The 57671-nt window shown below is 28.0% G+C and carries 58 protein-coding genes; 30 read left to right on the forward strand and 28 right to left on the reverse strand.

Annotated features, from left to right (window positions below; all coding sequences use genetic code 11):
* The first annotated feature begins 123 nt into the window (after positions 1-123).
* From JX287_RS07785 to JX287_RS07885, 21 genes are all read left to right on the forward strand, one after another.
* Complete coding sequence (locus JX287_RS07785; RefSeq protein ID WP_204644321.1) at positions 124-1308, forward strand: acetate/propionate family kinase; 1185 nt, start codon at positions 124-126, stop codon at positions 1306-1308.
* A gap of 59 nt (positions 1309-1367) precedes the next feature.
* Positions 1368-2528, forward strand: a complete 1161-nt coding sequence (locus JX287_RS07790) for a CCA tRNA nucleotidyltransferase (RefSeq protein WP_204644322.1) — start codon at positions 1368-1370, stop codon at positions 2526-2528.
* 28 nt (positions 2529-2556) lie between these two features.
* Complete coding sequence (locus tag JX287_RS07795; RefSeq protein WP_204644323.1) at positions 2557-4407, forward strand: exonuclease domain-containing protein; 1851 nt, start codon at positions 2557-2559, stop codon at positions 4405-4407.
* Between the two features lie 129 nt (positions 4408-4536).
* Positions 4537-5823 carry an asparagine--tRNA ligase gene (gene asnS, locus JX287_RS07800; protein WP_204644324.1) on the forward strand — a complete coding sequence of 429 codons (1287 nt, stop codon included), beginning with the start codon at positions 4537-4539 and terminating at the stop codon, positions 5821-5823.
* Positions 5824-5832: 9 nt separating this feature from the next.
* On the forward strand, positions 5833-6354 hold the full coding sequence (locus tag JX287_RS07805) for a DnaD domain protein (protein ID WP_204644325.1): 522 nt from the start codon (positions 5833-5835) through the stop codon (positions 6352-6354).
* Positions 6335-6979 (forward strand): endonuclease III, encoded by a 645-nt coding sequence (nth, locus tag JX287_RS07810; RefSeq protein ID WP_204644326.1) that lies wholly within the window; start codon positions 6335-6337, stop codon positions 6977-6979. The genes JX287_RS07805 and nth overlap by 20 nt, the downstream gene beginning before the upstream one ends.
* 13 nt (positions 6980-6992) lie before the next feature.
* A complete protein-coding gene (lspA, locus tag JX287_RS07815) occupies positions 6993-7448 on the forward strand; it encodes a signal peptidase II (protein ID WP_204644327.1) in 456 nt (151 codons plus the stop codon).
* 84 nt (positions 7449-7532) lie between these two features.
* The gene (locus JX287_RS07820; RefSeq protein WP_204644328.1) at positions 7533-8036 is read left to right on the forward strand and encodes a methylated-DNA--[protein]-cysteine S-methyltransferase; all 504 of its coding nucleotides are present in this window, start codon (positions 7533-7535) and stop codon (positions 8034-8036) included.
* Between the two features lie 88 nt (positions 8037-8124).
* The gene (gene fmt / locus JX287_RS07825; RefSeq protein WP_204644329.1) at positions 8125-9087 is read left to right on the forward strand and encodes a methionyl-tRNA formyltransferase; all 963 of its coding nucleotides are present in this window, start codon (positions 8125-8127) and stop codon (positions 9085-9087) included.
* Positions 9080-10405: a 16S rRNA (cytosine(967)-C(5))-methyltransferase RsmB gene (gene rsmB / locus JX287_RS07830; RefSeq protein WP_204644330.1), complete on the forward strand. Its 1326-nt coding sequence runs from the start codon at positions 9080-9082 to the stop codon at positions 10403-10405. The genes fmt and rsmB overlap by 8 nt, the downstream gene beginning before the upstream one ends.
* The gene (gene rlmN / locus JX287_RS07835) at positions 10399-11532 is read left to right on the forward strand and encodes a 23S rRNA (adenine(2503)-C(2))-methyltransferase RlmN (RefSeq protein ID WP_204644331.1); all 1134 of its coding nucleotides are present in this window, start codon (positions 10399-10401) and stop codon (positions 11530-11532) included. Before rsmB ends, rlmN begins: the two co-directional genes overlap by 7 nt.
* Positions 11510-12256, forward strand: coding sequence for a protein phosphatase 2C domain-containing protein (locus tag JX287_RS07840; protein ID WP_204644332.1), 747 nt, complete (start codon positions 11510-11512; stop codon positions 12254-12256). The genes rlmN and JX287_RS07840 overlap by 23 nt, the downstream gene beginning before the upstream one ends.
* Entirely contained in the window at positions 12246-14159 is a 1914-nt protein-coding gene (pknB, locus tag JX287_RS07845) for a Stk1 family PASTA domain-containing Ser/Thr kinase (protein ID WP_204644333.1), read from the forward strand. The genes JX287_RS07840 and pknB overlap by 11 nt, the downstream gene beginning before the upstream one ends.
* An 83-nt stretch (positions 14160-14242) precedes the next feature.
* Positions 14243-15991, forward strand: a complete 1749-nt coding sequence (uvrC, locus tag JX287_RS07850) for an excinuclease ABC subunit UvrC (RefSeq protein ID WP_204644334.1) — start codon at positions 14243-14245, stop codon at positions 15989-15991.
* 131 nt (positions 15992-16122) lie between these two features.
* Positions 16123-17037 carry a fumarylacetoacetate hydrolase family protein gene (locus JX287_RS07855; protein WP_204644335.1) on the forward strand — a complete coding sequence of 305 codons (915 nt, stop codon included), beginning with the start codon at positions 16123-16125 and terminating at the stop codon, positions 17035-17037.
* 16 nt (positions 17038-17053) lie between these two features.
* Positions 17054-18193, forward strand: a complete 1140-nt coding sequence (gene recA, locus JX287_RS07860; protein ID WP_204644336.1) for a recombinase RecA — start codon at positions 17054-17056, stop codon at positions 18191-18193.
* 200 nt (positions 18194-18393) lie between these two features.
* Entirely contained in the window at positions 18394-20577 is a 2184-nt protein-coding gene (locus tag JX287_RS07865) for an ATP-dependent helicase (protein ID WP_204644337.1), read from the forward strand.
* The gene (gene ligA, locus JX287_RS07870; RefSeq protein ID WP_204644383.1) at positions 20577-22574 is read left to right on the forward strand and encodes an NAD-dependent DNA ligase LigA; all 1998 of its coding nucleotides are present in this window, start codon (positions 20577-20579) and stop codon (positions 22572-22574) included. Before JX287_RS07865 ends, ligA begins: the two co-directional genes overlap by 1 nt.
* Complete coding sequence (locus tag JX287_RS07875) at positions 22574-22852, forward strand: LapA family protein (protein ID WP_204644338.1); 279 nt, start codon at positions 22574-22576, stop codon at positions 22850-22852. The genes ligA and JX287_RS07875 overlap by 1 nt, the downstream gene beginning before the upstream one ends.
* A 33-nt stretch (positions 22853-22885) precedes the next feature.
* Positions 22886-25147, forward strand: coding sequence for a single-stranded-DNA-specific exonuclease RecJ (gene recJ, locus JX287_RS07880; protein ID WP_204644339.1), 2262 nt, complete (start codon positions 22886-22888; stop codon positions 25145-25147).
* Between the two features lie 20 nt (positions 25148-25167).
* Complete coding sequence (locus JX287_RS07885) at positions 25168-25794, forward strand: DsbA family protein (RefSeq protein WP_204644340.1); 627 nt, start codon at positions 25168-25170, stop codon at positions 25792-25794.
* A 366-nt stretch (positions 25795-26160) separates the two neighbouring features.
* Here JX287_RS07885 and JX287_RS07890 read toward each other — a convergent pair whose 3' ends face one another.
* Positions 26161-26694 (reverse strand): VanZ family protein, encoded by a 534-nt coding sequence (locus JX287_RS07890; RefSeq protein WP_204644341.1) that lies wholly within the window; start codon positions 26692-26694, stop codon positions 26161-26163.
* A gap of 66 nt (positions 26695-26760) precedes the next feature.
* Entirely contained in the window at positions 26761-27138 is a 378-nt protein-coding gene (locus tag JX287_RS07895) for an iron-sulfur cluster biosynthesis family protein (protein WP_204644342.1), read from the reverse strand.
* A 326-nt stretch (positions 27139-27464) separates the two neighbouring features.
* On the opposite strand from JX287_RS07895, the gene JX287_RS07900 reads away from it, so the two are divergent.
* From JX287_RS07900 to JX287_RS07940, 9 genes are all read left to right on the forward strand, one after another.
* On the forward strand, positions 27465-27977 hold the full coding sequence (locus JX287_RS07900; RefSeq protein ID WP_204644343.1) for an adenine phosphoribosyltransferase: 513 nt from the start codon (positions 27465-27467) through the stop codon (positions 27975-27977).
* Positions 27978-28001: 24 nt separating this feature from the next.
* Complete coding sequence (locus JX287_RS07905; RefSeq protein WP_204644344.1) at positions 28002-30869, forward strand: insulinase family protein; 2868 nt, start codon at positions 28002-28004, stop codon at positions 30867-30869.
* Between the two features lie 12 nt (positions 30870-30881).
* The gene (trmB, locus tag JX287_RS07910) at positions 30882-31523 is read left to right on the forward strand and encodes a tRNA (guanosine(46)-N7)-methyltransferase TrmB (protein ID WP_204644345.1); all 642 of its coding nucleotides are present in this window, start codon (positions 30882-30884) and stop codon (positions 31521-31523) included.
* 156 nt (positions 31524-31679) lie between these two features.
* A complete protein-coding gene (gene efp / locus JX287_RS07915) occupies positions 31680-32237 on the forward strand; it encodes an elongation factor P (protein ID WP_204644346.1) in 558 nt (185 codons plus the stop codon).
* Between the two features lie 67 nt (positions 32238-32304).
* Positions 32305-32847 (forward strand): DUF1697 domain-containing protein, encoded by a 543-nt coding sequence (locus JX287_RS07920; RefSeq protein ID WP_204644347.1) that lies wholly within the window; start codon positions 32305-32307, stop codon positions 32845-32847.
* A gap of 79 nt (positions 32848-32926) precedes the next feature.
* The gene (locus tag JX287_RS07925; protein ID WP_204644348.1) at positions 32927-34327 is read left to right on the forward strand and encodes a GntP family permease; all 1401 of its coding nucleotides are present in this window, start codon (positions 32927-32929) and stop codon (positions 34325-34327) included.
* Between the two features lie 117 nt (positions 34328-34444).
* Positions 34445-34633: a 50S ribosomal protein L28 gene (rpmB, locus tag JX287_RS07930; RefSeq protein ID WP_003144993.1), complete on the forward strand. Its 189-nt coding sequence runs from the start codon at positions 34445-34447 to the stop codon at positions 34631-34633.
* Between the two features lie 465 nt (positions 34634-35098).
* The gene (gene xerS / locus JX287_RS07935) at positions 35099-36145 is read left to right on the forward strand and encodes a tyrosine recombinase XerS (protein WP_204644349.1); all 1047 of its coding nucleotides are present in this window, start codon (positions 35099-35101) and stop codon (positions 36143-36145) included.
* A 63-nt stretch (positions 36146-36208) separates the two neighbouring features.
* Positions 36209-36451, forward strand: coding sequence for a CBU_0592 family membrane protein (locus JX287_RS07940; RefSeq protein WP_048802648.1), 243 nt, complete (start codon positions 36209-36211; stop codon positions 36449-36451).
* A 20-nt stretch (positions 36452-36471) separates the two neighbouring features.
* Here the strand turns inward: JX287_RS07940 and JX287_RS07945 are convergent, their stop codons facing one another.
* From JX287_RS07945 to JX287_RS08070, 26 genes are all read right to left on the reverse strand, one after another.
* A complete protein-coding gene (locus tag JX287_RS07945; RefSeq protein WP_204644350.1) occupies positions 36472-37011 on the reverse strand; it encodes a GrpB family protein in 540 nt (179 codons plus the stop codon).
* 65 nt (positions 37012-37076) lie between these two features.
* Positions 37077-37646 carry a CDP-diacylglycerol--glycerol-3-phosphate 3-phosphatidyltransferase gene (pgsA, locus tag JX287_RS07950; protein WP_204644351.1) on the reverse strand — a complete coding sequence of 190 codons (570 nt, stop codon included), beginning with the start codon at positions 37644-37646 and terminating at the stop codon, positions 37077-37079.
* Between the two features lie 124 nt (positions 37647-37770).
* A complete protein-coding gene (locus JX287_RS07955) occupies positions 37771-38529 on the reverse strand; it encodes a hypothetical protein (protein WP_204644352.1) in 759 nt (252 codons plus the stop codon).
* Positions 38530-38586: 57 nt separating this feature from the next.
* Positions 38587-40707 (reverse strand): DNA translocase FtsK, encoded by a 2121-nt coding sequence (locus JX287_RS07960; protein ID WP_204644384.1) that lies wholly within the window; start codon positions 40705-40707, stop codon positions 38587-38589.
* A gap of 202 nt (positions 40708-40909) precedes the next feature.
* Positions 40910-41122 (reverse strand): ferredoxin, encoded by a 213-nt coding sequence (locus JX287_RS07965; protein ID WP_204644353.1) that lies wholly within the window; start codon positions 41120-41122, stop codon positions 40910-40912.
* A complete protein-coding gene (locus JX287_RS07970) occupies positions 41112-41696 on the reverse strand; it encodes an XTP/dITP diphosphatase (RefSeq protein ID WP_204644354.1) in 585 nt (194 codons plus the stop codon). Before JX287_RS07970 ends, JX287_RS07965 begins: the two co-directional genes overlap by 11 nt.
* A gap of 10 nt (positions 41697-41706) precedes the next feature.
* Positions 41707-42501, reverse strand: coding sequence for a glutamate racemase (racE, locus tag JX287_RS07975; protein WP_204644355.1), 795 nt, complete (start codon positions 42499-42501; stop codon positions 41707-41709).
* Between the two features lie 13 nt (positions 42502-42514).
* Complete coding sequence (gene recO / locus JX287_RS07980) at positions 42515-43246, reverse strand: DNA repair protein RecO (RefSeq protein ID WP_204644356.1); 732 nt, start codon at positions 43244-43246, stop codon at positions 42515-42517.
* Positions 43230-44138: a GTPase Era gene (gene era / locus JX287_RS07985; RefSeq protein ID WP_204644357.1), complete on the reverse strand. Its 909-nt coding sequence runs from the start codon at positions 44136-44138 to the stop codon at positions 43230-43232. The genes recO and era overlap by 17 nt, the downstream gene beginning before the upstream one ends.
* 2 nt (positions 44139-44140) lie before the next feature.
* Complete coding sequence (gene ybeY / locus JX287_RS07990) at positions 44141-44614, reverse strand: rRNA maturation RNase YbeY (RefSeq protein ID WP_204644358.1); 474 nt, start codon at positions 44612-44614, stop codon at positions 44141-44143.
* 71 nt (positions 44615-44685) lie between these two features.
* Positions 44686-45162 (reverse strand): tRNA (uridine(34)/cytosine(34)/5-carboxymethylaminomethyluridine(34)-2'-O)-methyltransferase TrmL, encoded by a 477-nt coding sequence (trmL, locus tag JX287_RS07995; RefSeq protein WP_239650376.1) that lies wholly within the window; start codon positions 45160-45162, stop codon positions 44686-44688.
* A 3-nt stretch (positions 45163-45165) separates the two neighbouring features.
* Entirely contained in the window at positions 45166-46518 is a 1353-nt protein-coding gene (gene ffh / locus JX287_RS08000) for a signal recognition particle protein (RefSeq protein ID WP_204644360.1), read from the reverse strand.
* 11 nt (positions 46519-46529) lie between these two features.
* Entirely contained in the window at positions 46530-46853 is a 324-nt protein-coding gene (gene ylxM / locus JX287_RS08005) for a YlxM family DNA-binding protein (RefSeq protein ID WP_204644361.1), read from the reverse strand.
* Positions 46854-47017: 164 nt separating this feature from the next.
* Positions 47018-49381, reverse strand: a complete 2364-nt coding sequence (priA, locus tag JX287_RS08010; protein ID WP_204644362.1) for a replication restart helicase PriA — start codon at positions 49379-49381, stop codon at positions 47018-47020.
* Positions 49382-49410: 29 nt separating this feature from the next.
* The gene (coaBC, locus tag JX287_RS08015) at positions 49411-50586 is read right to left on the reverse strand and encodes a bifunctional phosphopantothenoylcysteine decarboxylase/phosphopantothenate--cysteine ligase CoaBC (protein ID WP_430537386.1); all 1176 of its coding nucleotides are present in this window, start codon (positions 50584-50586) and stop codon (positions 49411-49413) included.
* 33 nt (positions 50587-50619) lie between these two features.
* Positions 50620-50943: a DivIVA domain-containing protein gene (locus tag JX287_RS08020; RefSeq protein WP_048802633.1), complete on the reverse strand. Its 324-nt coding sequence runs from the start codon at positions 50941-50943 to the stop codon at positions 50620-50622.
* A 13-nt stretch (positions 50944-50956) separates the two neighbouring features.
* On the reverse strand, positions 50957-51706 hold the full coding sequence (locus tag JX287_RS08025; RefSeq protein ID WP_204644363.1) for an RsmE family RNA methyltransferase: 750 nt from the start codon (positions 51704-51706) through the stop codon (positions 50957-50959).
* Positions 51707-51870: 164 nt separating this feature from the next.
* A complete protein-coding gene (gene mltG, locus JX287_RS08030) occupies positions 51871-53001 on the reverse strand; it encodes an endolytic transglycosylase MltG (RefSeq protein ID WP_204644364.1) in 1131 nt (376 codons plus the stop codon).
* 3 nt (positions 53002-53004) lie between these two features.
* Entirely contained in the window at positions 53005-53310 is a 306-nt protein-coding gene (locus JX287_RS08035) for a DUF1292 domain-containing protein (RefSeq protein ID WP_003146018.1), read from the reverse strand.
* A 25-nt stretch (positions 53311-53335) separates the two neighbouring features.
* Entirely contained in the window at positions 53336-53764 is a 429-nt protein-coding gene (ruvX, locus tag JX287_RS08040) for a Holliday junction resolvase RuvX (protein ID WP_048802630.1), read from the reverse strand.
* A complete protein-coding gene (locus JX287_RS08045; protein WP_204644365.1) occupies positions 53765-54019 on the reverse strand; it encodes an IreB family regulatory phosphoprotein in 255 nt (84 codons plus the stop codon).
* A 15-nt stretch (positions 54020-54034) separates the two neighbouring features.
* A complete protein-coding gene (locus tag JX287_RS08050) occupies positions 54035-54874 on the reverse strand; it encodes a DegV family protein (RefSeq protein ID WP_204644366.1) in 840 nt (279 codons plus the stop codon).
* Positions 54875-54877: 3 nt separating this feature from the next.
* On the reverse strand, positions 54878-55369 hold the full coding sequence (locus JX287_RS08055; RefSeq protein ID WP_204644367.1) for a dihydrofolate reductase: 492 nt from the start codon (positions 55367-55369) through the stop codon (positions 54878-54880).
* Positions 55370-55379: 10 nt separating this feature from the next.
* Positions 55380-56312 carry a thymidylate synthase gene (locus JX287_RS08060; RefSeq protein WP_275576638.1) on the reverse strand — a complete coding sequence of 311 codons (933 nt, stop codon included), beginning with the start codon at positions 56310-56312 and terminating at the stop codon, positions 55380-55382.
* A 12-nt stretch (positions 56313-56324) separates the two neighbouring features.
* Positions 56325-56714, reverse strand: a complete 390-nt coding sequence (gene mntR, locus JX287_RS08065; RefSeq protein ID WP_204644368.1) for a transcriptional regulator MntR — start codon at positions 56712-56714, stop codon at positions 56325-56327.
* Between the two features lie 15 nt (positions 56715-56729).
* The gene (locus tag JX287_RS08070) at positions 56730-57506 is read right to left on the reverse strand and encodes a Nif3-like dinuclear metal center hexameric protein (RefSeq protein ID WP_204644369.1); all 777 of its coding nucleotides are present in this window, start codon (positions 57504-57506) and stop codon (positions 56730-56732) included.
* Positions 57507-57671 lie beyond the last annotated feature (165 nt).

The raw sequence follows: 57671 nt of genomic DNA on the forward strand, positions 1-57671 counted from the left end.
TTCTAGTTATCAGTTTTTTTGTAAATTTTTTATTATAAAGTTATAAATAACTCTTGTAATTAATTATAATTAATGAGATAATAGAGTATATAATGTAAATAGAGTAAGAGGAGATATATACTTATGACAAAGATACTAGCTATTAACTCAGGAAGTTCATCTTTAAAATTTCAATTATTTGAAATGCCTGAAGAAAAAGTTATTACTAAAGGACTAGTTGAAAGGATCGGTATTGAAAATAGTGTATTCACTATCGAATTCAACGGTGAAAAAAATAAAGAAACATTAGATATTCCAAATCATGATGTAGCGATTGAAATGTTACTTGAAAAATTAACTAAACTAGGTATAGTTAAAGATGTAAAAGAAATCGAAGGTGTTGGGCACCGTGTAGTACATGGTGGAGAATTCTACGATGCTTCTGTATTAGTAAATGATGAAGAGCTAGCTAAAGTAGATTCAATTGAAGACTTAGCGCCTTTACATAACCCAGCGAATATTAAAGGTGTTCGTTCATTCCAAAAAGAATTACCAGGTGTTCCAAACGTATTAACATTTGATACTGCATTCCACCAAAGTATGCCTAAATCAACATACATGTATGCTGTACCAAGAGAATTCTATGAAAAATATGGAGTTCGTAAATATGGTGCTCACGGAACTAGTCATAGATACATTGGAGAGAAAGTTGCTGAAATTCTAGGAAAAGATCCTAAAGAATTAAAAACAATCTCATGCCACATTGGTAACGGAGCTTCAATTTGTGCTATTAAAAATGGTAAATCATTCGACACATCTATGGGATTCACTCCACTATCTGGATTAGTAATGGGTACTAGAACTGGTGATATTGATCCAGCAACAATTCCATACATTGCTCAAAAAACAGGATTATCTCTTGAAGAAATCGTACGTATTTTCAACTTTGAATCAGGACTAAAAGGTGTTTCTGCACTTTCTTCTGACTTACGTGACGTTGAAGATGCAAGAGATACAAATCCACATGCTGCTGAGGCTATTGATGTTTACATCAACAGAATTAAAGAGTATGTTGGAGCATACGCTGCAGCTATGAATGGTGTAGATGCTATCGTATTTACAGCTGGTGTTGGTGAAAATGCTACATGGGTACGTGAAGAAGTATTAGAAGGTTTAACTTTCCTAGGTGTACAAGTTGATAAAGAAAAAAACAATGTACGTGGAAAAGTTGCAGAAATTTCTACAGCAGACTCAAAAGTTAAAGCTTTCGTAATTCCAACAGATGAAGAAGTTATGATTGCTAGAGATACTTATAACTTATCTAAATAATAGTAAGATATTAACAGGGCTGGGGTTTCTCCAGCCCTTTAGTATTTTGGAAGGATATTATGGAAATAAATAACTTTAGAAAAAAATTTAACAGTGCTGTAGATGTACTAGAAAGATTCAATAAAGCAGGTTATGAAGCGTATTTTGTAGGGGGTTGTGTAAGAGATTTTTTACTTGGGTATGAGTTTTCAGATATTGATATAACTACTAATGCTTTGCCAGAGGAAGTAAAAAAAATCTTTAGAAAAAGTATTGATACAGGAATTCAACATGGGACTGTTACTATATTAGTAAATGGAGAAAGTTATGAAGTAACTACCTTTAGGACTGAAGACGACTATATAGATCATCGAACACCAGAAAAAGTTGAGTTTGTTAGTAATCTAAGAGATGATCTTGATAGACGAGATTTCACTATTAATGCTATGGCTTTAGATAGTAATGGTAAACTTTATGATTATCACAATGGAATAAAAGATTTAACTAATAAAATAATAAAAACTGTAAATAACCCTAATGAAAGATTTTTTGAAGATGCTTTAAGAATGTTAAGAGCTTTTCGTTTTTCATCAAAGTTAGGGTTTGAAATTGAGGATAATACATTAGTTGCTATAAAAAAGAATGCTGAGCTTATTAAGTTTGTTTCGATAGAACGTATTGTAAATGAATTTAAAAAATTACTAGCTGGTATTGGAAGTAAACGTAGTTTAGAATTATTACTTGATAGTAAGTTGAATACTTATATACCTTTTTTAAATGATATTATTAGTTTTGTTGAATGTTCCAAATATACATTTTGTCAAAGTTTATATATTTTAGCAAAATTGAATGATATTTCTTTTGAAAAATTAAGAGATTTAAAGCTATCAAACAAAGAAATTAGAAAAATTAAAGAATACGAGAGAATTAATCTAGAATTTCTTGATAACATACCATTAGAACTCATTTTATATAAATATGATAAGGATGATATTTATTTTATAGTTGATTATTTCGGGTACTGTGATAAAAAAGATATCGATATAATTAATTTACCAATAAGTTCATTTAATGATATAGCTATAACTTCAACTGAGATTATTAGGATAATAGATAAATCACCAGGCTCATGGATAAAGGAAGTTACTAAAAAGTTAGAAGAAGCAATTTTATTGAATAAAATAAATAATACTGAAAATAATATAGTAGATTTTCTTAAGAAAATAAGAGATAATATATAGATATAGTGAAAGTGAGGTGAGAGAATAAATGGATAAAATATTTTGTGTTGTCGATATTGAATTAACAGAAGATAAAGAAATTATACAGTTTTCTGCAACAAAACTTGATCAAGAGTTTAAAGAGTTAGAGTCTATAAATTATTATATCAAGCCTAAAAAGCAAGTTTCTTCTTTTGTTACTGAGTTAACGGGAATAAGTAATGAAATGTTAAGTGAAAAAATGTATTTCGAAGAAGTAGCACATGAATTATATGAATTTATAAAAAATGATATACTCGTGTGTCACGGGTTACCTTCTGACTATGTAATTTTGAAAAAAAGATTTCATGATGTCGGGATTAGATATCATTCGAAAATGTCTTTAGACACTGTTGAATTAGCAAGACTATTTATGCCTACTCAAGAAAGTTATAAATTATCTGACTTGTCAAATTCTCTCAACCTTTATACTGGTGATAAATTTCATAATGCCGCAGTTGATGTCAAAGTAACAGTAGCATTACTAAAAGAAATTTCTAAGAAAATAGCGAATATTAATTCAAATAACTTCAAAAAAATAGAAGTACTTTTAGAAAAAATCGATTATAATACATTAGAATTTGCTAGATATTGTAAAAGAAGATTTAATAATAAAAAAAATAGTAAAGGTAATTTTATTTGTTTTCACGATGTTGATTTTAAAAAAGTCTCTTATGTGATTAATGCAAAGAGATTCAACAATAAATTTATTCTATTTTCTTCAATAAATGAACAAAACTATATAGAAAACTTTAAAATTTCTAATTATGTTATTTTAAAAGAAAAAAGCAATTATGTTCCGTTAAATGTTTTTAAATTATTCCCTAAAAAAGAAGATTTAAATTTAGATAAACTTTTAATTAAGTTATATGTATGGATATTAGAAACAAACTCAGGTGATTTTAATGAGTTAAACTTGCTTTATCTTGAAAAAATGTATATAGAAAATATTAAAAATGGTGTTTTAATTAGTTCGAAATCTTATTATTTCGATGAGAAAAAGAAAGCAGCGGAAACTTGTGAAAATATTGTTACAAATTATAATTCTATTGAGTATTTATTAGAAAACGATAATTTTAAAAATCATACTTATATATTTGAAAATAAGAAAATCTTAGGTCGTGAACTAGATTCAAAAAATACAAAAGATTATTTCTATAAAAATGTTGTTGTTGAACTAAATGTTGCTGTATCTAGAAATCTTAAAGATAAGAGTATAAAAATTCTTAGAAATAACATTGACGGACTAGTTAAGTTTTTACATGAAATGTATATTTCAGAAAGTTTATTCTTATATAATGATAGTTTAAGTTTTATTTTACAAGATGTTGAAGCAATATTAAACGATATAAAGGCGTATAGAAATAATTTGCCAATATCTTATAAATTTATGAAAAAACTAAAAAATGTCCTTACTAATTCTAAGAATACCTATAAATTTACTGTTCTTGACCAAGAAAATAGTTTGAAATTAACTGTAGTAGATGATAAAAAAGTTAAAAATTTAATTAATGTTGTTCATTCAAGAAAGCACAAGTATTTAAATTTAAAAGCAAAATACCATTATATTTATAGCAATAGAGATGAGGAACTATTAAATTCAAAAGCTATAGGTTCAATATTATATGTATTTGAAAGTAATAAATATAAGGATTTATATTTTAATAAGAGAGAAAAAAGAAGTTATATAAAATATTATAATTTCTCAATAAAAGATAATTTTAACGAGTTATACAATGAAGTTATAAAAAATAATAAAATATCCTATAGATGTTATGCTACGAAGGATATATTAGAATATCGTTATTATTTAAAAGATATTTTTGAGAGTATAATAGTTTTTCGTGATTTAGAACATTAGATAGAGAAAAATAAAAACACATAATTAAAAAAATGATAAATCTATGTTATAATATAATTAGTTTATATATATAATATGATAATTTAAATTTCGAATAAAATATTAATTAAAATTAGGAGGGACTTCAAGTTGAATATTAATAATTTAAAAGAACAACTAGGTCAAAAAGTAACTCTTGGTGCATGGATTGCTAACAAGAGAAGTAGTGGTAAAATTGCATTTTTCCAACTAAGATATGGAGCTGCATTTATTCAAGCTATTGCTTTGAAAGAATCTTTAGGTGAGGAAAGATACCAACAATTACGTCACTTACCACAAGAAACTTCATTAAAAGTAACAGGATTAATTAAAGAAAACGATAGAGAACTTTCGGGTATTGAATTAGAAATTGAAGACTTCGAAGTTATTTCTGAAGCTATAGATTACCCAATTACTCCAAAAGATCACGGTGTTGAATTTTTAGCAGACAATCGTCACATTTGGATTCGTTCTAAAAAACAACATGCTATTTTAACAATTAGAAATCAAATTATTAAATCAACTTATGATTTCTTTGAAAAAGAAGGTTTCTTAAAAACTGATCCACCAATCTTAACTTCATCAGCTCCGGAGGGAACTACAGAATTGTTTAATACTAAATACTTTGATGAAGAAGCATATCTTTCTCAATCTGGTCAATTATACTTAGAAGCTACTGCAATGGCTTTTGGAAAAGTATTTTCATTTGGACCTACATTTAGAGCGGAAAAATCTAAAACTCGTAGACATTTAATTGAGTTCTGGATGATTGAAGCTGAAATGGCATTCTGTAATCATGATGAAAGTTTAGCATTACAAGAAGCATTTGTTAATCATTTATTAACTGATGTATTAGAAAAATGTCAAGAACAGCTTAAAGTTTTAGGTCGTGACATTGAAGCATTAGAAAATGCTAGAGGAGAATTCCCTCGTATTAAATATAAAGATGCAATTAATTTATTAAAAGAAAATGGATTTGATGATATTGAATATGGAGATGATTTTGGATCACCTCACGAAACGTTTATAGCTAATAGTTATAATAAACCAGTATTTATTACTCACTGGCCATTAGATATTAAACCATTCTATATGATTGAAGATCCAAACGAACCTGGTGTTGTATTATGTGCTGATTTAATTGCTCCTGAAGGATATGGAGAAATTATCGGTGGTTCTCAACGTATTGATGACTACGATAAATTATTAGAAAACATTAAAAAACATGATTTAAATCTTGATGCATATGGTTGGTATTTAGATTTACGTAAATATGGTTCTGTTGAACACGCTGGATTCGGATTAGGTCTGGAAAGAACTGTAGCTTGGATTACAGGTAACGGACACGTTCGTGAAACTGTGCCATTCCCTCGTTTATTAAACAGACTGACACCATAGGAGTTTAATATGATTAATATCAATATAAAAGGTCTTTTAGTTGATGCTGATTTCTTAATGAATTATACTTCTCATAACTTATCTGGAGAGGAAGCTATGTTTCTTCTTCAGATAAGTTATTTGACAAATCAAGGAGAAATTCCATTTTCAACAGAAGATTTTAAAGATAAATTGAATTTACCTGAGAATCAGATTTTCTCTAAATTAGAAAATTTAATTAATAAAGATGTAATAGCGGTTTTACCGGATAGTAAAATTAATTTTAGAGTATTTAACAATAAAGATGATTATTACACATTGCGTGAACTTTTAAAATTGGTAGAGAAAGTCACAGGGAAGATTCTAACTTCAAAAGAAATGGATATTGTATCATCGTGGTTTGATAAGAAATATGCAAAAAAAGAAATCGACGAGGCATTAACTATTTCAAGAAATTTAAACTATGTAAATGGTATTTTAAATAATAAAGTTAGTAATGATATACAAAAAGAAAGTGGTAGTAGTTTAGGTTATGACTGGTTTAACAAATAGACAAAAGAAAATAAGAGCAAGAAAAATAATGGAATATTTGGATAAAGTATTTCCTGATGTTGAATGTGAATTAGATTTTTCTAATAATTTAGAATTGATTATTGCTGTTTTGTTATCTGCACAATGTAAAGATGAGTATGTTAATAGAGCTACAGTTGGTTTATTTGAAAATTATAAAACAATTGATGATTATGCTGATGCTAAGGTAGAGGATATAGAAAAGTATATTAAAACTTTAGGGTTATATAAAGCAAAATCAAAAAATATTGTAGGAATGGCTAATATGTTAAGAGATGTTTACGATTATGAAATTCCTCAGACTAGAGAAGAGTTAGAAAAATTACCAGGTGTCGGAAGAAAAACTGCTAATGTTGTTCTATCTGTTGGATTCAATATTCCTGCAATTGCTGTAGATACGCATGTTGAGCGTGTGGCGAAGATGTTTGGCTTAGCTGAGTTAACTGATAGCCCGCTTCAGGTTGAAAAAACCCTTATGAGTATTTTCCCTATGGAAAGCTGGGGGAAAATTCATCATCAGCTTATTCATTTAGGTCGATATAAACTTCCAGCTAGAGGTGAACGTACAATTGACCCAGAATTAGAAAAATTATTAGTACTAAAATAAGAGGAGAATACAGATGTTAATTATATTTGTAATAGCATGTTTCTTAATATTACTAGATCAACTTAGTAAAAATTTCATAGTTAATCATTTTGCATTAGGAGAAAGTAAAGAAGTTATAGCAAATTTCTTTAGTATTTCATCTCATAGAAATAGAGGGGCTGCTTGGGGAATTTTACAGGACAGTCGATTATTTTTTATAATAGTTACTATTATTTTTATTGCTATTTTAACTTACTATTTATATAAACAAAGAAATTCATTATCAAATTTTGATAAAGGTATTTTTTCTTTAATTTATGGTGGAGCAATTGGTAATTTTATTGATAGATTAACTAGACATGAAGTCGTGGATTTTCTAGATTTTAGAATTTTTGGCTATGATTTTCCTATATTCAACTTGGCGGATTGCTTTATTTGTGTAGGAGTTGTATTCTTGTTATTTAAGATTTACAAAGAAGAAGAAAAATAATAATTTATTGAGAGATGATTTTTTTAATCATGCTCTCTTTTTTGTTATAATAATAATTGTAATATAAAATTAAAGGAGTTTTAAATGTATTATTGCACGTTTAAGAGTAATATAGGTCTTCTATATTTAATTTCTGATGGTTCGCATTTATGTGGATGTTATTTAGAAGACCAAAAATATTTTCCTGATAATCTTGATACCTATGAATTTAATGATGATTTAGAAATATTTAATACAGCGAAATTATGGTTAAATAGCTATTTTAGTAATCAAAAACCTAGTTTGAAAAATATACCTATTAAACTGATAGGAACAGAATTTAGGAAGCAAATTTGGTCGTTACTTAAAGATATTCCATATGGTGAAGTAGTTACTTATAAGTATCTTTCTAAGAAAGTTGCTGAATTACAGGGGATTAATGGTATGTCATCTCAAGCTGTAGGTGGAGCAGTTGGGCATAATCCATTTTTGATATTTATTCCTTGTCATAGAGTTATAGGTACTGATGGATCTTTAACAGGCTATGCTGCAGGATTAGAAAACAAGAGGTTTTTATTAAATTTTGAATCTGATAATAATTATTATTAACTAGCATGCTAAAAAACGATGAATATTAGAAGATTATGAAAAAATATGGTATAATTAGTAAGATTAAATTCTTTATTAGGAGAAATAAATGAACAATAAAAAAATAGTATTTATGGGAACTCCAAAGTTTGCTGTTCCTGTTTTAGAAATGTTAATTGAAAATTATGGAGTAGATTTAGTGATTACCCAACCAGATAAAAAAGTTGGTAGAAAAAAAGTTTTAACACCACCACCTGTAAAAGGAGTTGCATTAGAACATAATATTAAAGTATTACAACCTGAAAAAATATCTACAGACGAAGAGACGTATAATACTTTAAAAAATCTTAATCCAGATATAATTATTACAGCTGCATATGGACAGCTTGTACCAGAAAAAATCTTAGAAATTCCAGAACATAAATGTATAAACGTTCATGGGTCGTTATTACCCAAATTACGAGGGGGAGCACCTATTCAATATTCGATACTAGAAGATTATAAGAAAACGGGTATTACTATTATGTATATGGTTAAAAAACTAGATGCAGGAGATATGATTTCAAAAGTAGAAGTTGATATTTTAGATAGTGATAACTATGAAACGTTACATGATAAACTTTCAGTAGCTGGTCGCGATTTACTAAATAAAACTTTACCGAAAATTTTTAGTGGCGACATTGCACCTGAAAAACAAGATGACGAGCAAGCTACATTTGCAAGAAATATCTTAAGAGAAGATGAAAAAATTGATTGGAATACATCAGCAAGAGAAGTGTTTAATAAAGTTCGTGCATTAGACCCTGCACCAGGTGCATTTACTTACTTAGATGGTAATGTGTTAAAAATCTGGTCTAGTGAAGTTATTGAGTTAGAAGAACAATCTAGTTATAGTAAAGTAGGAACTATAATTAAGCAAGATAAGAAAAATATCTATGTTTTATGTGGAAAGGGTACAGTTCTTAAAGTACAGGAACTTCAAGTTTCTGGTAAGAAGCGTATGCCTGTAGTTAATTTCTTATCTAATAAGAAAGATTATGTAGGAACAATCTTAGGTGAAGAAAATGAGTAGCATTAATGCTAGATATATTGCTTATGAAGTACTTTATACAATCATTCAAGAAGATGGTTATAGTAATATTACGTTAAATAAGTACTTTAATCAACATAAGCTTCAAGAACAAGATAAAAGATTTATTAGTGAAGTAGTATATGGTACTATTAAGAATAAATTGTATTTAGAACATATACTTAAGTCTTATTCTAAAGGAAGAGTTAAACCAAAGGTTAAAATTATTTTATTAATGAGTATTTATCAGCTTCTTTATATGGATAAAACTCCAAATTTTGCTATTATTGATGAAGCAGTAAAATTAAGTAAAAAAATTGCTGGTAATATTACGGGAAAATTCGTAAATGGTATTCTCAGAAATATTGAACGACAAGCTAGTAATTTAGATCTTAAGTATAAAAATAGAACTGAGCAATTCTGTATAGAAAATAGTTGTCCTAACGAATTATACAATATACTTAAAGAACAATACGGAGTAGAAAAAGCTCAAAAAATTGTTCTATCTTTTAATGAGAAGAGTAAAAATAGTATTAGATATAATCCTTTAAAAATCACTAAGAAAGAGCTAATAGAAAAATTAGGTGATGCTGTTAGCGAGAGTGAAATCTGTGAAGATAGTCTTGTTTTAAATAAATTAAACCTAGATAGTAATTTATTTACAAAAGGGTATTATATTGTTCAAGATGAAGCTAGTGCATTAGTTGCAACGTCTATTGGATTGCCAGTGGATAAAGAATACAAAATACTAGATACTTGTGCTGCTCCAGGAGGTAAAAGTCTTCATATAGCGAGTAAGTATTTTAATTCTACTTTAACTTCATGTGATAAATATATACATAAGCTTAAGTTAATCGAAGATAACAAAGAAAAACTTGATATAAAAAATATTCAAGTAAAAGAACAAGATGCATCAGTAAATAATGATTCATTTATTGAAAATTTTGATATAGTTGTATGTGATGTTCCTTGTTCTGGAATTGGGGTTATTAAAAATAAACCCGAAATTAAATATAAAATAACAAATTCGCATGTAGAAGACATAGCTAGACTTCAATATAAAATTTTAGAAAATAGTAAAAATTATGTTAAACAAGGTGGAATACTTATGTATTCTACTTGTACAATAGATAAGAGAGAAAATATAAAAAATATCGAGAAGTTTTTAAAAGAAAACAAAGATTTTAGTTTAGAGAATATAACTTTAAACAATAGTATAGTTAAATCGAAAGAAAATGGTGTATTAGAAATACTACCAGATGAATATAGTTGCGATGGATTTTTTATCGCAAAACTTAAGAAAATGGAGGAAAAATGTTAATTTCAGATTTTAAAGGCTATAAAAAGTCTAGATGGTTAAAAGATTTCGATAAAATGTCAATATATTCTTTAAGGTTAGATCAACTAGAAGAATATATTGTTAGTATTGGTGAAAAGAAATTTAGAGCTAAGCAGATTTATGATTGGTTATATAAAAAGAGAGTTACAGATTTTTCAGAAATGAAAAATGTACCTAAATCGTTACAAGAAAAATTAGCAGAAGAGTTCGAAATTACAACTTTAAAAACAATAATTAAACAAGAATCAGCTGATGGTACTATGAAGTTCTTATTCGAGCTTCAAGATAAATATACAATTGAGAGTGTACTTATGAAAAATAAATATGGGAATTCTCTTTGTGTAACGACTCAAGTAGGATGTCGTATAGGTTGTACTTTCTGTGCATCTACTCTAGGTGGATTAAAGCGTAATCTTGAAGCAGGGGAGATTGTATCTCAAGTATTAAAAGTTCAACAAGAATTGGATAAGAAAGGTGAACGTATCTCTAGTATCGTAATTATGGGTATCGGTGAACCATTTGAAAACTACGATGAGATGATGGATTTCATCAGAATAGTAAATAGTGATGAAAGTTTCAATATTGGAGCTAGACACATTACTGTTTCAACTTCTGGAATAGTTCCAAAAATATATGATTTTGCGAATGAAAAAGTTCAAATTAACTTCGCGGTTTCTTTACACGCACCTACTAATGAATTAAGAAGTAAAATCATGCCAGTAAATAGAGCTTACAACATTGATAAGCTTATGGAAGCTTTAAAATATTATCAAGAAACTACTAATCGTCGTATTACTTTTGAATATGGTCTAATGGGTAAAGTAAACGACCAAAAAGAACACGCAGAGAAATTATCGGAGATTATTAAAGGTCTAAACTGTCATGTTAACTTAATTCCTATTAACTATGTTCCAGAACGTAACTACGTTAGAACAAGTAAAAGTGATATATTTGCATTTGAAAAAGTGCTTAAGAAAAATAAAGTTAATGTAACAATTAGAAGAACACAAGGTGACGATATAGATGCCGCCTGTGGACAACTTCGTGCAAAAGAACGTAAGGAAGAGGTAAAAGGAGGAATTCCAGATGCCACTAGTATATTCGTATAATAGTAATAAGGGAAGAAAAGAAAAAAATGAAGATGCAGTTAGTGTTACAAAGAATAAACAAGGAGAAGTCCTTGCCGTTGTTTGTGATGGTGTAGGGAGTCATAGTAATGCAGCATATTCAAGTAATTATATCGTGTCGACTTTAGAAAAAGAATGGCAAGATTTAACGTTTGCCAATTTTAATAATATGAAAAATTGGCTTTGTGATAAAATAGATAAGTTAAATTTAGAATTATTTAATAAATCACAAGAGAAAAATAAAAAAATGGGTACTACTATAGTAGCTGTAGCGACATTTGACAATCGAGTTCTTGTTTGCAATATCGGTGATAGTAGCGCGTACGGTTTGACAAAAGATAATGAGATGAATATTGTTACTGTTGAGGATTCATTTGTTGGAGCTTTAATTAGTGCAGGAGCTATAACTCAAGAAGAAGCAAAAACTCATCCTGAACGTCATGTACTTACTCAAGCTTTAGCTACAAGAGATAATATTAATTTACACACATTTATTGACGATTTGAACAACTATGATTATTTTTTACTTTGTTCTGATGGTTTAACGAATATGATAGAAAATGAAGAAATTCAAGATATAGTTAGAAACAATGAGTTATCAATATCTGTAGAAAAACTTATAGAATTATGTGTAAATCGTGGAGGAGTAGATAATATATCGGTAGCAATAATAAAAAATCTAGGGGGTGTAAACCATGATAAATAAAATTATATGTAATAGATATAAGATTTTAGATCATCTAGGTACTGGTGGAATGGCTACTGTATGGCTAGGGTATGATACTATTTTAGATAGACAAGTGGCTATAAAAACATTTAAAATCGATGCAAATGATGAAGATGCGGTTAAAAGATTTAATAGGGAAGCGAAAGCAGTGACAAGCCTTTCTCACCCTAATATTGTGTCTATTTATGATGTAGAGAATGAAGGAGAATTTTACTATTTGATACTTGAATATGTAGAAGGGATGACTTTAAAAGACTACATGATAAAAAATCCACGTATGCCTATTGAGACTATTGTTCATATAGCGAAACAAATTGCTGCAGGATTAAGTCATGCACATCAAAATGGTATAATTCATAGAGATATTAAACCTCAAAATATATTAATGAATGAGAATTTAACATGTAAAATAACCGATTTTGGTATAGCTAGAGCATATGGTGATACAACATTGACTCAAACGAACCAAATGTTAGGAACTGTGTATTATTTATCTCCTGAACAGGCACGAGGAAATGTTGCTACAGCACAAAGTGATATTTACTCATTAGGTATTCTTATTTTTGAAATGATAACAGGACAAATACCATTTAAAGGTGAGTCTGCAGTTGCTATAGCCTTAAAACATCTTCAAGAGGAACTTCCTGAGATTGATAAATATAGAGACCATGTGCCTCAAAGTGTGAAAAATATAGTGCTTCAAGCTACTATGAAAAACCCAAATGAAAGATACATTAGTTCTAAGGAATTATTTGAAGATCTTAGTACTGTTTTAAATCCTGAAAGATTCCATGAGAATAAGTATACTGGATTTAAAATACCTACAGAATCTGTTCGTAATAATTATAATCAAACTCAATATATAGATAGAAATCCTATTGATATACCTCATGCTTATTCTGATTATAATAATTATAATGACGAAGATGATTACTATGATTATGAAGAAGATGAACGTCAAAATAATAATAGAAATTATCAAAATACTCAACCAAAGAATAGTTATAATAAAGTAAGCAAGAAAGATGAGAAGGAAGAAACTTCTAAAGCTAAACATATTTTCTTAGCAATTATTGCGATGGTCGCTATTATTGTTGGAGCATTTTTCACCTATAACTATTTAATAGGTGCCAACAGTGTATCGGCACCCGATGTTCGAAATAAAACTTTAGAAGAGGCAAAGGTTGCAATAGTTAAGGCTGGTTTAGAAGTAGGAGATGTAACAGAAGTCGCTAGTGATGATGTAAAAGAAAAAACTGTTATTGATAGTGATCCTAAAGCAGGTAAAAAAGTTAGAAAAGGATCGAAAGTTGATCTACGCGTTTCATCTGGTAAGAAAACTGTTGATATGCCTAATTTTGTTGGTATGGATGAAGATAATGTAAAAAGAAATGCATCAAAACTAGGATTTAAAAACATAACTGTAGAAAAAGTTGAGAGCGATAGATATGATACTGGTAAAGTAGTATCGCAAAACATTCCAGCAGGCACAGAAATAGTTCCAAAAGAAAAAGAGCTTATTATACAAGTTTCTAATGGTAAGAAAAAAATATCTATGCCTAATTTAGTTGGTGAAGAAAGTAGTAGAGCTGAAAGTTTAATTGCTTCTTATGGATTCAAAAATGTTTCTTATAAAGAAGAATACTCAGACAAAGAAGCTGGTACAGTAATTTCTCAAAGTATAAGAAGTGGATCTAGTATAATTCCTAGTGAGGAATCACTTGAAATTATAATTTCTAAAGGAAAAGAGAAGAAAACTTCAAGAGACGATTCTGATACTGATGCTAGAACAAATAATGATAATAACTCTAATAATACATCTTCAAGAAATACAACATCTTCAACATCTACTAATAGGAATGAAAGAAGAAATAATAGCTAGCTAATGACAATAAAAGCACAGAAGAAATATTAATTTCACTGTGCTTTTTTAAAAAGTTAACATACAATTAAATGGTGATAATAATGAATTTAACATTACAGAAAAAATTAGAGTTACTGCCAGATAATCCAGGTTGTTATCTATATAAAGATAATATTGGTGAGATTATTTATGTAGGTAAAGCTAAAAATATAAAGAATAGAGTAAAAAGTTACTTTACTGGTACTCACAATAAAAAAACACAAACTTTAGTTTCGAAAATTGAAGATCTTGAATACATTATAGTAAACTCAGAGAAGGAAGCATTATTACTTGAGAATAATTTAATAAAAAAATATAGACCGTACTTTAATATTCGATTAAAAGATGATAAGAGTTACCCTTATTTGATGGTTACTAAGGAAGAACATCCACGTTTATTAATGACTAGGAAGTACAAAAAAAATAATAAAAATATTTATTTTGGACCATATGTTGATATTAAATCAGCAATGGAAGTGAAGAAAATTCTTGATAAAATTTATCCGCTTAGAAAGTGTAATCCTGTTGAGAAACGTCCTTGTATGTATTATCAAATAGGTGAATGTATAGGGCCATGTGCTAAAAAGATTATACCTGATGAATATAAAACTCAAATTAATAAAATAAAATCATTTCTAACCGGTAATACTAAAGAAATTTTAGAAGACTTAAATAATAAAATGCAAGACCATATTCAAAATCTTGAATTTGAAGCTGCCAGACAAATTCATAGTTATATAAAATCAATTGAAGTATCGGTACAAAATCAAGTTGTTGCTGATAGCAATAATATCGATAGAGATTATATCGGATTTAATTTTAATGATGATTATATTTGTATTCAAATATTTTTATCAAGATTAGGTAATATAATTGAACGTAAGGTTGAATACTTTAATTTATATGATAATCCAGAACAAATTTTGTATTCTTATTTGATGCAGTATTATTCGATGAATAAATTACCTAAAGAAATATATATCGATGAAGTTGATGGTAATTTACTTTCTAATGTTGTTGATTGCAAAGTGATTATACCAAAACGAGGAAATCATAGAAAAATATTAGATACAGTAAAAGAAAATGCGACGCACTATTTAAATAATAATTTAGCTATTGAAGAATTAAAAGAGCGTAAATTACAAGTAACTTTAAACAATATAGCTGAAAAGTTAGGTGTTAAAACGATAGATAGTATTGATGCGTTTGATAATTCGAATATTATGGGTGTTGATGCTGTGTCGGTAAAAGTCAATTTTACAAATGGTAAGAAAAACACATACAATTATAGAAAATTTAAAATTGATGAATCCATTGGTATTAATGATGTTCAAACAATGAAAGAAGTTTTATATAGAAACTATAATGATAAGAAAACTAATACAGAACTATTAATAGTCGATGGTGGAAAAAACCATCTTAATGCTGCAATAGAGGTTGTTCATGAGACTCTTGGACTAACGCAAATTAAAATTATTGGATTAGCAAAAAACGATAAACATATAACAGAATATATTATTACTGATGATTATGAAATTATTGAATTTCCTAAAACTTCAGCTGAGTATCTGTTTTTAAAACAAATACAAGATGAAGTCCATAGGTTTGCTATTACTTATCATAGAGCAATTAAAACTAAAAATATGTATAATTCTAGTTTAGACAATATTCAAGGTATTGGAAAAGTGAGAAAGAATCTCTTACTTAAAACATTTTCTTCAATCGAAGAAATTAAAGAAGCATCTGAAGAAAGACTATTAAAATTAGGTATTCCAAAAGATGTAATAAACAATTTGAAAAATAATTTATAAATTGTTAAGTTATCCTTATTTTATATAAATAAATATACGGATAACTTAATTTTTTTGAATTATTCTATAGTAATATTACTAAAAGTATGGTATAATAACCTAAAGAAATTATAACAGTCGAGGAGGCAACTATGAAATTTTTATCATTCAGTTATAACGATAATGAATTATATGGAGTAAAAGTAAAACGTGAAGAAAGTGCATGGAATCTAATTAAAGTACTAGAAGATTTTGATAATACTGATAAAATACCTGCGACTTTAAGAGAAGCAATTGAAGTATATGGAGTTTCTTTCATTGAAAAAATTAGAAAAGTACTAAAATTAGTTGAAGAAAGTGGTAAATCTGAAAGTTATAAAATACCATTTGATAAAATAATTTGGCGTTCACCTATTACAAGAACACCAAAAAATATTCTTTGTGTTGGGCACAATTATGAGGCTCATGTTAATGAACTTGGAGATGAGCTGGCTAAAACTCCGAAAGATGTTCTTATCTTTACGAAAGCAACAACAGCTCTAGCTGGAAATAATGAAGTAGTTCCATCTCACAAAAATATTACAGATAGCTTAGACTTCGGAGGAGAACTTGCTGTAGTAATAGCTAAACCAGGTAAAAACATACTAAGACCACTAGTTTTAGATTATATTTTTGGTTACACAATCATGAATGATATTACAGCTACAGACCTACAATATAAACACGGACAATTTTTCTTAGGGAAATCATTAGAAAAATCAGCAGTAGTAGGTCCTTACTTAGTAACTAAAGATGAAGTTAGTTCACCTGAATCAATGAGTATCGTAACAAAAATTAATGGTGAAATTAAACAAAATGCTATGACATCTGAAATGTTGTTTAGAGTAGATGATGTATTAGCAGAAATTAGTAAAATAGTTCCACTAGAAGCTGGAGATATTATTGCTACTGGTACACCTGCAGGAGTAGGTGCAGCGCAAAATCCACCAAAATTCTTACAGACAGGTGATGAAATCAAAATCACTGTTGAAGGTATTGGAACTTTAACTACAGTAATTGGAGAATAAGCAGAAAGGAAAAACAATGGCAAAAAAATCAAAAGATAAACAAGTCACTCACATAGAAAAAGATGATTTAAAAGCACGTCAAGCCGCTATTAATGAAGCCATAAAAGTAATTGAAAAAGAATACGGTAAAGGTGCTATTATGGATATTTCATCTGAAAATCCGATTAAAGTTGAAGCTGTATCATCAGGTTCATTAGCGATTGACTCAGCTTTAGGAATTGGAGGATATCCAAAAGGTCGTATCGTTGAAGTTTATGGTCCAGAATCATCAGGGAAAACTACAATAGCATTACATGCGATTGCAGAAGTTCAAAAAACAGGTGGTATTGCTGCATTTATAGATGCTGAAAATGCACTTGATATCGAATATGCAAAAGCTCTAGGTGTTGATTTCACACCGGGTAAATTTTTCCTATCTCAACCTGATAGCGGAGAACAAGCGCTAGATATTGCTGAAAAATTAATTTTATCAGGAGCTATTGATATTATCGTTATAGACTCAGTTGCTGCTTTAGTACCAAAAGCTGAGATTGATGGAGTTATGGGTGCTAACCATATCGGATTACAAGCTCGTCTTATGTCACAAGCTTTACGTAAATTAACAGGTCAAATAAATAAAGCTAATACCATTGCTTTATTTATAAACCAACTTCGTGAAAAAGTAGGAGTAATGTTTGGTAGCCCGGAAGTAACAACTGGTGGGCGTGCACTAAAATTCTATTCTACAGTACGTATAGATGTACGTAAAGGAGAAGCTATTAAAGGCGCTGATAGTGAAATTTTAGGTAACAGAACTAAAATTAAAATTGTTAAAAATAAAGTAGCTCCACCGTTCAAAATTGCAGAAGTTGATATTATGTTTGGTGAAGGTATTTCTAAAATCGGAGAAACTCTTGATTTTGCAGTTGATTTAGATATTATCAGCAAATCTGGATCATGGTTCTCATACAATGGAGAGCGTTTAGGACAAGGTCGTGAAAACGTGAAGAAAGTCTTCGAAGAAAATGAAGAACTATATAATGAAATTTACGGTCTTGTTAGGGAAGAATTGCTGAATAAAACTGGGAAAAAAACTGACTCAGCTATAGAAGATGACTCAAATGATAACATCGATGAACTTGATTTAGGGATAGAAACATTAGGTGAGGTAGAATAATATATATGAATAAAAAAATATTTAAAATTGTATTATGGTTAATGATATTTATTATATTAGCTAGTGGGTTTATATCTGCAGTAGCTATGTTTTTAAAATAAATATACAAACTAAATAAAAATAAAAACTCAGATAATATCTGAGTTTTTATTTTGAAAGTATGATAAAATATAATTATAGAAAATATAGGAGAAATAACTGTGAATTTTATACAAAATATGAATGACAATCAGCTAAAAGCTATTTTAAAAACTGATGGTGCAGTAATGGTTATAGCTGGTGCTGGTAGTGGGAAAACACGTGTGCTAACTAATAGAATTGCATATTTAATTGCCGAAAAAAATGTATTAGAAAGTAATATACTAGCTATAACTTTTACTAATAAAGCTGCAAAAGAAATGAAAGAAAGAATTTATGCATTAGTAGGGGAAACTTCTAAATACATTTGGATAAACACTTTCCACTCAATGTGTGTAAGAATTCTACGTCAACACATAGAACTGCTAGGATATAATAAAAACTTTACAATTTTGGATACTAGTGAACAAAAAAGTATTATAAAAACAATTGTTAAAAATCTTAATCTTTCAGAAGACTCATATCAACCAGCTAATATACTAAAAATAATTTCAAATGCAAAAAATAGTATGACTACTGTAAAGGCTATGAGAGAACAATCACGTTTTGGTTATATGAAAAATGTAGCTGAAATATATGCTCATTATCAAAGATATCTAAAGAAAAATAGTGTACTTGATTTTGATGACCTTATGTTAAAAACTATTATACTATTTAAGAAATTCCCTGAAGTACTAGCTATTTATCAAAATAAATTTGAATATATTCATGTCGATGAGTATCAAGATACTAACGTAATCCAATATAGATTAATTAAAATGCTATCAGAAGTCCATAAAAACGTATGTGTTGTTGGGGATGATGATCAAAGTATCTATAGTTGGCGTGGTGCATGTAGTGATAATATTATTAACTTTGAAAAAGATTATAAAGATGTTGAGCTAATTTTCTTAGATCAAAACTATCGTTCTAATTCAACTATTTTAGATGCTGCGAATGCGGTAATTAAAAATAATACTGATAGAAAAGAAAAGGCTCTATGGTCTGAAAACAAAGGTGGCGGTAAAATATCAGTATATGCTGCTTCAAATGATAAAGATGAAACAGATGATATTGCAAAAAAAATTCAAGAATTGAAAAAAGAAGGCGTATCATATAAAGATATTGCAATTTTATATCGAGCAAACTATCTTTCTCGTCAGATGGAAAATTCTTGTTTAGCTTTTGGTATACCATATAAACTTATCGGATCACTTAAGTTCTTACAACGTCAAGAGGTACGTGACTTACTAGCATACCTTAATGTAATAGTTAATAGAGATGATGAATTTAGTTTAAGAAGAATTATAAATGTTCCTAAGCGTGGAATTGGTGCAAGTTCAATGGAAAAAATTGATAATTATGCAACACAATATGGTATATCACTATTTGATGCTTTAAAGAATATAGAAGCAGTAGGTGTATCTAAAAAAATTACAACTAATGTTCACTTATTAACTAATCTAATGGAAAAATATTCAGAAACTGATAAGTACTCAATTGATGAGTTAATAATTGGTATCTATAAAGATTCAGGATATGAAAATATGCTAAAAGAATCTAATGATGCCTATGCTGAAAGTAGAATAGAGAATATTTCTGAGTTAGTGTCTTCTGCCAAACAATTCTCAAGTATGAATGATAGTCTTATTGACTTTATATCTGAAATGTCCCTTACATCCGATGCTGATGATGAAAATGAAGAAGATTCTGTTGTTTTATCTACAGTTCATGCAGCAAAAGGATTAGAATATAAAGTAGTGTTTATTATGGGACTTGAAGAAAATCTATTCCCTTCAATTCGTGATGCAGAAAGTAGTGCTGATGAAAAGAATAAGATGGAAGAAGAGCGACGATTAGCATATGTTGCAATTACACGTGCTAAGGAAAAACTATTTATGTCATATGCGAATAGACGTATGCAATTTGGTTCTATTAAGATGAATAAACGTTCTAGATTTTTAGATGAGGTACCTAATAAGCTTATGCACTTTGAATCATCTTTTGGATCTTCTTTTGATTCTAGTAGCTCAAATGTTGAAGAAGCCAATAAATTTATTAGTAGACTTAGTCCAAAAATTAAAATTTCAGATAAACCTAAGAATGCTATCAATACCAATTATGTAATCGGTGATACTGTTATTCATAAGAAATTTGGAGAAGGTAAAGTTCTAAATATTACTAGTGATAGTGTTAAAGTTGAATTTAGTGAAGTTGATATAAAAACATTACTAATCGAGTATGCCAACTTAACTAGAAAGGATTAATTTTTATGAAACAAGTTCAAGAAGAAATTTCGAAATTAGTTTCTTTATTAAATAAATATTCTTATGATTATTATGTTGAAGATAATCCACAGATTTCTGATACAGAATATGATACATTATATAAACAATTAGAAAAATTAGAAGAAAAATATCCAGAATTTATATTAGAAAACTCTCCTACACAACGAGTAGGTGATAAGATATTAGATGAATTTGAAAAAATAACACATAAAGTTCCGATGTTAAGTTTATCTAATACTTTCTCAACTGAGGACCTAAAAGATTTTGATGCAAGAGTTTCAAAACTAGTACCAAGTCAGGATGTTGAATATATTTGTGAATTAAAAATCGATGGTTTAGCAATTTCTATTAAATATGAAAATGGTAAATTAGTAAGTGCTGCTACAAGAGGAGATGGTAGTGTAGGTGAAGATGTTACTGAAAATATTAAAACTATCTTCTCAATTCCAAAAGTACTGAAAGATAATAGAACATTTGAGGTAAGAGGTGAAGTTTATTTACCAAGAAAATCATTTGAGCTTTTAAATGCTGAACGAGAGAGTAATAATGAAGTATTATTTGCTAATCCAAGGAATGCTGCAGCGGGTTCATTAAGACAACTCGATTCTAAAATAACTGCGAAAAGACGATTATCGGCTTTTATTTATTCAATAGTTGGAGATGATAATATTGTTTCACAGGAGAATGCTTTAAATATAGCTAAGGAGTATGATTTACCTGTAAATCCAAACTTCAAATTATGCAAAAATATTGATGACGTAATAGAATACATAAATTATTGGACTGAGCATAAGAAAGATTTACCTTATGATATAGATGGTATCGTTATTAAGGTAAACTCATATGATACTCAGGAAAAAGTTGGTTACACTCAAAAAAGTCCAAGATGGGCTACTGCATACAAATTCCCAGAAGAGGAATTAGCCACTAAATTACTTGGTGTAGAACTTAGTGTTGGTAGAACTGGAATTATTACGCCAGTAGCTATACTAGATCCTATCGTAATTTCTGGCTCAACAGTATCTAAAGCTTCTTTACACAATAAAGATATTATTGATGAACTTGATATTCACATAGGTGATATGGTCGTTGTAAAAAAAGCGGGTGAAATAATTCCAAAAGTAGTTCGTGTAATTAAAGAGCTAAGATTTTCGGATTCAGATAAATATATTATGCCAGAGGTTTGTCCATCATGCGGGCAACAAACTTTTACAAAACCAAACGATCCATTTACAAGATGTAAAAATCCAGATTGTCCGGATCAAAATATTAGAAGAATAATACACTTTGCCTCAAGAGATGCTTTAAATATCGAAGGCTTAGGCGATAAAGTTGTTACTACACTTTATGAAAAAGGTATTATTGCTCATACTATTGATTTATTTTCTTTAGAAAGAGAAAAGCTAGTATCATTAGATAGAATGGGAGAAAAGTCAGTAGATAATCTTTTAAATGCAATTGAGAATTCTAAAAAAAGCAGTTTAGACAAGGTTATATTTGCACTTGGTATTCTTAATGTAGGAAAAAAAGCAGGGAAAATATTGGCAGAAAAGTATCTAAATCTGTCTAATTTAATGAATGCTACACTAGATGAACTTGTAAATCTAGATGATGTTGGTCAAATTACTGCTGAGTCTATTTTAGATTATTTATCTGATGAAAATAACATAAAATTTATAAATGATCTAATTAAAGTTGGAATGAATCCTCAGTATGAAATTCAAGAAGTTAATGCAGATAATATTTTTTCTGGGAAAACTGTAGTTTTAACTGGTAAATTAGTAGAATTAACAAGAAATGAAGCTAAAGAATATTTAGAAAAATATGGAGCAAAAGTTACAGGAAGTGTGACTTCAAAAACTGATTTAGTAATTGCGGGAGAAAAAGCAGGCTCAAAACTAGCTAAAGCTGAGCAATTAGGAATTAGAGTAATAAATGAAGAAGAATTTGCTAATATGGTTAGAGAGGTGGAATAATGGATAATAAGTTACCTTATAAAGTATTTGGGATAGTCATAGCCTTTGTGTCAATAATTACTTTCTTTATAATGAATTACAATTCTGTACCTGTATCATTTATCTTCTTTACGGTTAAATTGCCATTAACGATTCTATTCTTTGTATGTTTCTTTATAGGAATGATACTTGCGACTCTATATTGGCGTCAAAAATATAAAACTTTATCAAAAAAATACGAAAGAACAGAAAAATTATTATTTACTAAAGAACAGTTGGAAGAAGATAAAAAAGAATAAACAAAAAATAATTAAAAGAAGTGAGGTGAGAAAATGGGAATTAAATACAATTGGATATATCCAACATATGATGAAAGTTTTATAAAAGAAATAGAATCGTATAATATCTCAAAAAACGTTGCTAAAATATTAAATGCTCGTTCTATTACTGATATGTCATCAGTGAAAAAATATTTTTCAGATGAATACGAAGAAGGTTATGATCCATTTTTAATGTATGATATGCAAAAAGCTGTTGATAGAATTAATGAAGCTATTGAGAATGAAGAGAAAATATTGGTATATGGTGACTATGATGCCGATGGTATTACATCTACAGTACTATTAGTCGAAACACTAATTTCTTTAGGAGCAAATGTCTCATCATACATACCAAATAGATTTGATGAAGGTTATGGACCTAATAAAGAAGCTTTTACAAAAATTATTGAATCTGGAATTACTTTAATTATTACAGTAGATAATGGTATTGCAGGTGTCGAGGAAGTAGATCTTGCTAATGAATTAGGTTGTGATGTCATTATTACAGATCACCATAAAATACAAGATACCATTCCAAATGCATATGCTATCATACATCCCGAACATCCAGAAGGAGAATATCCTTTTAAAAAACTAGCAGGAGTTGGGGTTGCATTTAAACTAGCTCACGCTTTACTAGAAATTTTCCCTGATTTTCTTTTAGACTTAGTTGCAATAGGAACTATAGCTGATATGGTTTCAATTACTGATGAAAATAGGATTTTTGTTAAACAGGGATTGGAATTAATCAATGAAGATCCACGTATAGGATTAAAAATGTTACTTGAATTATCAAATATTGATACTAAAGTAGATGAACAAACAATTGGCTTTTATATAGGTCCAAAATTAAATTCTATTGGTAGAATGGATAGTGCTAAATTAGGACTTTCATTCTTAATGGCTGAAGATGCTGAGACAGCAAGAGTATTGGCTGAGCAAATTGAAAAATATAATATTGAACGTAAACAAGTTACTGAAGATATTGTTAAAGATGTTATTAGTCAAATAGAGAAGTCTAATAAAAAAGATAATAATGTTCTTATGATATCTGGAAATTATCATGAAGGCGTTCTGGGAATAGTTGCATCTAATATTGTAGAAAAATATCAAAGACCTGTGTTTATAATGAATAATAAAGATGGAGTTTTGAAAGGCTCAGCCAGAAGTATTTTTGATTTTAATATCTATACAGCTATGAATAAAATATCGGATTTATTTTTAGCATTTGGAGGACATACACTTGCTGCAGGTTTCTCATTTGATGAAAATAATCTAAATCAAATACAAGATTTCCTTAATAGTGAATATGAAGAATATAAACAGAGTAATGAATTAAAATCAACTAAAAAAATTGATATTGTTACTACTTTAGAAGAAATAAGCTACCAATTTGTTAGTTCTTTAGAAGTATTAAAACCTTTTGGAATGGACTTTGAAAAACCTACAGTATTATTGGAAAATGCAATAGTATTAAATAAATCATATTTTGGATTAGATAAACAGTATTTAAGATTAACAATTGCTGATGAAGTAGGGAACTTAGAGTGTATTACATTTAAAGATAGTGTTGTATTTGATAAAGTTGAGAAGAATGATATTATAGATTTATTATGTACTATTGATAAGAATAATTTTAGCGGCCGTACTAAGTTACAAGCACATATAATAGATATAGCTGTTAAAGAACTCTTATTTGAAGATTTGAGATTTATTAATTATGATATATCAAAAATTGGAAAAGATGCTATTAAAGTTTCAAAAAAAATTGATGATAGAGATAATAATTTCTATTTGTATAAAGATATTGAACAATTAGAAGAAAATATTGAAGCTATCTACTTATTAGATATCCCTACTAGTAAGGAATATCTAGAAAAATTAATTAAGTTAAATCCTAAGAAAATTTATTTAATTTGTGAAGAAAAGCAAATCTTATCAGATTTTTATTTAATTGATAAAGATAGATTAATTAAACTATTTAATATAATTCTATCTGCGCCTAATAAACAAATTAATATTTCTCAGCAGTTAGATAAGTTAATATCCGCATTAAAATCGAATGTAGATAGTTTAAAAATTATGATACAAATTTTTAGAGAATTAAATCTTATAACATTTGAAAACAATACATTAAAATTAAATGAAAACTATACAAAAGTAGACTTAAAACAATCAGAAAGTTTTGTAAGAATGGAAAATATTTTTGAAGTTGAAAGAATTCTTCTAAAAGAAAACATTACCAATATTAATAAAATTTTTGATGAAAAGTAAACTTTTTAAAGGAGGATTAAATGAAAATATTATATTTTTGGGATGCATATTGTGGTTGGTGTTATGGTTTTGATAAATTGTTTACTAAATTTTATGAAAATCATACGGACATAGAAATTGATATTGTCTCTGGTGGATTATTTATTGGTCAGAATAGTAAAAAAATAGGTGAATATCCTTATTTTAAGGATGCTAATAAAGAAATTTCAGAAATGTATAATATAGAATTTGGAGATAGGTATAAAAAAGTTCTTGAAGAAGGTGAAATGGTATTGAATTCACTTCATCCAGCAATAGCACTTAGTACTGTTAAAGAGTTACTACCAAACTCAAAACTATTATCATATGCATATGATATGCAATGTAAGTTTTTTATTGAAGGTAAAAGTTTAAGTGATATAACTACATATATAGAGTTGTGTGATAAGTATGAAATTGATAGTTCTGAATTAGCATTAAAACTTACAATAGCCTTCAAAAACTCAGAGCAACTACATCCTGACTTTTTAAAAACTTTGAGTTTAGGAATTGAATCATATCCTACTGCAGTTCTTGAAAAAGATGGTGAATTTTATGATTTACGTGGTTATGCCACAGAACCAGAGGATATAGAAATTCACTACAATTTAATAACGAAAAGATTTTAGTTAGTAATATTAATTATTTTTTCATTGTGGCAAAATTTTTAACAAATTTTCAAGAGGGCAAATTTATGATTTCAGCGATTTATGAACTGGAATCATAAATTTGATCCCTAATTTTTTTCATTTTAATGTTTTTACTTGTATCTTTTTTCTGCTGTAGTATAATGTGACTATAATTAATCGATATTGATTATCAGTGTATTTATGGAGGTAAATCATGAACAAAAAATAACAAACTGATAATTGGATTAGCTGCATTAGGCTTCAGAAGAAAAAGATAATTTATAAATTTAATAATAATAATTACATAAGATATAAATAAACGGATGTACTTAACAATCGCCAAGTACATCCGTTATTATTTGTTATTTAAGATACTACATTAATTATTTCATAAATAATATATCCTGAAAGAAGTATTAATACGAAATTCATATACAATCTAAGTTTTTCTTTTAGAATTATAGAAATAATATTGATAATTATTACTCCTATGCAGACTCCTAAAGTATTATCTATCAAGTCTGTTATATCAGGGAACCCAATAGTCAAGATATATTGAGTAGATTCATATGTTAAACTTAATATAAACCCTAAAATTATAGCTCTTAAACCAGATGATTTAGGATATAGCATTTTGATATAAAAGCTAAAAGGTATAAAGAAAATTATATTAAGTAAAACCTCAACAATGTCAAAATTTCCAAATCTGTATGGTACTAGATTGATTGTTCTCCAAGATACACCAGGATAAAGTAATACACGAGGATTATATATCCAAGAAAAATTACTACTGTGTAGTAAGTTCCAATCCATTTTAGCTACTATTACCCATGTAAGTATAAATAAATATACAAAAAATAGAAATAATGTTAATTTTCTACTGTTTAGAAAAGATTTCAAAACATTCTCCTTTCTTTAATTACACTTATGATAATGTTAGCAAAACTTATTAAAATTTACTTAAATTTATTTTTTAATTATTAATTGAACTTGTTCTGTAATAATTCCCGCTTCGCTTTTTAAATATAAAGTAAAATTAGTTTCACTAAAATCAAATTTATTGTCTTTATCAAACATAACTTCATAATAAGAAGGATAATGAACAGTACCTATGTTTGTAGAAAGTTCTTTATCATATTTATCCCATTTAATATTTTTGTCTTCTTTAGAAACAATTAGAATTCTATATTTATCATATACTTGACAATGACACCCATTAACGTTATCTGAATATGGACTATTTCCATCTAAATAGTCGATAATAATATCATATGCACTAGTGTCTGTACTTCCAAATTTTTTATAAATACAATTCACAGCTGAATCAGTAAATGTAATTTTCATACTAACATCTCCTAATAAATTATTTATAATATATTTTAACACATAACGGAAGGATACTAATAATAATTGATTTCATTGTGAGTATGTCTACTAGAATCACTACAATATAAAAGCTTTTTAAATTACCAATAAAATGTGAGGGGATGACTCGTAAAATAAATTTTTAATTCACTCCTATAATTTTTATTATAAGTAGAATCATATATTGTTCAATTTCTAATAATTCACTATTTCTTAGTCTTTAAATAGTGTTTAAAATTGCTTATTTTAGGATTTTATAGTATAATAATTGAGTTAAGAAAACATTTAGGAGAAAAGTAAAATAAATGAATTTAGAAAAATACATTTCAATCGTAGAAAATTGGCCAAAAGAAGGAATTAGTTTTAAAGATATTACTACATTAATGGCAGATGGTGAGGCATATAAATATGCTACTGATCAAATCGTTAACTATGCAAAAGAAAAAAAAGTTGATGTAGTAGTAGGACCAGAGGCTCGTGGTTTCATTATTGGATGTCCTGTATCATATTCACTAGGTATAGGGTTCGTTCCGGTTAGAAAACCTAATAAATTACCACGTGAAGTTATTTCTTATCAATATGATTTAGAGTATGGTAGTAATACTTTAACAATGCACAAAGATGCTATTAAACCTGGTCAACGTGTTCTAATCACTGACGATTTATTAGCTACAGGTGGAACAATTGAAGCAACAATTAAATTAGTAGAAGAATTAGGAGGAATCGTAGTAGGTATTGCATTCTTAATCGAATTAGATGGTCTAAATGGAATGGACAAACTACAAGGTTATGATGTTCTTACATTACTAAAAATGTAATCTACTATGAAATAATTAAATAATATGACATTTGAACTAATAGAAAAGAAATATCTACAAAATATTAATACAAATGCTTATCTTTATGAGCATAGCAAAACTCGTGCTAGATTAGTTTTCTTTGAAAATGATGATATAAATAAAAGTTTTAGCATAAGTTTTAAAACAATCCCTTATAATGATAATGGTATTTTTCATATTTTAGAACATTCTGTTTTATGTGGTTCAGCGAAATATCCAGTAAAAGAACCTTTTGTAGAACTACTTAAAGGTTCTTTTAATACATTTTTAAATGCAATGACATTTCCTGATAAAACCATATATCCAGTATCGTCTAAAAATGAAAAAGATTTAGAACTATTAATGGACATCTATTTAGATGCGGTATTTAATCCAAATTTAAAAGTTAATAAGAATATATTAGCTCAAGAAGGATGGCATTATCATTTAGAAAATAAAGAAGATGACCTTATATATAAAGGTGTAGTTTATAATGAAATGAAAGGTGCCTATTCATCAGTAGATGAGGTTCTTGATCAATATGTAAGTGAACACTTATTTAGTGACACACCTTATAAATATTCTTCAGGAGGGAAACCAGAGGCTATTCCTTTAATAACACAAGAAGAATTTTTAGAAACATATAATTATAATTATCACCCAAGTAACAGTTATATCTTCTTATATGGCAATCTAAATGTAGACCCATATTTAGAACATATCGATAGTTATTTAAATAACTATGATTATAAAGATTATAGTGACTATAACTTATCACGTCAAAATCATTTTTCAAAAGAAATTGTTAAGCGAACTTATTTTAACGAAGAGCTAAGTAACAAGGCATATGTTGCATACAATTACATCCTTGGTGATAGTAATGAGTTTAGTAAAATCGAGAATATTGATATAATAGATGATATTCTTCTTGGAAGTAGTAACACAGAATTTAGAAAATATTTCATAGAAAATGATTTTTGTGAAGATGTTTATAGTTATGTTCAAAAAGATAGAAAAGAAACTGTCTATTCAATCATCTTCAAATATGTAAAAGATGATAAATTAGATAATCTTGATACTGAATACAAAAATCTTCTTAAATCAATCATTGAAAAAGGTTTTGATTATGAGCAAGTACAAGCTTCAATCAATAAGAAAAATTTCTCAATTAAAGAAGAAATTAACAAAACTTCTGCACCAAAAGGTGTTTCTTACGCAATAAGATTATTAAGAACTTGGCTTTACAGTGAAGAAGACATACTGTCTTCATTTGATTTAGATAAAGTTATAGCTGATTTACAAGAAAATTGTAAAGATAAAAAATATGAAAGTCTTGCAATAGAGTTCCTAATTAATAATGAGAAACAAGCTGTTTTACAGTTAATTCCAACTTTAGAAAAAGAGCAAAAAGAGAAAAATCTAGTTGAATACAAAGCTTCATTATCTGAAAATGAACTACAAGATATAGTCGAAAATACTACCTCTTTACAAAACTGGCAAAATAGTATAGATAAGAAAGAAGATTTTGAAAAAATTAAATGTGTTGATGCTAAAGAAGTTGAATTAAAAAATCCTTTTGAAGAAACATTATTTGAAACATATAAAGATTTAAAATTCTCTCATTATAATGCAGTAACAAATGGAATTTCTTATACTAAATTACTTTTTGATATTAGCGATTTTGAGCTAGAACAGCTTCAATACGCTTCAATTTTATCATATTTATTATTTAACTTTAACACAAAAAATAAAACCGAGGCAGAAGTTATTAAAGAAATTGGAGCAAATCTTGGTGGAGTTAGTTCATATATAGATGTCTTTAGGAAACATAAGAGTGACGAATGCGAAGTTAAATTTATAATTAGTGCAAAAAATCTTGTTGAAAAATCAGAAGAATTAGCTGATATATTAGAAGAAACAACACTAAACGTTGATTTTGAAGATAAAGAAGCATTATACAACGTCCTATTAGAAGTTAAATTAATGTTAGAAAACAAATTCAAGAATTCAGGGCATGCATTTGTAGCACGTCGAATTAGTGGATTCTATAATCCACAAAGTAAGTTAGCATCATACCATGGTGAATATGACTTCTACTTATTCGTGAATAAGTTACTAGATAATTATGAAACTGACAATAAAAGTATAAGAGAAAATCTTTATAATATAGCTAAGTTAATTTTCAATAAATCTAGATTATTAACTAACTTTGTTGGAAATAAAGAAGAATATAATGATTTTAAAGAAGTTTTTACTAGCTTCTTAGAAAAATATCCAAAAGATTCAAATAGACAAAAAGGATTCGAAATAGAATTAGAAGAACATGGTTATTCTGAAGGATTTTACTTTGATTCTCTTGTGCAGTATGTGGGTGTTGGATACAATATTAAAGATTATACCGGAACTCATCTAGTATTGAGACATATCCTAAGTTTAGATTATTTATGGAATAATGTTCGTGTGAAAAATGGTGCTTACGGTTCTGGAGCAATATTTAATAACTTTGGTGATTTTAACTTATGGTCTTATCGTGATCCTAATTTAGTTGAAACACTAGATATATATTATAATATTGATAACTATGTCCGAAACTTTGTCGCCGATCAAAATGATTTAAATAAATACATTATCGGTACATTGAATACATTAGATGTATTGATGTCACCAAGTGCGTTAGCAACATATTCACTTAATAAATATTTAACAAATTCACCATTTAATATTTATGATGAACTTGTAGATGAAATTAAAAATACCACAGTTGAAGATATACAAAAATTAGCAACTGTATTTGAAAATATGAAGTCTATAGCCTATACTTGTGTACTAGGTTCAAAAGAAAAAGTATTAGAAAATAAAGATTTATTCAATGAAACAATTGAATTAAAATAGAAAGGTGCATGAATGAGAGTTCGAAATAGAGCAGACGCAAGAGAGCGTTTAGAAAATAGTCCCGTTGTATTTTTACAACCTAAGGATAATAAAGGGAAATGGAAAGAAATATTTGGAAATGAAAATCCAATTCATCTTGAAATAGGGAGTGGAAAAGGTAAGTTTATTCATACATTAGCAGAAAAACATCCAAATATAAACTTTATCGCAATGGAGGCTCAACCTACTGTATTAACATTTCTATTAGATAAAGTAGAAGAAACACACAGAGAAAATCTGAAACTAATTTCTGGTAATGCAGAAGATTTACTTGAATATTTTGCTGAAGGAGAAGTAGATCAACTTTATCTAAACTTCTCTGACCCATGGCCAAAAACAAGACACGAGAAAAGACGACTAACATTCCACACATTTTTATCTCGTTATGAAACTATCCTTAGTGGTGATAAGACTATTATTCAAAAAACAGATAATCAAGGTTTATTTGAATATAGCTTAATGAGTTATGCAAAGTATGGATTTACATTCAATAGATTATCATTAGACCTAACAAACAGCGTCTATGAAGAAAATAATGTTCATACAGAATATGAAGATAAGTTTATTAAAAAGGGTAATAGAATATATATGGTAGAAGCTGTAAAAGTAAAATAATCATGTTTAGTTTACATAAAGTTAATTATGTAAACTAAATACTTGAGATATACTTTGTTTATAGCATTTTACATTAAAATTAATCGTTTTTACCTTGATTTTAAAAAAATTTTTATTTATAATAATATTAGTACAAATTAAAGGAGAAATACAATAATGATATCAGTTAATGATTTTAAAACTGGAGTTACTATCGAAGTTGATGGAAACATTTGGAAAGTAATGGAATTCCAACACGTTAAACCTGGTAAAGGAGCTGCTTTCGTACGTTCTAAATTAAGAAACATGCGTACAGGTGCAGTTAATGATAAAACATTCAGAGCTGGTGAAAAAGTAGCAAAAGCTCAAATCAATAACCAAAAAATGTCATATCTTTACTCAACAGGTGAAGCTTATGTATTTATGGATAACTCTACTTACGAGCAAATCGAAGTACCTGAAGCACAATTAGAATACGAATTAAACTTCTTAAAAGAAAACATGGAAGTTTCAATCTTAATGTTTGGTGATGAAATCTTAGGTATTGACTTACCAACAACAGTAGAACTTACTGTAACTGAAACTGAACCTGGTGTTAAAGGTGATACTGCACAAGGAGCTACTAAAGCTGCTACAGTAGAAACTGGATACACATTACAAGTACCTCTATTCGTTAAAGAAGGAGATGTATTAGTAATCAATACAGCAGAAGGTTCTTACGTATCAAGAGCATAATTTATGAATAATTTAAAAACTCTCTATTATTACTATGATAGAGAGTTTTTTATGAAAGGAGAAAATAATGAAATACGTACTTTTGCTTCGTGGAATCAATGTTGGTGGTAGAAATAAGGTTTCTATGGCTGATTTGAAAGATGCGATTACTGGTTTAGGATATGAAAATGTTATTACTTATATAAACAGTGGCAATATAATATTTAATTCCACTGAAAATATAGGTGTTGTCAATGATAAAATATCACAGATATTGAATTCATATCCTTTCAAAATTAATAAAGTAATACTAACAAAACAAGAATACATAGAAGAACTTAAAAATTTGCCTAGTTGGTGGAATGATGATTTTTATAGAAAAGATGTACTATTTTATAGTGAGGATATAGATTTCTCTAGTATAAAAGAACGAATAAATAGTATGCCCTTAAACGAAGAAAATGTTTATTTTGGAAAAAGAGCTGTTTTTTGGGGGAAATTTAATGAAAAGAACTATTTAAAAACGGCATATCATAAATATTTAATTAAAGAATCTTTCTATAAAGCTGTTACTATTAGAAACGGAAGAACTTTTATGAAAATCGCTGAGTTACTAGATAAAGAACACTAATTCTATAGTAAGCGTATATCTTTACTTGATATAGCTAATAATGATATAATTACCTAATGAAAAAATTAAGGAGAATATAATGAAATTAGATAAAATATTAATCGGCTTAGGATTAATTATATATTCAATCCTAGCTTATTTTTTAGGAATTCATTCTTATAAATTGTTATTAGTTTTCTTAGGGATTAGCGTACTAATATTTTTAATAACAAAATTACATTTCGAACCCTTTTTATCAATACTTATAGTAGCAATTATTCTAGGTTTATTTTTAGGTTTATCCCCTAGTTCAATAATTGATTCAGTAGAGAAGGGGACAGGATCTCTTCTAGGACATTTATCTTTAATCTTAGGATTAGGAGCTATGTTTGGAAGAATATTAGAAGAATTAGGAGCAGTAGAAATTACTGCAAAAAAAATGATCAGTTTATTTGGAATTAAGAGGATTCAATTAGGTCTTCTCATTGCTGGAATGTGTATAAGTTTTTCTTTATTCTTTGATGTAGCTTTTATTTTAGTAATACCAATTATATTGGCAGTAGCAAAAGAACTAAAATTAGATAAAATTTACTTAGCTTTACCAGCGAGTATAGGAGTACTAACTATCCATGCACTATTTCCGCCACACCCTAGTCCAAGTATTATTACTAAGACTTTTCATCTTAATATGGCGGAAGTATTCTTCTATGGTTTAATAGTAGCAATACCAACAGCAATAATAGGTGGTTTATTATTAACAAATTCAAAGATGGTACAAACTAAACCTATCGTACAAACAGAACAAAATAATATTAGTGTTTTAAAAATAGAAAAACAGCTGATGAGTTCTAGTTTTGCTATTATCTTAATGTTATTACCTGTAATTTTAATTACAATTCCTACTATAGCATTAGGCATAAAAAATTTACCATCTAGTTTAAAAGATATATTAACAATTATAAGTAATCCAGTTACAGCATTAATTATAAGCTTATTAATAGCTATCTGGAAATTAATGACTGTAAAACATTTACGAATTAGTAGTATTGCTCCATTGTTAAGTCAATCTATTAAAACAATAGCAGTCGTATTACTTATTAATGGAGCTGCTGGAGGTTTGAAACAGGTATTGGTAGATTCAAAGGTAACAGATGAGATAGTTCAAATAACTAGTGGTATGAACATATCACCAATACTTATTAGTTTCTTTGTTGCTGCTATTCTAAGAATATCATTAGGTAGTGCAACTATTGCAGCAATTACAACGTTAGCAATAGTAGAATCTTTAGTTCCAACTATCAGTTATTCACCGGTATTTATAATGTTGAGTATTACTGCAGGAAGTATATTCTGTTCACATGTAAATGATCCTGGTTTCTGGTTATTTAAACAGTATTTAAACTTAGATTTTAAAACAACATTTAAAACTTGGACTTTAGGTACGACTATTACTTCTATAGTAGCATTTATTATAATATTGATTATGACTTCAATTACATAAAATATTTTTAAAATAAATAATGTTTTTACTTGATATTTATGATAAGGTATGTTATATTAATACTTGTGTATGTAGTAAATGTTATGAATAAACTATTTCCAAAAGGAGGATTAATTCATGGCAAAAGTTTGTTACGTTACTGGACGTAAAGCTCGTTCAGGAAATACTCGTTCACACGCAATGAACGCAAATAAAAGAAAATTCAAAGCTAATCTACAAAAAGTAACAATTTTAGTAGATGGACAACCTAAAAAAGTTTGGGTTTCTGCTAGAGCTTTAAAATCTGGAAAAGTTGAGCGTGTATAATTAAGCGATAAACTTTAAGCTATCTAAGGAAACTTAGGTAGCTTTTTACATTATAATTAAAAAATATACGGAAATCAAATAAAATATATACTAAATTAGGTATAAATATCAAATTAGCCATTTAAATCAATTCTAAGAGGTTTTATGTCGTTTTGGAGTAAATTGTATTAAAAATTAATTTAGAAAGCTTATATGGCGTTTAAATAGGTCATTTTTTTTAGAATTTCAAATTTTAAAGTGAAACTAATTATAATTACCCATTAAATAGTAAAAATAAATTTAATATAAAATAGATTTAATAAATAATCACTTATTAAAAACTTAAAATGAAATATTTTATTTTTTATTGAAATAAGGGGATTGAACTATATTGAAAGAAACTGATAAATATGATATAATATATTTGTTCGTATAATACATATTATATGTATAATTAATAAACTTTAGGAGAATGTAGTAATACCAATGAATCAACGTGATTATTATAAACAAAAAATAAATAAAATACTTCCTGAATTCCCAGATTATATAGAAGACTTCATCGACACGTATTATGATAATTTATCACCACTTACTTTACATAGATATTTAGAAACCTATAAGAACTTTCTAAATTGGACTATTAGAGAAACAATTTCAGATGCAGAAAATATAAAAGAAGTTAAACTATCTACTTTAGAAAATATATCTAAAAAAGAAATGGAAAGCTATTTTAAATCTCTTTCTCGTGAACAAGTTAATGGAAAATATCGAAGTCAAACGACTGTTAACAATTATAAGGCTGCTATGAGGTCTCTGTATAAGTTTCTTACTGTTACAAGCGAGAATGAACAAGGACGAGCTTATTTTGAGCGAAATGTAATGCTTAAGATACCTATTAATCGTGTGAAAGAGACATTATCATCAAGATCAAAGAAAATTTCTGAAAAGATTTTTCTAGACTCTCAGGACGAAGAATTCTTGCAGTTTGTTGAATTTGAGTACGAGAAAACTTTATCAAAACATGGAAAAACGTTCTTTTTACGTGATAAAGCACGAGATCTTGCAATACTAACACTATTTTTAAAAAGTGGTATTCGAGTTAATGAACTTGCTAATTTAAAGGTTAAAGATATAGATTTTCTAAATAGTGAAATAAACGTCATTAGAAAAGGTAATAAAGTAGACACAGTTATAATAACTAAATCTGCATTAGACAGGCTTAATGAGTACATAACTTCCCTACCTTTTAAACTTAATAGAGAAGACTTTGTTTTCATTAGTAAAAACAAAACTGGATTATCAATAAGAGCTATCCAAAAACTAGTTATGAAATATACAGATGCCTTTAATGTTCCAATGTCACCACATAAACTAAGACATAGTTACGGTACTAAATTAGCATTAAAAACAAACGGTAATATACCAATCATTATGACTCAAATGGGACACTCTAACAGTGATACTTCAATGCTATACATTAACGAATCTAAAAAAATAATTAAACAATCTATTGATAAATTAGATGATTAGTATTGCAATATATCTCCAATTAAGTTAAAATATAAAAGTTATTAAATATTATGGAGGTAAAAAATGGGAATTATTGTACAAGTTTTAGGATCACTCTTGATTCTTATCGGCTTTGTATTTAGTCAATTAGGAAAACTTAAAACTACATCACTTAGTTATTTATTACTAAATGCTATCGGAGCATTAATTCTTGGCATTGATGCCTTTATTGGTAAGCAATGGGGATTTGTTTTACTAGAAGGTGTTTGGTCTATAGTTGCTATTCACGGATTATATAATTATTTCAATAAAAAAGAAGTAAAATAGAGAATATAGTTTACATAAAATTATTTATGTAAACTATATTCTCTTATAATATTATCTATAAATTCTGTTTTTCCTTCAGTATATCTTTCTCTATCAAATTTATATTCTTTTTCTAGTTTTAACTTTAATTCCTCATATTTCTTTGCAACTACTGGATATTCTAATAATATATTTTTGAATTCTACTTCAGTAATATCGCCTTTTTTTCTTATATGAAGATGAAACACTTTATCTAGAAAACCTTTCTCGCCATATCCTTTAACTAAAAAAGCTCTATCGTCTTCATTCCAACGTAATTCCCATTCTTTAGAAAGAATTTTAACTATATTACCAAAATTTCTGTCATCAATAGTTTCTATAAGTATATCAATTATATTTTTTGATTTTATATTTGGTATTGCAGAACTTCCAATATGATAAATATGTACTGGTATATCTTTAAGTAATTTTGATAATTTTACTTCCATTTCTTTATACCATTCTATCCATTTATTATTATGACATACTAAAATAATAGGATATCTTTTCTTAAAACACTCATCTTTTAAAATATTATCCAATATAAATCACACCTTTCTATTTTTCCATAAAAAAAATGTTAGGATAGGAAATCCTATCACTAACATTATTTAAATACATGTAAAGAATTTTTGAAATATTCCAATCCTGATAAAATAGTCAATATAACAGAAATCCATAATAGGATATAATCTAGTTTAAAGCCAATACTGTTAAATATCGGATTTCCTAATAAAATTAGAATAATAGCTAATAATTGGCTAATAGTTTTTAGTTTACCTAGAATTCCTGCGGGTATTACTTCCCCTTTTTCTACAGCCAGAAGTCTAAGTCCCGTAACTGCAAATTCTCTAGCAATTACAACCACTACCATCCAACTGTGCATTAATCCTAATTCAACCATTACAATAAAGGCACTTCCAACTAGAAGTTTATCAGCTAATGGATCTAAGAATTTACCCATATTAGTCACTAAATTATATTTTCTAGCAAGATATCCATCAATAAAATCTGTGAATGATGCAAACATAAAAATTAATGCTGCTATGAAAATATTAAGGGTTATATTTCGACCACCTAGGATAGAAATACTACCTCCCATATTATATAATAAAAACACTATAAATATAGGTATTAATATTGTTCTAAATAATGTTATTTTATTTGGTAGATTCATTATTATTACTTACCCTTCTTGCATAAATTTAAATTCATTATAATTATAACATATTCTGTAATATGCTACAATAACAAAAACAGGATAAATACTCTTATTATCCTGTTTTTTATTATATATTATACTATTCACTAGTACCAGAAGTTCCAGTTGTACTCGATTCGACCGGTGACGCAACAGTTGGAGTCGCAGTATTATTTGGCGCTACTTGCGGGCTAGAATTAGTCGTTGGATTATTTTGTACTCTTGGAGGGGTATAATTAACAGTTCCTCTTGCTCTTTGTGTTGCAGGAACCTCGACAACCTCAGTATGTTGTGCCTGTTCATTAGTACTATTATTAGTTGTAGGAGTTTGAGTCACTTCCGTAGTCGAAAGATTTGTTTTAATTAGCTGAGAAATCTCACTAAACTCCTCATCTTTTTCAAAAATAGTTTCTTTTTCTTTTTCTACTAGAGTTTGTAACTCACTAAGTTCTTTTTTAACGCTATCAATTTTTTCTGAATTATTTTTATCATCATTATTTATTGTTAATGAAGAAATTTTATCTTTTAAATTACTTTGAAGTTTCTCTCTCATTTCTTTAACTAATTTATTATAATCACTAGTTAGTTTATCTTTATTTTCTTTTTCAATATCTTCTTTATTACTTAAAAGAGATTTTAAGATTTCTATTTTTTTATTTAAGTCATTTTCTTTATTAAAGTTAGAAGAAGATTCTTTAATGATCTTATCAAATTTAGATTCATCTTTCTTAGTTTGTGTAACTTTTGGTTTAATATTATTTAATGCTTTTTGCTTTTGATACGCATAAGCTGATAATCCAATAACTGCTAATAGTACAACTATTAGTAAACCAAGCAATACCTTATTGTTCTTTCTCAATTTATTATACCTCACTTAATATATTTTTTAGTTTACATAATATATTTTATGTAAACATTATTCGTGATCTTCAGCATATTCCTTTTCTAGAAATACTTTTCTAGGTTTACTTCCATCTACAGGTCCAATATATCCGTCTTCCTCAAGCATATCAATTATTCTAGCAGCTCTATTATAGCCAATTTTAAATCTTCTTTGTAACAATGAAGCTGAAGCTTTTTGAGTTTTAGCAATAAATAATAATACTTCTTTGTATAACGGATCTACATCATCACTTGAAGAGCCTCCACCTTGTGAACTTACTTCACTTGGTGTCATATTGGGATCATATTGAGCCTCTGATTGGCTTTTAACATAATCAACTACTTTTTCAACTTCCTCATCTGAAAGGAAAGCCCCTTGAATACGTACAGGTTTACTTGAATCAGCTGATAGATAAAGCATATCCCCTTTCCCAAGTAATGTTTCAGCACCAGATTTATCTAATATCGTTCTCGAGTCAATACTTGAACTTACTGCAAATGCAATCCTTGACGGTATATTAGTTTTTATAACTCCTGTTATAACATCAACAGATGGTCTTTGTGTAGCTATTATCATATGTATTCCAGCAGCACGAGCTTTTTGAGCTATACGAGCTATCGATTCCTCTACTTCTTTAGAGGATACCATCATTAAGTCTGCTAACTCATCAATAATTACTACTATATACGGTAATTCTTTATAATCTGGATCTTTTGCAGCTATTTTATTATAACCTTCCATATTTCTTACACGAGCTCGCGCAAACTCTCTATATCTGTTTTCCATTTCTAAAACTACTTTATGTAATACATCTGCAGCTTTTATCGGATCTGTTACAACTGACGTTAATAAATGTGGAATTCCATCGTATATAGATAATTCTACCATTTTAGGATCTATCATTATTAGTTTCACTTTATCAGGTTTGTTTTTTAATAATATACTTGTAATAATTGTATTTACACAAACAGACTTACCACTACCTGTAGAACCAGCTATTAGCAAGTGTGGTGTTTTATCAATTCTTGTGAAAATTGATTCACCTGATACATCTTTTCCTAATGCGACTGATAATGGGGAATTATCTTCATCATTTACAAATACTTCCTTCATCGTCACTAATTCATTTACAGTATTTGGAATTTCAATACCAATTAGAGATTTACCAGGAATAGGTGCTTCTATACGAACATCTTTAGCTGCAAGATTTAGTGCTATATCATTACTTAAATTAACAATTTTGCTAACTTTTGTACCAGGAGTTGGTAATATTTGAAATTGCGTGATAGAAGGCCCTACTATAGCTTTAACAATTTTTACTTCAATTCCAAAGTTATTAAAAGTACTTTGTAAGATTTTGGATTTTCCGACAACATCACTTTTTGTAATGGTTTGTTTTTTAACTGGGCTATTAAGTAAAGTGATTGGAGGAAGCTGATAATTATCATATGATTCCTTTAATAGGTCTTCACTTAGTGGCTCTTCTTTATCTTTAATTGTAGTTATATCTTGAGCCTTACGTTGTTTTCTTGTTACTCGTTGAACTATCTCTTCTTCTGGTTCATTTTCTTCTTTGAATTCTCTGATATCAACTACTAAATCTTTATCTTTAATATTATTATATCTTTGTTCATTTGAATTTTTTTTATTATCAATCGCATAATCGTAGTTATCAAGTATTTCATCATCTAATTCATCATAATGCTCTTCAATATATTCATTCTTATCAAATGCATTACTAATGTGATGTCTTAATTTTAAAACCATAGTTCTATGATTTATATTAAAATATAAGAATATAGATGTAATAATTGCTGAAATAACTACTAATAAAGATCCATAGTATGATAATAAGTATATTAAAAATTTAACTGGATAGTAAGATATCAGTCCACCACCATATGTTGAAACTTTATTATTATTATTATATATATCTATAAAATTAATATATGTACCTTTAGTATTACCTACTAATATAAGTTGAAATAAGAAATCAATTAATACTAAAATAGTCACTACAATAACCGGTGTCTTGATTTTTTTATTCATAATATAATAAATTGGTGTAGCCACTATAATAATATAAAGTATATAGCTGAAACTACCAAACATATATTTAAAGAGAGAATCAAAAAATCTACCTATAAAGCCCATCTGCAAGACAGACAATATTACAATAAGAACAGAAACGACAAAATATAATCCTCTATAAGTCTCTTTAGTTAACACAGGAATAATACTTTTCGAAGGATTTTTCTTTTTCGTAGCTTTCTTACTAGATTTAGATGTTGTTTTTTTACTTTTACTATTTTTTTTAGTTGTTTTCATTTTTTTTGTACTCAATCTTCTCTCCTTTCTAGTCCTCATCCACATAAACTGCCTCAGTCGGACAATTAACTTGTGCTTCAAGAACCAAACTTCTATATTTTTCTGGAATTTCTTCTACCATTGTATTATCATCGATTACACAATATGCAATTCCATCTTCATCATAATCATATATATCGGGACAGATAGCATTACAATTTCCACACGCAATGCAATCTTCACGGATTATTCTAGTTTTCATTATTTTCTTCTTTCAAAAATTGAGAAAATTTCTCTAATGATTGTTTTCTGTGACTGATACTATTTTTTTGTTCAGGAGTTAACTCTGCAAATGTCTTGTTTAATGTTGGAACATAAAAGATTGGATCATATCCAAAACCATTATTACCACGTTTTTCAAAAATTATTTCTCCGTGGCATTCTCCTCTAAAAGTATTCTCCGTTCCATCTGGTTTTACAAGAGCGATAACAGAAACGAATTTTGCTTTTGATTTTTTTCCGTTTAGTTCGAATAGGACTTTCTCAATGTTTTTATCATCTGTTTGTTCCTTCGAGTATCTTGCTGAGTAAACACCTGGTCTACCACCTAAAAGCTCTACACTTAGTCCACTATCGTCTGCAATAGCTGTTTTCCCAGAAAATTGACTAATTGTACGTGCTTTAATTAGTGCATTTTCCTCAAAAGTTGTTCCATCTTCTATAATTTCCTGATTAAAATTAATATCTTTTAAAGTTAAAATTGTATAATCATCTAATATACTTTTAATTTCTTCAACTTTATGTTCATTGTTAGATGCTAATATTAGTTTTTTCATTATATTTCTCCTATATTTCGACGACTTCTGCAGTAATTTTTTTGTTTAGCCATTTAGAAGCTATATTATTAAAGTTTTCGCTAGCTTCAGAGATATAAAATTTATGTTCTTTTTTATTTAATTTTTTCTGATGTAATTTAGCGTAACCTAAAACTGTACTAACCTCACGGGCAGCTTCTCTTCCTGAAGAAATCACCTTAATACTACTACCATAGTATTCTTCTATATCTTTTTTTAATATTGGATAATGAGTACATCCTAAAACTACAGTATCTATACCTAAGGTACTCGTGTTATTTAATGATTCTTTTAGTATATTTTTTGTAGCTTCTTTATCTAAATTACCTTCTGATTCTATAAAAGGTACAAAAGCAGGACAAGCTTTGTCAAATACTAAAATATCAGAGTTTATATTTTCAATTTCAATATCATAAACTTTAGAATTTGCCGTGAATTTTGTTCCTAAAACTAGTACTTTATTATTTTCAGTAGCTTGAATTGCTCTTCTTGCTCCTGGTTGTACTACACCAATTATTGGAATATCGTATTTATCTTGAAGATAATCAAGAGCTGCAGCAGTTGCTGTATTACAAGCTAAAACTATCATTTTAACACCTTTATCAATTAAAAACTTCACAGCTCTATCCGTATATCTAATTATCTCTTCTTTAGTTTTATCACCATATGGGCAGTTTTTCACATCACCAAAATAATAAATAGTTTCATTAGGTAACTGTCTCATTATCTCTCTAGCAACAGTTAATCCCCCTACTCCACTATCAAATACGCCTATTGCGTTATTCATTTATAGCCTCTTTCTACTTGGAACCTAGTATTTCCTCAAGTTCTAGTATTTTTTTAAATGATTTCGTTTCAACTCCAATAAATTCTTTAAACAACATATTAAAAAATGAAAAGAGTCTGATTAAATCTTTACTTTCTATCTCTAAAGTTTCCAAAAAATCAATATTTTTAATTGATAGATAGTATGTGAGTTTTACAAGTCTATCATTTAGTCCATAAATACTATAATCCGTATTAAATTTATCAACAAAACTGTTTTTTTGAAAACTATACCCTACATACTCATAATCGGTTTTTTGATATTTAAACATAAAACCTTGTTCTTTCAAGATTTTTGCTAAAAAGTAGCTTGCAACTAACTTTTCAGATACATCTTCTTCAATATTATTTAAACAAAGTTTTAATAGTTTGTAAATATTAAATGAGTTATCATTAATCAAATATGTATATTCCAACATATTTGAAACATAACTATGCTTTAATACATCATAAACTATATTCGTATAGGTATTTTCAACTTCTAAAGTTGTTATTTTATTCATACCATTTGTAGGGAAAAAGTTAATACTTACTTCGTATGGTGTACTAACTTTTATTTTCTTTTTACTTTTATGTACATTTTCATAAAAAAAACTTTCTATATATCCTTGCTCAGTCAAAACTTGCAAAATTTCATGGTAATCTTTATAGCGTATTTTTTTTATTATAATACCATTTATATAATTTCTACTAGTCAAAGATATCATCCCTATAACCTAAATCACGAATTTGATTTGGTTTTGATCTCCAATTATCAATAACTTTTACCCACAGCTCTAAGAATACTTTTTCACCTAGAAGAACTTCAATATCCTTTCTTGCCCTTGAACCAATTTCTTTAATCATTTTACCTTGTTTACCAATAATCATACCTTTTTGAGATTTTCTCTCGACAACTATAGTAGCAATGATATTTTTTTTCTTTCCTGGTTGTTTTTCAATTCTATCGATAACAACAGCAATAGAATGTGGAATTTCTTGTTCTGTTAATTGCAATACCTTTTCTCTAATGAATTCAGAAATTACAAAGTACTCAGGTGAATCAGTTATTACATCGTCTGGATACATTTTGAAACTTGGTTGCAAGTATTTTTTAGTTGTATTTAGTAAATTCTCAACATTAATTGATTTAAGCGCTGAAATTGGTACTATTTCGACAAAATCATATAAATCTTTATAAAATTCTATAATCTGAATTAATTGTTCAGGTGAAATTAAGTCAATTTTGTTAATTAATAAAAATGTAGGTACTTTTAATTCTTTGACAATATTTATTAAATGTTGATCTCCAGGTCCAAACTTCTCGCTTGCATTAATGATTAAGTAAACTATTTCTGATTCTTGAATTGCACTACTTGCAAGTTTCATCATATAGTCGCCTAATCTATGCTTAGGTTTGTGAATACCGGGAGTATCAATAAAAACAATTTGTGAATCATTATCAGTATAAACACCATTTATAATATTACGAGTTGTTTGTGGTTTATCTGACATAATTGCAATTTTTTGTTGTAAAATATTATTTAACAATGTCGATTTACCAGCATTAGGCCTACCTATAATTGTGACAAATCCTGTTTTAATTTGTTCTTCAAACATGCTTATCTCCTTAAACCAAATTTTTCTAAAATTTCATCTTGTTTTCCAAACATTTCTTTTTCATCTTGTTCTGTCATATGATCATAACCAAGAAGATGTAGAAATCCATGAACTGCAAGGAAACCAATCTCTCTATCGAAGCTATGCTCATATTCTTTTGCTTGTTCGTGAGCAATATCTACACAAATAATAACGTCACCGATGGAATTTAGTTCATCTTCAAGTCCGATAATATCAATTTCATCCTCTACTTCATCATTTAACGCAAAAGAAATAACATCAGTAGGAACATCTTTTCCTCTATAATCACGATTAATCTCTTGTATTTCTTCTTTGCTTACGAAAGATAATGACATCTCAGTAATCTCAGTATTAACATTTTCATACTCCGCAGCACATTCTAACAATTTTAATAACATATCTTTAGTGCTATCTTCTACTAAGTTATTATCATCTATAATATCAACAAATGTCATGTTGTTCTCCTTTATAATTTTAATACAATGGGGATAATTTGTGATATTCTCGCAAAACTTCCCCAAACTTACTATTTTAGTTTATTGAAATTCTGTTGTCTTAAAGCTTCATAAATAATTAATGCAGCAGTATTTGATAAATTTAATGAACGAACATTTTCACTCATAGGTATACGTAATGCTTGCTCACTATATTTTTCTCGGAATTCTTTAGGCAATCCTTTAGTTTCTCTTCCAAAGATAAAATATATTTCTTCATCATCAACATTAGAGAAATCAAAATCACAATAATTCTTTGAACCAAATTTAGTAATAAGATAATAATGTTTATCATTAGTCGCTTCAAGAAATTCATCAAAGCTATCCCAAACAACTAAATCTAAATGTTCCCAATAATCTAAACCAGCACGTTTAACATGTTTATCATCAATAGAAAAACCTAAAGGTCTAATTAAATGCAATCTTGTATTGGTACCAACACATGTACGTGCGATATTACCTGTATTAGCTGGTATCTCTGGTTGAAATAAAACTATATTATTCATAATTTATTAAAATGGAAGTTTGCCACCAAACATTCTTCCTAGACCCTTTCTCTTAGATTTGTCATTCATAAGTCCACCAAACTGTTTCATCATTTTTCTCATTTCTTCGAATTGTTTAATTAACTTATGCACCTCATTAATTGGTCTACCGCTACCTTGTGCAATTCGTTTTCTTCGTGGTACATTAATTATATCTGGATTTTGTCTTTCTTCAATAGTCATAGACTTGATGATAGCTTCAATATAAACAAATTGCTTTTCATCAACAGCATCTAAATTCATATTTTTAAGTTTACTCATTCCAGGAATCATACCTAGTATGTCTTTTAAACTACCAAGTTTTTTCACTTGCTCAAGTTGTGTCAAAAAGTCCTCGAAGGTAAAACTTTGATTTAGGATTTTTTCCTGCATTTTTTTAGCTTCATCTTCATCGATAGAAGCTTGCGCTTTTTCTATTAAAGTAAGCACATCACCCATACCTAAAATACGAGAAGCCATACGCTCTGGATGGAATATCTCTAGGTCATTCATCTTTTCACCCATACCAACTAACTTAATTGGTTTACCTGTGATAGATTTAATAGATAATGCCGCTCCACCACGTGTATCACCGTCAAGTTTTGTAAGTACTAATCCAGTGATATCTAGTTGTTCATCAAATGAACTTGCAATATTAACAGCTTCTTGTCCAATCATTGCATCTATTACAAGTAAGATTTCATCTGGAGTGGTTGCTGCTTTAATATCTTTTAACTCATCCATTAATAATTCATCGATATGAAGACGTCCAGCAGTATCGATAATTACATAGTTAAAGTAATTTTCTTTAGCAAATGCTAATCCTTCTTTAACAATATCTACAGGATCTTTATCAACATAAAAAACTTCTATATCAAGTTGTTTACCTAAAGTTTTTAATTGTTGAACTGCTGCTGGTCTATAAACGTCAGCTGCAATAAGAAGCGGTTTTTTCTTCATAGTTTTTTTAACTTTAAGAGCTAATTTACCTGCTGTAGTCGTTTTCCCAGCCCCTTGAAGACCAACCATCATTACAGTAGTAATTTTTCCCCCTTGGTTAAGTTCAACGTTAGACCCACCTAATAGTTCAACAAGTTCTTCATTAACAATTTTAACAATTTGTTGAGCAGGAGTTAATGATTTCATAACTTCAGTTCCTACTGCTCTTTCACTAATTTTTTTAACAAATTCTTTTACAACTTTAAAGTTAACATCGGCTTCTAATAATGCCAACCTAACTTCTCTCATCATTTCCTTAACATCAGCTTCAGAAACTTTACCTTTTCCTGTAAGTTTTGCTATTGTATTTTGTAATCTTTCTGATAGATTTTCAAATGCCATACAAGATTCTCCTAATTTTCTAATTTTATCAATTCATCAACATATGTTAATACTTCTGCATCATTTGTTGATTTTTTTATTTCATTTAGTAAAAACAATCTCTGATTGTTTAATTTAATTAAATTTAACTTTTCTTCAAACTGTTCCAATTCTAGTACTGTTCTTTTAATATTATTTGATACAGCTTGTTTTGAAATATTATAATTTTCCGATATCTCTGTAAGTGATAAATCATTAAAATAATAATCATTTAAATATTGTTTTTGTTTATCACTAAGTAAATCAGAGTAAAAATCATAGAGTTGTGAAATTTTTATAACTTGTTCTATTTCCACAATCTTCCTCCAGTCTTTAAATATAAATCTACATCCTTACATTATACGATAAAATCGCTATTTTTTCAAATTTTTATCATATTTATAAACAAATAAAATCAACTTGTAAAGCAATTTCTACAAGTTGATTTTTTAAAATTTAAAAAGTTAAATATCTATAGTGTCTACATAAAATCTATAGCCGAGTTATCTATAGTTATAGTTATTTTTTCTTTTGAAAATGATTCTGCAAAATAATTGTTAATATATTTTAAAAGTGGATGTAATTTACTATATTCTTTATCGTTATATCTTATCGCTAAATTATACTTAAACTCATTATTAACCTTATAAAATAAACTCTTATTAGGACCAAGAATAGATGAATTTTCCAATTTTTTATTGATAAAATTATATATCATCTTAGCAACCTGTTCTGTCTTTAATTCATCGTATCCTTTAATGGTAATAAAAGAAATTCTACAGAATGGTGGATAATCAATAAGTTTACGACGACCTATTTCATACTTATAAAATTTTTCATAACTATGTTCTATTGCATAGTCAATAATATTACTTGCAATATTTGATTGAAAAACAACTTCTCCTTCTTTTTCACTTCTTCCCGCTCTTCCAGCTGTTTGAACAAGTAATTGGAATAATTTTTCATTCGCTTTAAAACTTGGAACTGCGATCATACTATCAATCGATAGTACTCCTACTAAAGTAATATTAGGAAAATCTAGTCCTTTTGATATCATTTGAGTCCCTAAAAGAATGTCAGACTTGTGTTTTTTAAAATCAGTTAAGAGCTTTTCATAAGCTCCTTTACGACTAGTAGTATCAGAATCCATTCTAGTTATTCTAACATTAGGAATATGTTGCATTAAAAATTCTTCCACCTTTTGAATTCCATAATTCCCTGAAACTAATTCAGGACTAGAACAACATTTTTTTATACTTGAAATTTTCTTATGAAATCCACAAAAATGACAGCGTAATGAGTTATCATGTTTATGGTAATTTAAACTTATATCACAATTTTCACATTTATATAAATGTCCACAAGAAAAACAACGAATAAAATTAGTGTACCCTCTCTTATTCATCAATAATAATACTTGTTCATTTTTCTCAATTTTCCCTCTAATTTTTTCAAGTAATGAATTTGCTATAACCTGTTCCTTATCTTCAGTATGAACTACATTAATTTTAGGTAGTTTATTATTGAATCTATGAGTTAATGTTAGTAGATTATCAGGATTATATTTTTCAAAATTATAATATAAATCAACAGATGGTGTTGCACTAGCGTAAACTACTGTACATTTATTATAGATACCTCGTTTCTTGGCTATATCTTTAGCGTCATATCTAGGAGAATCTGTCTGTTTATAACTACTTTCGTGTTCTTCATCAATAATTATTATTCCTAGACTATTAAATGGTGCAAAAATTGCCGATCTTGTCCCCAGACAAATTTTAACTTTACCATCTCTAACTTTTTTCCATTCATTATATTTTTCTTTTGTATTCAATCTAGAATGGATAATCGCTATATTATCATTAAAAATACGTTTAAATTTCTTTTCAATTTGCGGTGTTAGAATTATTTCTGGAACAAGTACAATGGCATCTTTTCCACTTTTTAAAGCCGCTTCAACTAATTTAATATATATCTCCGTCTTTCCCGATCCTGTAACTCCATGAAGAAGATATTCATTAAATTTTCCACTACTATAATTTTTTACGATACTATCATAGATTACTTGTTGATATTCGCTTAATATAGTTTCATTATCTAAAGTTAACGTATTAATCTCTTCTTTCACTTCTTGTTTGATTATTTCTATTACGTTTAGTTCTAATAATTTCCTTGTAACTGTAGATCCTATATTTAATATAGATTTAACATCAGATTTTTTTATTTTTTCATGTTTATTTAAATAATCAATAATTAACTGTTGCTTTTTGGTTAATTTAACATTTTTTTCATTACCTAAAATAAAAAATTCTTCTACAGTATTGTTATTAATTTCTTTAATTTTACTAATGAGTTTTATAGCTTTAAGTGAGATTAAATATCCTATTTGCTCAATAGTAAAATATTTTTCAAACACTTTCTTTTCAACTAGTTTATCTTTATCAAAGTATTTTACATAATCAAAAAGTAATGTAGTATTTGCATTAATTAACTCATAATATTCTACATATTTATTCTTTAAGCTTGCTGGAATTAAAGACTCTATAGCTTGGATTCTTGTACAGAATAATTCATCAGACATAACTTTTGATAAAAGCAGCATTTCTTTTGTTAAGATTGGGAAATCATCTTTAACTTTCTTAATACTTTTAAAGTTATTTTTATCATACTCTCCTATATATTCATTAATAATATTAATAATATATCCTTGTACTGTTCGAGAACCAAAAGGAACCTCTACTCTATAACCAACTAAATCTGTACTGGTAAACTCTTCAGGAATTAAATAGTAAAAACTTTGATCAACACTATGACTGTTTACATCTACTATTACTTCAGCATACATAATCTCACCTCACTTTCAATAAACTAATTTTACTTGATTATAATATCTACAATTTCTTTTGCAATATTCGCTTTACTAGCCTTATCAATTTTTATTATATTATTGAACTTATCAATAATACACACTTCATTATCTTCACTTCCAAATCCAATATCCTTTTTAGAAATATCATTAGCAACAATGTAATCTAAATTTTTCTTAACAATCTTTTCCCTAGCATATGCAATTAAATCATTTGTTTCAGCAGCAAAACCAACTACAATCTGATTTTCATTTTTATTTTCACCAACATACTTTAGAATATCTTGGGTTCTTTCAAATTCCATAGTTAGATTTCCATCTTGTTTTTTTACTTTTTTATCATAAACCTGCACAGGTGTATAATCAGATACTGCTGCAGCTTTAACTATATAATCACAATCTTTAAAGTTATTTTTTACCGCTTCAAACATATCATTAGTACTTATGATTTCAATAACCTTTATATCACGGCTAATAGAATCATTTTTCACACTAGTAACTAAAATTACTTCAGCACCTCTTTTTTTAAATTCATTTGCTATAGCTATCCCCATTTTTCCAGTTGATGGATTCGTTAAACATCTAAAAGGATCTATAAATTCTTTCGTTGGACCAGCAGTCACCAGTACTTTTTTTCCTTTTAAATCTAGTTCACTTTCAGCAAATACAGTTCCTTCTATTTTTTCAATCGAAGGGAATTTCCCTTTTCCTACATCGCCACATGCTAATAATCCACTGTCTGGTTCAACAAAATTAAAACCTAGTTTTAAAAGTCTACTTATGTTTTCTTGTATAACAGGATTATTATACATTACTGTATTCATCGCAGGAACAATATATACCTTTGTTATATCTTGAACTGCCAGCATCAAAGATGTAGCTAAATCATCTGCAATTCCACAAGCAAATTTTGAAATAATATTAGCTGTAGCAGGTGCTACAATAATTTTATCCGCCCATTTTGTTAAATCAATATGTTGAATCTCTTTTTCATCTAATTCATTAAAAGTACTTGTATATACTCTGTTTTTCGTCAATGTTTGAAAAGGTAATTCCGTAATGAATTTCTTTGCGTTTTCTGTTAAAACAACCTTAACATCATGTCCTTTTTTTACTAGCGAACTTGATAAATCAATCGATTTATATGCTGCAATCCCACCAGAAACTATTAGTAAAACATTCATGATATTCTCCTTATTTATTAATTATGTATTTTATTAATATAAATCATGATCTGCATGATTCGGTCCAAAAACAGCAGTTTCAAGTTTAGATAATCTTTTTAGTATATCTAGATTTGTAACTTGAACTGGTTTATCTTCACGACTAGCATTCTTTATTGCATCAATTTTTATTTTTAAATTTTGATTTTCAATTTCCAATTCTTTTAGACGAGTAAGCAGTTTATCAAGTTTCATATAATCTTCTATAATTAAATCTAAATAGTCATTTACATCTTCCTCACTATAACCTTTCACTCTTGTTTTTTTAAATTCTTTTTCATATATTTCTTTTGCTGTTAAATTTAGTTCAATACTCATCATCTAACTCCTTTTACTTAAATTCACTAAAATAAGAAACACAACTTACAAAATATAGTGGCGCTGTCTCAGCTCTTAATATTCTTTTTCCTAAACCAATTACATCAAATTCCCCATCTATTAAACTGTCAATCTCTTTTTCAGACAGTCCTCCTTCACTACCAAAAACAGCAATGACATCTTTATCATTTAAATCTGAAGTTAGTAATTTTTTAAGATTGATGTTATCTTCATTAACAGATTCTTTTTCATAAGCAACAACTTTATAATCGTAGTTCTCACTAAATTTAATTAAATCTCCTAAACTATCTACATAAGTTATATCAGGAATTATGTTCCTTTTTGATTGTTCTGCAGCTTCTTTTATAATTTTATTCCATCTATTTAATTTAGAATCCACTTTATCTTTTTTTATTTTTGCTATATTACGTTCTGAATTAAATAAAACAATATTACTTACTCCTAATTCAGTTATTTTTTGAATTAAATATTCAATTTTATCATTCTTTAAAGGTGGTATTGCTACTGTTATTTTAATGGGAAGCTCGTTACTACCATCTACCTGTTCATATGGTGTAATTAGAACCTTATCAACATTATTATCTATAATATTACAAATGTACTTTATTTCATTATTAAAGACAACATATACTTTATCATTAATTTTCTTTCTCATAATTCTCACAATATGATTACTATCATCTTTAGATAATTCATATGTTGAATCCACGCTTAATTCTTCATTTAAAAAATACTGTTGCATAATTTCTCCTAAACTTTTATCTTACATTTAATTTTACCCTATTCTTGTTCTTAATTCAATAGTAGCTGATCACAAACATAGAAAGAGAACAGCCTAACAAATCAATATTTCAACAAATGATTAATTAGACTATTCTCTGATTTATTAAATTGAATTTTTATTTTCTAGCTACCTGATGGAATATATCCTTCAATATGTTCTTTAGCTAGTTTCTCGTGTTCTGGGTATGTTTTAGAGAAATAAGCTTTTCCATCTTTAGTCGCATGTAAGAAATAAACATATTCAGTATTTTCAGCATTATTTAACGCTTCGAATGATTCTGAACCAATAGAAGATATTGGACCAGGTGGTAATCCGATATTAGTATATGTATTGTATGGAGAATTTAATGATAATTCAGCTTGCGTTGGTGCCCCTGTAAGTTTATCTGCAGCGTAGTTTGCTGATGGGTCAGTTTGTAATCTCATACCTTGAGCCAGTCTGTTTAAAAATACACTCGCAATTAATCTATTTTCATCAGATTTTGTAGATTCTTTCTCTAAGATACTAGCAAGCGTCATATACTGATGAATAGAAACTTGTTTGTTTTGTCCACCAATATTCCATGAACGATTATTCTTTTTGTATAATGGTACTATTTTTTCATTAGATAGTTTAACCATTTTAGTAATTAAACTTTCTACAGTTTCATCATCTTTTAAATCGTATATTGCAGGATATAAATAACCTTCTAATGCATACTTAATATCCTTACCATAAATCTCATCTGTAATTAATTCAGGGAACTGTGATTGTAATTTTTTAATAAATTCACCGTCATTAACTTTTTCTAAGAATTCTTTAGAATCTAGTTTTGTTTTTTCTAAATTCTTAGCTATTTTCAGGATACTATCACCTTCGATTAAAGCAAACGTATTTCCTGTTTTACCTTTATTCTTAGCTCCTAATTCTTGTATAATTTGAGATAAACTCATGCTTTTTTTTAATTTAAAGCTACCAACATAAAAAGTTGTATCCGGTGTTAATCTAGAATAAATTTTAAATACCTCTTCGTTTTTGATTAAACCTTTAGCTTTTAATTCTTGAGCTATTCTAGCACTTCCATAATTCTCTTTAACTTCTACTGTAATGTCCTTATTATTACTTTTATCGACCGGTGTTGTCATGTAATAAAATATTGATAGAACTGCGATACCAATTACAACGATAATAGTTAGTATTAAAGGAATAATAGATTTTCTTTTTCTATTCTTCTTTCTCAGTTCTTTACTTCTTCTTATCTTATCTTCTCTCATTACTTACTCACTTTCGTCGTAATAAAAAGTATCTAAAACTTCAGAAATCATATCATATTCTTCATCTGTTTCTACTGGTTCAAAACGAACTGCATCTTCTCCATCTTCTATACATACCATTGGGAAAATACTAATTTCCTCTTCATCAATCGTTTCTTCCTCAGCGAAAATATAGTAAAGATTACCATTTGTAGGGTTAGTAAATTCTAAAATTTTACGGTATTCTTTTTCTTCTCCTTCTAAAGTACTAAGTGTATACACCTCTTCAGTATTATCAATACTAATGTTTTTTAAATCTTTTTCTTGCATTTTATTTTCCTCCTGAAAATTTATATTAATTTAATTTATCTAAATATGTCTGCAATATTAATACAGCAGCCATTTTATCAATAACATTTTTTCTTTTTTTCCTTGAAACATTAGCCTCAAGAAGAACTCTTTCAGCACCCATAGTAGTTAAACGCTCATCTTGTAGAATGATTTCTACATTTTTTATTTTTTTCTTTAAAACTTCTACAAAATATAACGTTGCTTCACCACGAAAACCAACAGAATTATCCATGTTTTTGGGAAGTCCAACTACTATAGTTCCTACATTATGCTCTGATACAAGTTCTTTAATTCTTTTAATTTTAAAATCTTTTATTTGCTCATTAATATTAATTGTTTCAATACCTTGAGCAGTAAGGCCTAATAAATCACTAATGGCTACTCCAATAGTTTTTGATCCATAATCAAGGCCCATTATTCTTTTATCTAACATTTAAGACTCCTGTATAAAAAAGTATAATAAGTACTCTAGTATATCATCCATGTCTATCATTCTAATTTGCTCTCTAGCATGATTATCACGTGGAATATATACTGGATCAGCTGTTTTGATATATCCCATCAATTGATTAATAGGATCATATCCACGTTGCTTAATAGTTTCAACAACATTTTTTAATATGTTGTGAATATCATTTTTATCATAAAAATTGCTATCAAATAATCTTGTTTCATCGAAATTTGCCATAATCTTTTCCTCCGATTATACTAACTCTACTAAGATACCTACTGCATTTTCTCCTGTGTGTGTAGAAATAATTGGTGTAGTAGTAAATATTTCATCTTCACTTACTTCATAACCAAAAGCTTCTTTTAATTCTGATTTTATTAATGTAATATATTCATCAGCTAATGAATTTGGTAAACTTATACTTTTTATCGTTTTATTTTGTTTTTCTTCTTCAATGTGTTTTATTAACGTATGAACTAGTTTTTTCTTACCACGAACTTTATCCAAGGCAACTAACTCTGTTTCTTTTAATTGTGTTAAAACTTTAATATTTAATAAACCACCTATTAAAGCTTGTGATTTACTTAGTCTACCACCTTTTACCAAATTGTCAAGTTTATCGATTGTAACATATGTTAATATATTCTTCGCTTTTTCTCTAAGTCTTTCTGCAATAGTTGATACATCAACATTCTCTTCCAATTGTCTTAAACACTCTTTTAATAAAAACACCATTCCTCTTGTTGTGGTTTTTGTATCAACTACATGAACATTTTCAAATTCTGAACTTGCTGTAACTGCTGTATTATATGTACCACTTAAAGCAGAAGAAAGAGTTAAAACAATAAGTTGATATCCTTCATTTGTCCATTTTTCATAAGCCTCAATAAATTTTCCAATGGCAGGTTGACTTGTAGAATACGATTCTGCTGTTCTCATTTTGACAATATATTCATCATTACTTATTGTTCGATAATCATATTCTACACCATCTATGTTTATAGTTAAAGGAATTACATCCACATTATATTTTTTAATTTCATCAAATGTTAAATCACTCGATGAATCGATAATAATCTTTACTTTCTCCATCGTTTACTCCTTCCTTCTTCTTATATAGTGTATGAATGAATAATTAAATTCATTATATTCATCTTTAGAAAAGTTCTCCCTACTAATCAATTCCCATTCATTCTCATCAAAATCAGGGAACTTCGTATCCGCTTCAACTATTGTATCAACTTCTGTAATAAACATTTCATCACACTTATCAAAATATCTACTATAAATCATTCCCCCTCCAAATATATATACTTTTTCAGTTTCAATATTATCTAAAATAGAATCATCTGAATAAACCTCAATATTTGAATAATGACTTAATGTATTTTTATCACGAGTTAAAACTCTATTTATTCTATTAGGTAAAGCTTTACCAATACTATCCAATGTTTTTCGCCCCATGATGATTGTTTGATTTGTAGTTAATTCTTTCACCCTTAACATATCACTTTTTAAACGCCAAGGAATAGTATTCTCTTGTCCTATTGATTTATTCTTATCATATGCAACTATAAGTGATAACATTATACCCCTCCTAAACTGCGATCGGTGCTTTTATAAATGGATGGCATTCATAATCAACCAATTCAACATCTTCAATCTTAAGGTCAAATATACTTTCAAAATCATTTATTTTCAGTTTTGGTAAAGAATATGGAGTTCTAGACATTTGTTCTTTTACTTGTTCAAAATGATTTTTATAAATATGTGCATCCCCAAGTGTATGAACAAATTCTCCCACCTCAAGATTGCACTCTTTCGCTATTAAAATTGTTAGTAATGAATAAGATGCAATATTAAATGGAACTCCTAAAAACACATCACCACTACGTTGATATAATTGACAACTTAATTTTCCATCATTAACATAAAATTGAAATAAAGAATGACAAGGTGGTAAAGCCATTGTATCAACTTCTGCCGGATTCCATGATGATACAATTAAACGTCTAGAAGAAGGGTTAGCCTTAATTTGTTCAACAACATTTTTAAGTTGATCAACACCATTAAAATTACGCCATTGTTTACCATAAACATTACCTAAATCTCCATATTTTTCAGCAAATTGTTCATCAGTAAGAACTCGCTCTTTAAATAATGACATTTGTTCTTTATATTCTTTTGCAAACTTTTCATCAATCAATGTACGATGTCCAAAATCCGTCATATCAGGACCAGTGTATTCTTCACTTTCTATCCACTTTTTAAATGCCCACTCATTCCATATATTATTTTTATTTTCTAATAAAAACTTAATATTTGTATCACCTTTTATAAACCAAAGTAATTCTGACCAAACTAAATTAAAATTAACTTTTTTAGTAGTCAATAAAGGGAATCCTTCAGTAAGATCAAACTTCATTTGGTATCCAAAAATACTTTTTGTTCCAACACCAGTTCTATCCTCTTTCTCAATTCCACTGTCTAAAATATATTGACATAATTTTAAATACTCTTTATCTACCACACTAATTCTCCATTACGCTTTATAATTGTTTTCTTTTAAATATTTCATTAAATCTTTAATCTTTTCTAATGAACTCTTACCGAAATGATGCTCGATTCCTTCTACTTCTTCGTATACTTTATCTTCATCAACTCCTATAAGTCTAAGAAAATCTTCTAATAATTCATGTCGAGTCAGGGCATACTCTCCCATTTTCTCACCTTGCTCAGTAAGAGCAATACCTCGATATTTCTCATATACGATATATCCCTCGACATCAAGCTTTTTCAACATTTTGGTTACTGTAGAAGGATATACTTCTAATTTTTCAGCAATATCAGCACTTCTAGCATAACCTTTGTTTTTTACTAAAGAATATATTACTTCAATATAGTCTTCCATCGTCGGTGTTGCTTTTGCCATGAACATGTACCTCCTTTATAATATTTTAAATGGTGATTTTTCTACTGTAGATTTTATTACTTCAACATTTAATTCAGAAATATAATCTAATAGTAAATCTTTCACTAAATTCTCAGAAAAATGTCCAACATCAATTATATTTTTTTTCATTTCTATTGCATCTAGTGCTGCGTGATATCCTACATCACCTGTCAAATATACATCTACTTCTGGTAGAGTGTAAATAAAGTCGGCTCCGCTTCCTCCTAAAAGTGCAATAGTAGAAATCTCTTTTTCATCTCCAATAACAGCTGAAACAGTTTCTAAAGAAAAGCAATTTTTAACATAAATGATAAAATCGCTAAGTTTCAGAGGTTTACTTAATTTACCAATTCTACCTAACCCCGCAGTGTTATCTAAACTATGTTCAAATAATACTTGGATTTCATTTAGTTTTAGAATTTTTGCCAAATAATCATTTAAACCTAAAGTGGCAGAATCCAAATTAGTATGAAATGAAATAACTGAAATATCATTTTTTATTAAATTACGAATAATTCTAGATTTAAAATCAGTAGTATAATCTATATTTTTTAACGGTTTAAAGATAAGTGGATGATGTGATACTATCAAATTAACGTTATTAGCAATTGCTTCTTCTACAACGCTAGTAGTTACATCTAAACATACCAATACTCTACTTACCTCATTATTGTTACTACCTAACATCAATCCGACGTTATCCCATTTTTCGGCTAATTTAACATCTGCTAAATTGTTTAAATGATTAAATACATCTTTTACTGTTGTCACAAAATCAACCTCCTTATCTTATCATCATATTATTATAACATTTTATAAAAAAAATTGCCATTACGAAACATATTTTGTAATTAAAATAACATATTTCTTTTCTATAATATTTTTGTTATTCTATAAAATAATGTTTTTAAAATTTAAATCAACAAATCATACAAG

Origin of the sequence: Gemella haemolysans, from assembly GCF_901873445.1 — a bacterium.
Lineage (GTDB): Bacteria > Bacillota > Bacilli > Staphylococcales > Gemellaceae > Gemella > Gemella haemolysans_C.

Excerpts from the sequence above, each read along its gene's own strand:
- JX287_RS07785 (WP_204644321.1), top strand. The coding sequence starts at position 124 with ATGACAAAGATACTAGCTATTAACTCAGGAAGTTCATCTTTAAAATTT.
- JX287_RS07790 (WP_204644322.1), top strand. The coding sequence starts at position 1,368 with ATGGAAATAAATAACTTTAGAAAAAAATTTAACAGTGCTGTAGATGTA.
- JX287_RS07795 (WP_204644323.1), top strand. The coding sequence starts at position 2,557 with ATGGATAAAATATTTTGTGTTGTCGATATTGAATTAACAGAAGATAAA.
- JX287_RS07805 (WP_204644325.1), top strand. The coding sequence starts at position 5,833 with ATGATTAATATCAATATAAAAGGTCTTTTAGTTGATGCTGATTTCTTA.
- nth (WP_204644326.1), top strand. The coding sequence starts at position 6,335 with ATGACTGGTTTAACAAATAGACAAAAGAAAATAAGAGCAAGAAAAATA.
- lspA (WP_204644327.1), top strand. The coding sequence starts at position 6,993 with ATGTTAATTATATTTGTAATAGCATGTTTCTTAATATTACTAGATCAA.
- JX287_RS07820 (WP_204644328.1), top strand. The coding sequence starts at position 7,533 with ATGTATTATTGCACGTTTAAGAGTAATATAGGTCTTCTATATTTAATT.
- fmt (WP_204644329.1), top strand. The coding sequence starts at position 8,125 with ATGAACAATAAAAAAATAGTATTTATGGGAACTCCAAAGTTTGCTGTT.
- rsmB (WP_204644330.1), top strand. The coding sequence starts at position 9,080 with ATGAGTAGCATTAATGCTAGATATATTGCTTATGAAGTACTTTATACA.
- rlmN (WP_204644331.1), top strand. The coding sequence starts at position 10,399 with ATGTTAATTTCAGATTTTAAAGGCTATAAAAAGTCTAGATGGTTAAAA.
- JX287_RS07840 (WP_204644332.1), top strand. The coding sequence starts at position 11,510 with ATGCCACTAGTATATTCGTATAATAGTAATAAGGGAAGAAAAGAAAAA.
- pknB (WP_204644333.1), top strand. The coding sequence starts at position 12,246 with ATGATAAATAAAATTATATGTAATAGATATAAGATTTTAGATCATCTA.
- uvrC (WP_204644334.1), top strand. The coding sequence starts at position 14,243 with ATGAATTTAACATTACAGAAAAAATTAGAGTTACTGCCAGATAATCCA.
- JX287_RS07855 (WP_204644335.1), top strand. The coding sequence starts at position 16,123 with ATGAAATTTTTATCATTCAGTTATAACGATAATGAATTATATGGAGTA.
- recA (WP_204644336.1), top strand. The coding sequence starts at position 17,054 with ATGGCAAAAAAATCAAAAGATAAACAAGTCACTCACATAGAAAAAGAT.
- JX287_RS07875 (WP_204644338.1), top strand. The coding sequence starts at position 22,574 with ATGGATAATAAGTTACCTTATAAAGTATTTGGGATAGTCATAGCCTTT.
- recJ (WP_204644339.1), top strand. The coding sequence starts at position 22,886 with ATGGGAATTAAATACAATTGGATATATCCAACATATGATGAAAGTTTT.
- JX287_RS07885 (WP_204644340.1), top strand. The coding sequence starts at position 25,168 with ATGAAAATATTATATTTTTGGGATGCATATTGTGGTTGGTGTTATGGT.
- JX287_RS07895 (WP_204644342.1), bottom strand. The coding sequence starts at position 27,138 with ATGAAAATTACATTTACTGATTCAGCTGTGAATTGTATTTATAAAAAA.
- JX287_RS07900 (WP_204644343.1), top strand. The coding sequence starts at position 27,465 with ATGAATTTAGAAAAATACATTTCAATCGTAGAAAATTGGCCAAAAGAA.
- JX287_RS07905 (WP_204644344.1), top strand. The coding sequence starts at position 28,002 with ATGACATTTGAACTAATAGAAAAGAAATATCTACAAAATATTAATACA.
- trmB (WP_204644345.1), top strand. The coding sequence starts at position 30,882 with ATGAGAGTTCGAAATAGAGCAGACGCAAGAGAGCGTTTAGAAAATAGT.
- efp (WP_204644346.1), top strand. The coding sequence starts at position 31,680 with ATGATATCAGTTAATGATTTTAAAACTGGAGTTACTATCGAAGTTGAT.
- JX287_RS07920 (WP_204644347.1), top strand. The coding sequence starts at position 32,305 with ATGAAATACGTACTTTTGCTTCGTGGAATCAATGTTGGTGGTAGAAAT.
- JX287_RS07925 (WP_204644348.1), top strand. The coding sequence starts at position 32,927 with ATGAAATTAGATAAAATATTAATCGGCTTAGGATTAATTATATATTCA.
- rpmB (WP_003144993.1), top strand. The coding sequence starts at position 34,445 with ATGGCAAAAGTTTGTTACGTTACTGGACGTAAAGCTCGTTCAGGAAAT.
- xerS (WP_204644349.1), top strand. The coding sequence starts at position 35,099 with ATGAATCAACGTGATTATTATAAACAAAAAATAAATAAAATACTTCCT.
- JX287_RS07940 (WP_048802648.1), top strand. The coding sequence starts at position 36,209 with ATGGGAATTATTGTACAAGTTTTAGGATCACTCTTGATTCTTATCGGC.
- pgsA (WP_204644351.1), bottom strand. The coding sequence starts at position 37,646 with ATGAATCTACCAAATAAAATAACATTATTTAGAACAATATTAATACCT.
- JX287_RS07960 (WP_204644384.1), bottom strand. The coding sequence starts at position 40,707 with ATGGGCTTTATAGGTAGATTTTTTGATTCTCTCTTTAAATATATGTTT.
- JX287_RS07965 (WP_204644353.1), bottom strand. The coding sequence starts at position 41,122 with ATGAAAACTAGAATAATCCGTGAAGATTGCATTGCGTGTGGAAATTGT.
- JX287_RS07970 (WP_204644354.1), bottom strand. The coding sequence starts at position 41,696 with ATGAAAAAACTAATATTAGCATCTAACAATGAACATAAAGTTGAAGAA.
- racE (WP_204644355.1), bottom strand. The coding sequence starts at position 42,501 with ATGAATAACGCAATAGGCGTATTTGATAGTGGAGTAGGGGGATTAACT.
- recO (WP_204644356.1), bottom strand. The coding sequence starts at position 43,246 with ATGATATCTTTGACTAGTAGAAATTATATAAATGGTATTATAATAAAA.
- era (WP_204644357.1), bottom strand. The coding sequence starts at position 44,138 with ATGTTTGAAGAACAAATTAAAACAGGATTTGTCACAATTATAGGTAGG.
- ybeY (WP_204644358.1), bottom strand. The coding sequence starts at position 44,614 with ATGACATTTGTTGATATTATAGATGATAATAACTTAGTAGAAGATAGC.
- ffh (WP_204644360.1), bottom strand. The coding sequence starts at position 46,518 with ATGGCATTTGAAAATCTATCAGAAAGATTACAAAATACAATAGCAAAA.
- priA (WP_204644362.1), bottom strand. The coding sequence starts at position 49,381 with ATGTATGCTGAAGTAATAGTAGATGTAAACAGTCATAGTGTTGATCAA.
- coaBC (WP_430537386.1), bottom strand. The coding sequence starts at position 50,586 with ATGAATGTTTTACTAATAGTTTCTGGTGGGATTGCAGCATATAAATCG.
- JX287_RS08020 (WP_048802633.1), bottom strand. The coding sequence starts at position 50,943 with ATGAGTATTGAACTAAATTTAACAGCAAAAGAAATATATGAAAAAGAA.
- JX287_RS08025 (WP_204644363.1), bottom strand. The coding sequence starts at position 51,706 with ATGCAACAGTATTTTTTAAATGAAGAATTAAGCGTGGATTCAACATAT.
- mltG (WP_204644364.1), bottom strand. The coding sequence starts at position 53,001 with ATGAGAGAAGATAAGATAAGAAGAAGTAAAGAACTGAGAAAGAAGAAT.
- JX287_RS08035 (WP_003146018.1), bottom strand. The coding sequence starts at position 53,310 with ATGCAAGAAAAAGATTTAAAAAACATTAGTATTGATAATACTGAAGAG.
- ruvX (WP_048802630.1), bottom strand. The coding sequence starts at position 53,764 with ATGTTAGATAAAAGAATAATGGGCCTTGATTATGGATCAAAAACTATT.
- JX287_RS08045 (WP_204644365.1), bottom strand. The coding sequence starts at position 54,019 with ATGGCAAATTTCGATGAAACAAGATTATTTGATAGCAATTTTTATGAT.
- JX287_RS08050 (WP_204644366.1), bottom strand. The coding sequence starts at position 54,874 with ATGGAGAAAGTAAAGATTATTATCGATTCATCGAGTGATTTAACATTT.
- JX287_RS08055 (WP_204644367.1), bottom strand. The coding sequence starts at position 55,369 with ATGTTATCACTTATAGTTGCATATGATAAGAATAAATCAATAGGACAA.
- mntR (WP_204644368.1), bottom strand. The coding sequence starts at position 56,714 with ATGGCAAAAGCAACACCGACGATGGAAGACTATATTGAAGTAATATAT.